Annotated in this window: 60 protein-coding genes (2 of these 60 cut by a window edge); 40 read left to right on the forward strand and 20 right to left on the reverse strand. The window is 63.0% G+C overall.

Annotated features, from left to right (window positions below; translation table 11 throughout):
• From KG722_RS05325 to KG722_RS05355, 7 genes are all read left to right on the forward strand, one after another.
• On the forward strand, window positions 1–1,189 hold the 3' portion of the coding sequence (locus KG722_RS05325) for a peptidoglycan DD-metalloendopeptidase family protein (protein WP_213270440.1). The gene continues 29 nt to the left of window position 1, outside the view; 1,189 of the gene's 1,218 nt are visible here — the last part of the coding sequence; its start codon lies off the left edge, out of view; it ends in the stop codon at window positions 1,187–1,189.
• 32 nt (window positions 1,190–1,221) lie between these two features.
• Entirely contained in the window at window positions 1,222–2,568 is a 1,347-nt protein-coding gene (locus tag KG722_RS05330) for a S41 family peptidase (RefSeq protein WP_213270443.1), read from the forward strand.
• 126 nt (window positions 2,569–2,694) lie between these two features.
• Window positions 2,695–3,993 carry a divergent polysaccharide deacetylase family protein gene (locus KG722_RS05335; protein ID WP_213270446.1) on the forward strand — a complete coding sequence of 433 codons (1,299 nt, stop codon included), beginning with the start codon at window positions 2,695–2,697 and terminating at the stop codon, window positions 3,991–3,993.
• Window positions 3,990–4,505, forward strand: a complete 516-nt coding sequence (locus tag KG722_RS05340) for an RNA pyrophosphohydrolase (RefSeq protein ID WP_213270448.1) — start codon at window positions 3,990–3,992, stop codon at window positions 4,503–4,505. Before KG722_RS05335 ends, KG722_RS05340 begins: the two co-directional genes overlap by 4 nt.
• Window positions 4,506–4,525: 20 nt before the next feature.
• Window positions 4,526–5,287 carry an alpha/beta fold hydrolase gene (locus tag KG722_RS05345; RefSeq protein ID WP_213270451.1) on the forward strand — a complete coding sequence of 254 codons (762 nt, stop codon included), beginning with the start codon at window positions 4,526–4,528 and terminating at the stop codon, window positions 5,285–5,287.
• On the forward strand, window positions 5,284–6,216 hold the full coding sequence (locus KG722_RS05350; protein ID WP_213270454.1) for an aminotransferase class IV: 933 nt from the start codon (window positions 5,284–5,286) through the stop codon (window positions 6,214–6,216). Before KG722_RS05345 ends, KG722_RS05350 begins: the two co-directional genes overlap by 4 nt.
• Window positions 6,217–6,239: 23 nt before the next feature.
• Window positions 6,240–6,947, forward strand: a complete 708-nt coding sequence (locus KG722_RS05355) for an HAD family hydrolase (RefSeq protein ID WP_300998246.1) — start codon at window positions 6,240–6,242, stop codon at window positions 6,945–6,947.
• Window positions 6,948–7,010: 63 nt separating this feature from the next.
• Here the strand turns inward: KG722_RS05355 and folE are convergent, their stop codons facing one another.
• Window positions 7,011–7,631, reverse strand: coding sequence for a GTP cyclohydrolase I FolE (folE, locus tag KG722_RS05360; protein WP_213270460.1), 621 nt, complete (start codon window positions 7,629–7,631; stop codon window positions 7,011–7,013).
• Window positions 7,632–7,989: 358 nt separating this feature from the next.
• Between folE and cysS the strand changes: the two genes are divergently transcribed.
• The 8 genes from cysS to KG722_RS05400 all read left to right on the forward strand — a co-directional run bounded on the left by cysS (window position 7,990) and on the right by KG722_RS05400 (window position 15,858).
• On the forward strand, window positions 7,990–9,375 hold the full coding sequence (gene cysS / locus KG722_RS05365) for a cysteine--tRNA ligase (RefSeq protein ID WP_213270463.1): 1,386 nt from the start codon (window positions 7,990–7,992) through the stop codon (window positions 9,373–9,375).
• Window positions 9,360–9,938, forward strand: coding sequence for a histidine phosphatase family protein (locus tag KG722_RS05370; protein ID WP_213270465.1), 579 nt, complete (start codon window positions 9,360–9,362; stop codon window positions 9,936–9,938). Before cysS ends, KG722_RS05370 begins: the two co-directional genes overlap by 16 nt.
• The gene (locus KG722_RS05375) at window positions 9,935–10,555 is read left to right on the forward strand and encodes an exopolysaccharide biosynthesis protein (protein WP_213270467.1); all 621 of its coding nucleotides are present in this window, start codon (window positions 9,935–9,937) and stop codon (window positions 10,553–10,555) included. The genes KG722_RS05370 and KG722_RS05375 overlap by 4 nt, the downstream gene beginning before the upstream one ends.
• Before the next feature lie 195 nt (window positions 10,556–10,750).
• A complete protein-coding gene (locus tag KG722_RS05380) occupies window positions 10,751–11,194 on the forward strand; it encodes an iron-sulfur cluster assembly scaffold protein (RefSeq protein ID WP_213270469.1) in 444 nt (147 codons plus the stop codon).
• Window positions 11,194–11,520 (forward strand): membrane protein insertion efficiency factor YidD, encoded by a 327-nt coding sequence (yidD, locus tag KG722_RS05385; RefSeq protein ID WP_213270472.1) that lies wholly within the window; start codon window positions 11,194–11,196, stop codon window positions 11,518–11,520. The genes KG722_RS05380 and yidD overlap by 1 nt, the downstream gene beginning before the upstream one ends.
• 262 nt (window positions 11,521–11,782) lie before the next feature.
• A complete protein-coding gene (gene thrS, locus KG722_RS05390; protein WP_213270475.1) occupies window positions 11,783–13,768 on the forward strand; it encodes a threonine--tRNA ligase in 1,986 nt (661 codons plus the stop codon).
• A gap of 42 nt (window positions 13,769–13,810) precedes the next feature.
• Entirely contained in the window at window positions 13,811–15,055 is a 1,245-nt protein-coding gene (locus KG722_RS05395; protein WP_213270478.1) for an O-antigen ligase family protein, read from the forward strand.
• Entirely contained in the window at window positions 15,052–15,858 is an 807-nt protein-coding gene (locus KG722_RS05400) for a glycosyltransferase family 2 protein (RefSeq protein ID WP_213270480.1), read from the forward strand. The genes KG722_RS05395 and KG722_RS05400 overlap by 4 nt, the downstream gene beginning before the upstream one ends.
• Window positions 15,859–15,929: 71 nt before the next feature.
• Here KG722_RS05400 and rpmE read toward each other — a convergent pair whose 3' ends face one another.
• Window positions 15,930–16,148: a 50S ribosomal protein L31 gene (rpmE, locus tag KG722_RS05405; RefSeq protein ID WP_011648164.1), complete on the reverse strand. Its 219-nt coding sequence runs from the start codon at window positions 16,146–16,148 to the stop codon at window positions 15,930–15,932.
• 172 nt (window positions 16,149–16,320) lie between these two features.
• Here rpmE and KG722_RS05410 point away from each other — a divergent pair, with 172 nt between their 5' ends.
• Window positions 16,321–18,153 carry an ABC transporter transmembrane domain-containing protein gene (locus KG722_RS05410; protein ID WP_213270482.1) on the forward strand — a complete coding sequence of 611 codons (1,833 nt, stop codon included), beginning with the start codon at window positions 16,321–16,323 and terminating at the stop codon, window positions 18,151–18,153.
• Here KG722_RS05410 and KG722_RS05415 read toward each other — a convergent pair.
• A complete protein-coding gene (locus KG722_RS05415; protein WP_213270484.1) occupies window positions 18,150–18,326 on the reverse strand; it encodes a hypothetical protein in 177 nt (58 codons plus the stop codon). The two genes, KG722_RS05410 and KG722_RS05415, sit on opposite strands and share 4 nt — an antisense overlap.
• Before the next feature lie 889 nt (window positions 18,327–19,215).
• Window positions 19,216–20,715, reverse strand: coding sequence for an NAD(P)/FAD-dependent oxidoreductase (locus KG722_RS05420; RefSeq protein WP_213270486.1), 1,500 nt, complete (start codon window positions 20,713–20,715; stop codon window positions 19,216–19,218).
• Window positions 20,716–20,875: 160 nt separating this feature from the next.
• Here KG722_RS05420 and KG722_RS05425 point away from each other — a divergent pair, with 160 nt between their 5' ends.
• Both KG722_RS05425 and KG722_RS05430 read left to right on the forward strand, forming a co-directional pair.
• A complete protein-coding gene (locus KG722_RS05425) occupies window positions 20,876–21,358 on the forward strand; it encodes a hypothetical protein (RefSeq protein ID WP_213270488.1) in 483 nt (160 codons plus the stop codon).
• On the forward strand, window positions 21,358–21,600 hold the full coding sequence (locus KG722_RS05430) for a helix-turn-helix transcriptional regulator (RefSeq protein ID WP_213270490.1): 243 nt from the start codon (window positions 21,358–21,360) through the stop codon (window positions 21,598–21,600). Before KG722_RS05425 ends, KG722_RS05430 begins: the two co-directional genes overlap by 1 nt.
• Here KG722_RS05430 and KG722_RS05435 read toward each other — a convergent pair.
• The gene (locus KG722_RS05435) at window positions 21,597–22,418 is read right to left on the reverse strand and encodes an inositol monophosphatase family protein (RefSeq protein WP_213270492.1); all 822 of its coding nucleotides are present in this window, start codon (window positions 22,416–22,418) and stop codon (window positions 21,597–21,599) included. The genes KG722_RS05430 and KG722_RS05435 overlap by 4 nt on opposite strands.
• A 170-nt stretch (window positions 22,419–22,588) precedes the next feature.
• Between KG722_RS05435 and KG722_RS05440 the strand changes: the two genes are divergently transcribed.
• Window positions 22,589–22,756 carry a DUF4282 domain-containing protein gene (locus KG722_RS05440; RefSeq protein WP_213270494.1) on the forward strand — a complete coding sequence of 56 codons (168 nt, stop codon included), beginning with the start codon at window positions 22,589–22,591 and terminating at the stop codon, window positions 22,754–22,756.
• Window positions 22,757–22,767: 11 nt separating this feature from the next.
• Window positions 22,768–22,899, forward strand: coding sequence for a DUF4282 domain-containing protein (locus KG722_RS05445; protein ID WP_213270497.1), 132 nt, complete (start codon window positions 22,768–22,770; stop codon window positions 22,897–22,899).
• Between the two features lie 10 nt (window positions 22,900–22,909).
• Here the strand turns inward: KG722_RS05445 and KG722_RS05450 are convergent, their stop codons facing one another.
• Complete coding sequence (locus KG722_RS05450) at window positions 22,910–23,509, reverse strand: thiamine phosphate synthase (RefSeq protein ID WP_366910093.1); 600 nt, start codon at window positions 23,507–23,509, stop codon at window positions 22,910–22,912.
• On the opposite strand from KG722_RS05450, the gene KG722_RS15010 reads away from it, so the two are divergent.
• Window positions 23,418–23,618: a hypothetical protein gene (locus KG722_RS15010; RefSeq protein WP_300998248.1), complete on the forward strand. Its 201-nt coding sequence runs from the start codon at window positions 23,418–23,420 to the stop codon at window positions 23,616–23,618. The genes KG722_RS05450 and KG722_RS15010 overlap by 92 nt on opposite strands.
• Before the next feature lie 199 nt (window positions 23,619–23,817).
• On the forward strand, window positions 23,818–23,955 hold the full coding sequence (locus tag KG722_RS05455; RefSeq protein ID WP_366910095.1) for a DUF2798 domain-containing protein: 138 nt from the start codon (window positions 23,818–23,820) through the stop codon (window positions 23,953–23,955).
• Here KG722_RS05455 and KG722_RS05460 read toward each other — a convergent pair.
• The 5 genes from KG722_RS05460 to gap all read right to left on the reverse strand — a co-directional run bounded on the left by KG722_RS05460 (window position 23,952) and on the right by gap (window position 28,150).
• Window positions 23,952–24,185 (reverse strand): DUF1272 domain-containing protein, encoded by a 234-nt coding sequence (locus KG722_RS05460; RefSeq protein WP_213270502.1) that lies wholly within the window; start codon window positions 24,183–24,185, stop codon window positions 23,952–23,954. The two genes, KG722_RS05455 and KG722_RS05460, sit on opposite strands and share 4 nt — an antisense overlap.
• An 11-nt stretch (window positions 24,186–24,196) precedes the next feature.
• On the reverse strand, window positions 24,197–24,499 hold the full coding sequence (locus KG722_RS05465) for a zf-TFIIB domain-containing protein (protein WP_213270504.1): 303 nt from the start codon (window positions 24,497–24,499) through the stop codon (window positions 24,197–24,199).
• A gap of 104 nt (window positions 24,500–24,603) precedes the next feature.
• Window positions 24,604–25,524, reverse strand: a complete 921-nt coding sequence (locus KG722_RS05470; protein WP_300998251.1) for a fructose bisphosphate aldolase — start codon at window positions 25,522–25,524, stop codon at window positions 24,604–24,606.
• A 318-nt stretch (window positions 25,525–25,842) separates the two neighbouring features.
• Window positions 25,843–27,039 (reverse strand): phosphoglycerate kinase, encoded by a 1,197-nt coding sequence (locus KG722_RS05475; RefSeq protein WP_213270506.1) that lies wholly within the window; start codon window positions 27,037–27,039, stop codon window positions 25,843–25,845.
• A 100-nt stretch (window positions 27,040–27,139) separates the two neighbouring features.
• Window positions 27,140–28,150 carry a type I glyceraldehyde-3-phosphate dehydrogenase gene (gene gap / locus KG722_RS05480; RefSeq protein WP_213270508.1) on the reverse strand — a complete coding sequence of 337 codons (1,011 nt, stop codon included), beginning with the start codon at window positions 28,148–28,150 and terminating at the stop codon, window positions 27,140–27,142.
• A 197-nt stretch (window positions 28,151–28,347) separates the two neighbouring features.
• Between gap and KG722_RS05485 the strand changes: the two genes are divergently transcribed.
• On the forward strand, window positions 28,348–29,286 hold the full coding sequence (locus KG722_RS05485; protein ID WP_213270510.1) for a DMT family transporter: 939 nt from the start codon (window positions 28,348–28,350) through the stop codon (window positions 29,284–29,286).
• A 215-nt stretch (window positions 29,287–29,501) separates the two neighbouring features.
• Here the strand turns inward: KG722_RS05485 and secA are convergent, their stop codons facing one another.
• Window positions 29,502–32,246, reverse strand: coding sequence for a preprotein translocase subunit SecA (secA, locus tag KG722_RS05490; protein ID WP_213270512.1), 2,745 nt, complete (start codon window positions 32,244–32,246; stop codon window positions 29,502–29,504).
• 180 nt (window positions 32,247–32,426) lie between these two features.
• On the opposite strand from secA, the gene KG722_RS05495 reads away from it, so the two are divergent.
• Genes KG722_RS05495 through KG722_RS05510 form a run of 4 tightly spaced genes read left to right on the forward strand, consistent with a single transcriptional unit; the run spans window position 32,427 to window position 35,177 of the window.
• Window positions 32,427–33,338 (forward strand): peptidylprolyl isomerase, encoded by a 912-nt coding sequence (locus tag KG722_RS05495; RefSeq protein ID WP_213270513.1) that lies wholly within the window; start codon window positions 32,427–32,429, stop codon window positions 33,336–33,338.
• Window positions 33,335–34,585 (forward strand): bifunctional glutamate N-acetyltransferase/amino-acid acetyltransferase ArgJ, encoded by a 1,251-nt coding sequence (gene argJ, locus KG722_RS05500; protein WP_213270514.1) that lies wholly within the window; start codon window positions 33,335–33,337, stop codon window positions 34,583–34,585. Before KG722_RS05495 ends, argJ begins: the two co-directional genes overlap by 4 nt.
• Window positions 34,582–34,998: a (deoxy)nucleoside triphosphate pyrophosphohydrolase gene (locus KG722_RS05505; protein WP_213270515.1), complete on the forward strand. Its 417-nt coding sequence runs from the start codon at window positions 34,582–34,584 to the stop codon at window positions 34,996–34,998. The genes argJ and KG722_RS05505 overlap by 4 nt, the downstream gene beginning before the upstream one ends.
• On the forward strand, window positions 34,995–35,177 hold the full coding sequence (locus KG722_RS05510) for a Flp family type IVb pilin (protein WP_300998252.1): 183 nt from the start codon (window positions 34,995–34,997) through the stop codon (window positions 35,175–35,177). The genes KG722_RS05505 and KG722_RS05510 overlap by 4 nt, the downstream gene beginning before the upstream one ends.
• Before the next feature lie 20 nt (window positions 35,178–35,197).
• On the opposite strand, the gene KG722_RS05515 is transcribed toward KG722_RS05510, so the two are convergent.
• On the reverse strand, window positions 35,198–36,109 hold the full coding sequence (locus KG722_RS05515; RefSeq protein ID WP_213270516.1) for a methyltransferase domain-containing protein: 912 nt from the start codon (window positions 36,107–36,109) through the stop codon (window positions 35,198–35,200).
• Window positions 36,110–36,420: 311 nt separating this feature from the next.
• On the opposite strand from KG722_RS05515, the gene grxC reads away from it, so the two are divergent.
• The 5 genes from grxC to KG722_RS05540 all read left to right on the forward strand — a co-directional run bounded on the left by grxC (window position 36,421) and on the right by KG722_RS05540 (window position 40,041).
• Entirely contained in the window at window positions 36,421–36,681 is a 261-nt protein-coding gene (gene grxC / locus KG722_RS05520; RefSeq protein WP_213270518.1) for a glutaredoxin 3, read from the forward strand.
• Window positions 36,682–36,691: 10 nt separating this feature from the next.
• Window positions 36,692–37,144 (forward strand): DUF1178 family protein, encoded by a 453-nt coding sequence (locus KG722_RS05525; RefSeq protein WP_213270520.1) that lies wholly within the window; start codon window positions 36,692–36,694, stop codon window positions 37,142–37,144.
• Between the two features lie 120 nt (window positions 37,145–37,264).
• Window positions 37,265–37,567: an aa3-type cytochrome c oxidase subunit IV gene (locus tag KG722_RS05530; RefSeq protein ID WP_213270522.1), complete on the forward strand. Its 303-nt coding sequence runs from the start codon at window positions 37,265–37,267 to the stop codon at window positions 37,565–37,567.
• A gap of 111 nt (window positions 37,568–37,678) precedes the next feature.
• On the forward strand, window positions 37,679–38,650 hold the full coding sequence (locus tag KG722_RS05535; RefSeq protein WP_213270524.1) for an ATP-binding cassette domain-containing protein: 972 nt from the start codon (window positions 37,679–37,681) through the stop codon (window positions 38,648–38,650).
• On the forward strand, window positions 38,650–40,041 hold the full coding sequence (locus KG722_RS05540) for an ABC transporter permease (RefSeq protein ID WP_213270525.1): 1,392 nt from the start codon (window positions 38,650–38,652) through the stop codon (window positions 40,039–40,041). Before KG722_RS05535 ends, KG722_RS05540 begins: the two co-directional genes overlap by 1 nt.
• A 29-nt stretch (window positions 40,042–40,070) precedes the next feature.
• Here KG722_RS05540 and KG722_RS05545 read toward each other — a convergent pair whose 3' ends face one another.
• Window positions 40,071–40,709 carry a hypothetical protein gene (locus tag KG722_RS05545; RefSeq protein WP_213270527.1) on the reverse strand — a complete coding sequence of 213 codons (639 nt, stop codon included), beginning with the start codon at window positions 40,707–40,709 and terminating at the stop codon, window positions 40,071–40,073.
• 268 nt (window positions 40,710–40,977) lie between these two features.
• Window positions 40,978–41,232, reverse strand: a complete 255-nt coding sequence (gene rpsU / locus KG722_RS05550; RefSeq protein ID WP_366910220.1) for a 30S ribosomal protein S21 — start codon at window positions 41,230–41,232, stop codon at window positions 40,978–40,980.
• Between the two features lie 90 nt (window positions 41,233–41,322).
• Here rpsU and KG722_RS05555 point away from each other — a divergent pair, with 90 nt between their 5' ends.
• The 3 genes from KG722_RS05555 (at window position 41,323) to KG722_RS05565 (ending at window position 43,029) form a co-directional block, all read left to right on the forward strand.
• Window positions 41,323–41,940 carry a COQ9 family protein gene (locus KG722_RS05555; RefSeq protein WP_213270529.1) on the forward strand — a complete coding sequence of 206 codons (618 nt, stop codon included), beginning with the start codon at window positions 41,323–41,325 and terminating at the stop codon, window positions 41,938–41,940.
• A 260-nt stretch (window positions 41,941–42,200) separates the two neighbouring features.
• Complete coding sequence (locus KG722_RS05560) at window positions 42,201–42,536, forward strand: DUF2794 domain-containing protein (RefSeq protein WP_213270531.1); 336 nt, start codon at window positions 42,201–42,203, stop codon at window positions 42,534–42,536.
• A 154-nt stretch (window positions 42,537–42,690) separates the two neighbouring features.
• Window positions 42,691–43,029: a hypothetical protein gene (locus KG722_RS05565; protein WP_213270533.1), complete on the forward strand. Its 339-nt coding sequence runs from the start codon at window positions 42,691–42,693 to the stop codon at window positions 43,027–43,029.
• 36 nt (window positions 43,030–43,065) lie between these two features.
• Here KG722_RS05565 and KG722_RS05570 read toward each other — a convergent pair whose 3' ends face one another.
• The gene (locus tag KG722_RS05570) at window positions 43,066–44,922 is read right to left on the reverse strand and encodes a DUF885 family protein (protein ID WP_213270534.1); all 1,857 of its coding nucleotides are present in this window, start codon (window positions 44,920–44,922) and stop codon (window positions 43,066–43,068) included.
• Between the two features lie 130 nt (window positions 44,923–45,052).
• Here KG722_RS05570 and KG722_RS05575 point away from each other — a divergent pair, with 130 nt between their 5' ends.
• From KG722_RS05575 to KG722_RS05595, 5 genes are all read left to right on the forward strand, one after another.
• Entirely contained in the window at window positions 45,053–45,847 is a 795-nt protein-coding gene (locus KG722_RS05575; protein WP_213270535.1) for a SapC family protein, read from the forward strand.
• A gap of 157 nt (window positions 45,848–46,004) precedes the next feature.
• Window positions 46,005–48,140, forward strand: coding sequence for a thioredoxin family protein (locus KG722_RS05580; RefSeq protein ID WP_213270536.1), 2,136 nt, complete (start codon window positions 46,005–46,007; stop codon window positions 48,138–48,140).
• A gap of 53 nt (window positions 48,141–48,193) precedes the next feature.
• Entirely contained in the window at window positions 48,194–48,844 is a 651-nt protein-coding gene (locus tag KG722_RS05585) for a redoxin domain-containing protein (RefSeq protein ID WP_213270537.1), read from the forward strand.
• Between the two features lie 134 nt (window positions 48,845–48,978).
• Window positions 48,979–49,980 (forward strand): alpha/beta hydrolase, encoded by a 1,002-nt coding sequence (locus KG722_RS05590; protein WP_213270538.1) that lies wholly within the window; start codon window positions 48,979–48,981, stop codon window positions 49,978–49,980.
• An 87-nt stretch (window positions 49,981–50,067) separates the two neighbouring features.
• Window positions 50,068–50,931: an ion transporter gene (locus tag KG722_RS05595; protein WP_213270539.1), complete on the forward strand. Its 864-nt coding sequence runs from the start codon at window positions 50,068–50,070 to the stop codon at window positions 50,929–50,931.
• Here KG722_RS05595 and KG722_RS05600 read toward each other — a convergent pair whose 3' ends face one another.
• The 4 genes from KG722_RS05600 to ggt all read right to left on the reverse strand — a co-directional run.
• The gene (locus tag KG722_RS05600) at window positions 50,932–51,753 is read right to left on the reverse strand and encodes a ferredoxin--NADP reductase (protein ID WP_213270541.1); all 822 of its coding nucleotides are present in this window, start codon (window positions 51,751–51,753) and stop codon (window positions 50,932–50,934) included.
• Between the two features lie 128 nt (window positions 51,754–51,881).
• The gene (locus KG722_RS05605) at window positions 51,882–52,022 is read right to left on the reverse strand and encodes a hypothetical protein (RefSeq protein WP_213270543.1); all 141 of its coding nucleotides are present in this window, start codon (window positions 52,020–52,022) and stop codon (window positions 51,882–51,884) included.
• Between the two features lie 117 nt (window positions 52,023–52,139).
• Complete coding sequence (locus KG722_RS05610) at window positions 52,140–52,727, reverse strand: thymidine kinase (RefSeq protein WP_213270545.1); 588 nt, start codon at window positions 52,725–52,727, stop codon at window positions 52,140–52,142.
• A 24-nt stretch (window positions 52,728–52,751) separates the two neighbouring features.
• On the reverse strand, window positions 52,752–54,431 hold the 3' portion of the coding sequence (gene ggt / locus KG722_RS05615) for a gamma-glutamyltransferase (RefSeq protein ID WP_213270547.1). It continues 102 nt past the right edge of the window; only the last 1,680 of its 1,782 coding nucleotides appear in the window; its start codon lies beyond the right edge, outside the window; the stop codon is at window positions 52,752–52,754.

Genomic DNA, 54,431 nt, shown 5'->3' on the forward strand with positions numbered 1-54,431 from the left:
CTGCCTTGCGCTCGCCCTGACGGCAGCCGGGCCGGATACATTTACCAGGCAGGACCTTGAGGCGCTGGAAACAGAAAAACGCGCCGCCGAGCAGAAACTTGAACAACTTCAGGCTACTGGCGAGACAGCCGCCCGCGACCTCCAGTCGCTTGACCAGGATCTCCTCGCCGCCGCCGCCGAAGCTCTGCGCCGCGAAGAGCAAGCCGTCTCTGCCGAAAAGGCGCTCATCGACCTGTCGGTCGAGCGGGAGCGCGCCGCCGCTCAACTCCTTGAAAACGAAGAAACTTATGAAGACCTGATCGCCGCGCTTGTCGCGGCCAACCGTCGGCGCCCACCGGCGCTGGTGGTCTCGCCCGGCCAGTCCGGCACCGCCATCCGCCGCGCGATCCTGATGCAGGCGACCTTGCCAGAGCTCAATGCCCGCGCCGATCGGATATCCGGGGAGATCGCCGCGCTCAACCGGCTGGAAGACCAGATCCTCACAGAGCAGGCTCGCCTTGAAGCCGCAGAGGCGACCATCGCCTTGAAAAAAGCAGAAATTGAGCAGCTCGCCGCAGCCAAGCGCAACCAGTATGAGGGCCTTTCCGGGGATGTGGCGGCTCTCAAAAGCCGGGCTGAAAAGCTTGGCCGGGAAGCTGATACCCTGAGGGATCTGCTGGCGGCGCTGGAGACCAACGCGCCTTCCGCCCCGGGCGTCAAACCCAGCCAGCGCCCGCAACTGGCTGCGCTCAAGCCTGCCCCGAAAGGCACGCCAGCGGTCAAAGCCGCCACTGTGAAGACGTCCTTCAAGCCGCTCGGAAGATCGGCCCTCGGCGGCCTCCTCCAGCCGGTTGCAGGGGTTGTCCTCCATCGCTTTGGAGACAAGCTTTCTGGTGGCAGCACAGCAGAATGGATCAGTTTCGAAACCCGCTCGGAAGCCCAGGTCATCGCTCCCGCCGGGGGGACAGTCGAATACGCACGGCCCTTTCGCAGCTATGGCTCGATGCTGATTTTGCGCACAAGCGACGGCTACAATGTTATACTTACCGGCATGAGCCGGATTTATGTATCCGAAGGCCAGTCCGTAACTGCCGGAGAGCCGGTAGGTTTGATGCCTGACCGCACAGACCCTCCCCCTGAACTGACGCTGGAATTAAGGCTTGGCGACAGGGTGCTTAATCCTGCAGAGTGGATGGCGCGTGGCGGCTGATCCGCCGTGTGAGGATGAAGATGGAGTGGAATATGCGATCATTGCTGACCGGAACGGCCCTGGGCGGAGTTCTGGGGGCGTTGGCGGTGGGCTTCGCAGCGATGGCCTGGCCTCAGGGACAGGACCAGGCGGCGCCGGCAGACCCCCGTGTTGCTACCTATCAGCAAATCGAACTGTTCGCGGAAATCTTCGCGCGCGCGCAGCGTGACTACGTTGTCCCGATTGATGAGCGCGAAGCAATGGAGTCGGCCATCAATGGTATGCTCACCTCGCTCGACCCTCATTCCAGCTACATGGACCCGGAAGATTTCCGCTCCCTTCAGGTACAGACCTCCGGCGAGTATGGTGGTCTCGGCATCGAAGTAACGATGGAAGACGGCTTCGTGAAGGTCATCTCGCCAATCGACGATACGCCTGCCGCCCGCGCGGGCATCCAGCCGGGAGACTACATCACCGAGATCAACGGCAAGCCGATCATCGGTCAGACCCTGAACGAAGCCGTCAGGGAAATGCGCGGCGAGAAGGGTACTGAGATCGAGATCACCATCCTGCGCGAAGGTGTTGATCCTTTCCAGGTGAAGCTGGTGCGCGACGTGGTGCAGCAGAAATCCGTGACCTGGAAGGAAGAGGCAAACAACATCGCCTATATCAGGGTCTCAACCTTCAATGAGCGCACAGGCGCCCTGCTTGAAGAAGCGGTCGAAGGGATCAACCGTGACATCGGGCCGAAACCGGCCGGTATCGTGCTGGACCTGCGCAACAATGGCGGCGGACTGCTCGATGAAGCCGTAAAAGTGTCCGACTTCTTTCTCTCCGGCGGCGAGGTCGTCTCGACTCAGGGCCGGCGCCCGATTGATGTCGAGCGCCGCAACGCAACTAAGGCTGAAGTCTTCAAGGGCGTTCCGGTGGTCGTGCTTATCAATGGCGGGTCGGCGTCCGCGTCAGAAATCGTTGCCGGCGCGCTGCAGGATCGCGGCCGCGCGCTCGTCGTTGGCACCACAAGCTTCGGCAAGGGGTCGGTTCAGTCGGTCATCCCGCTGGGCGCCGATCGCGGCGCCATCCGCCTTACGACCGCCCGCTACTACACCCCGTCGGGCCGCTCCATCCAGGCGCTCGGCATCGAACCGGACATCATGGTCACCCCGGTGCGCCTCACCGAAGAGGAACTCGCCCGGATCCAGCGTTTCTCCGAGGCAGACCTGCCCCACGCACTTACCAACGAGTCCGGCATTGAGCGGGAGAAGCTGCGCATGCCGGACGAGCAACCACCCGAAGGCTATGAAGGCGAAGACTTCCAGCTTGAGCGCGCCATGCAGCTCCTGGGAGAAGGGCGGGCGTCTGCTTCACAGCTCGCTATGCAGGCTGACAAGGCCGGTTAACGAATTCCACTGCATAAAGGCGCAATTCCTTGCCAGAGGGTAAGCATCTGTTTGCCTCCTGTTAACCCTGCCCGGCCATCCTGAGCGTTGCTTTCCCGCAGCCACCGGATGATGTGAGGTCGATACATGGGTTACCGGCAGTCAGAGCCGTCGCCGCTCAAATCCGGCCTTGTTCATGCTGGCATGAGCCTCAGCGTATTCGGCGGCCTGGCCCTCGCCCTTGGCGCAGGCGTTCATGTCGTTGCAGATCCCGCAGCCGCCGGCCCGCGTCAAACCATTGCCCTTTTCGGCGCAGCGGCCGGCGATGCCGACGATCGCGGTGGCCAATTCGCGAGCCTTGAGGCCGCTGACTATGCGGAAGATTATGCGCCCACAGGCTATTCGGCATCCACCGGGACCGATCTTACCTACACCGAACTCGACGGCGACGGGATGCGTATTGACATCACCGGCGGCCAGGGTGGCCCAGCACTTGCGCCTGCTGCCGGCGTCCGGATCAACGGCCGCTTGGTGCAGCCAGGACAGTCTTTTGGTGAAGTGCGCTCCGGGGCCCCGGCCGGTGCGGCCGAAGCGGCTGCCCCGGTCAAGCTGAACGCGGCAGGCGCGGCTCCCAAGGCAGCCAGCAAGGCACCGGCCGACACTTACGCCCGTCCCTTTTCCAATCCGGAAGGCCACCCCATTGTCTCGCTGGTCATCGGCGGCCTTGGGATCAACTCGACCCAGACCAAGCTCGCCATCGATACGCTTCCCGCCGACGTGACGCTGTCTTTTGCGCCCGACGCCAAGCGTCTGGACTACTGGATCAAGACCGCGCGGGAAGATGGCCATGAAGTGCTGATCGAAGTGCCGATGGAAGCCTATGAGTATGGCCGGATGCGCATGCATTCCGACACGCTCATCGCAGGCGCCGACAGCAAGGCCAACCTCGCCCGGCTCGATCAGGTTCTTGGCCGTGCAATTGGCTATTTCGGTGTCATCAACTATCAGGGCGCCAAGTTTGGCGCCGATGCAGACTCAGTTGACCCGGTTTTCGACGTGCTGGCAGAGCGCGGTCTCGCCTTCATTGACGATGGCAGCGTCCACAAGGCCACCTTCGGCCAGGTCGCAGACACCAAGGGCCTGCGCTTTGCCCGCGCCGCCGGCCCGGTCGATACGCGCCAGTCGCCCCAGGACATCGCCGCAGAGCTTATGGAGCTTGAGACGATCGCCCGGGAACATGGCGGCGCCATCGGGGCAGGCTTTGCTTTTCCAGTGACCATAGAAGCGGCCTCCCTCTGGATCGACACGCTTGAAGAAAAGGGGCTGGTGCTTGCGCCGGTCTCGGCTCTTGTGCCAGCTTCTGCGCCGGTCGCCCTGCCTATGGCGGAACGTCGCGAGCTTCGCACTGGAAGCGTAGCCAAGGCTGGTCTAAAAACCGGCGGGTGACCCAGCCAAAACTCGACCCTCAACTTTATCGCGCCAATGTCGGCCTCGCGATGTTCTCCAAGGCCGGGCACGTCTTCATTGGTCGCCGCATCAATGGGCGCGGCCCATTCCAGTGGCAGATGCCCCAGGGCGGCGTTGATCCGGGCGAAGACCCGCTGACTGGTGCGCTGCGGGAGCTGGAAGAGGAAATCGGTGTCCCGGCCAAGCTCGTGGATGTCCTCGAAGAGACCAGCGACTGGCTCTATTATGATTTTCCGCCCGACCTGAAAAAGCGCATGCCCGGGCCCTATCTTGGCCAGCGGCAGAAATGGTTCGCCTTCCGGTTCAAGGGGTCTGACAGCGATGTGCGCCTTGATCGCCACACGCCCGAGTTTGACGCCTGGCGCTGGGCGCCGCTCGACGAGACGCCGGATCTGATCGTGCCGTTCAAGCGGCCCGTCTATCTTGAAGTGGCAACCCGTTTCCGGACATGGACAGACCCCGTGCTGCCGGGCAGGGTGCCGCAGGGCTGAGCCACAAAAGGGTAGGGGACATGCGCCAACTTCTGATGATCCACGGCATCGGCTGTGATGGCTCGGCCTGGGGCACGATGCGGCCGCTATTTGAGGCAGCTGGCTGGACCTGCCATGCGCCGACCCTCTTTCCGGACCAGCGGCTTCCGGAAAATCCACCGTCCAGTCTCTCTGATCTTGGGCTTCAGGATTATATCGCCGCCATGCAGACCGAGGTCCAGCGCATCGCCCGGGAAACCGGCGCGAAGCCCGCCGTGATCGGACATTCCATGGGCGGGCTGATTGCGCAGGCGCTGGCCGAAAGCGGCGACGTCGCAAGGGCTGTTTTCCTGACCCCCGCGCAGACCAAGGACTGCGCGGTGATCGGCCCATCGGTCGCCTGGACCTTCTTCAACGTCATCGTCTCGCAGGACCGAAAGAAAGCGCACAAGGTCTGGAAGACCGGCTTCCGCTACGGCGTCCTCAACTGTGTGCCCAAGGGGCGGCATGAGGAAATCTATGCCGGGGCCCTCTACGATTCCGGAAAGGTGTACGGCGACATCAGCGATGGCATCGAGATTGACGCCGCGAAGATCACCGTCCCCACCCTGACGATCGCAGCTACGAAGGACCGTGCCACACTGGCGAAGGCCGTGCGCAAGGTCGCTGCAAAATATGCCGCGAGCCCGGTCCCGGGAGACTTCCTCGAATACAAGCAGCACGCCCACTGGATCATCGACGAGCCGGGAACGGACAAGGTCGTGGCGGATATTTCCGCCTGGCTGGAGAAAGCCGGGACATGATTGAGCAGGAAGAGGGCCACGGCGTCCATGACTATCTTACCGATCCGCGCAACGCCGGTGTTCTGATATCCGTAAACGGAGCGCTGAAGAAGCGGAACGAGGCGGTCGTGTCGGTGTTTGATTCCGGCTACCTGCTGGGGGACGGCGTTTGGGAAGGGCTGCGCGTGATGAATGGCGGCGTTGCGTTCCTCCCAGAGCATCTCAAGCGGCTCTATGCCGGGGCCAAGACCATCGACATGGACATCGGCCTGACGCGCGAGGAGCTCACCGCGCGCCTGATGGACTGCCTTAAGGCCAACGGCATGACAGACGGGGTGCACATCCGCCTCATGGTCACCCGCGGCATCAAGAAGACGCCCTATCAGGGTCCGCGCTTCACCATCGGCTCGGCCACAATCGTTATCATCCCGGAATACAAGGCCCCGGTTCCTGCCGTGATCGAGAAGGGCGTCTCCCTGTTCACGGTACATGTCCGCCGCACTGGCCCGGCCGAGCAGGACCAGAAGCTCAACTCCCATTCCAAGCTCAACTGCATCATGGCCTGCATCCAGGCCGACAAGGCGGGCGCCGACGAAGCCCTGATGCTGGATCCGGCCGGCTTTGTCGCCACCTGCAACTCGACGCATTTCTTCATCGTCCGGGACGGCGAAGTCTGGACCAGCCTGCCTGAATACTGCCTTGGCGGCATCACACGCGGCAACATCATCCGGGTTTGCCGTGAAGCCGGCATCCCGGTCTTTGAAAAGCGCTTCTCCCTGTTTGACGTCTATTCGGCAGACGAAGCCTTCATCACCGGAACTTTTGCCGGCGTCACCCCCGTGCGCGAGGTGGACGGGCGCGTCATCGAGCAGAAGGACGGACCTGTCTCCCGACGCATTCGGGAACTTTACAAGATGCTACAGGCAAACAGCCTGACGCCGGTATCCTGAGGGCCTGCCGCATGCGGATTGCCATGTGGTCGGGGCCCCGGAACCTGTCGACAACGATGATGCGCGCCTTCGGTGCCCGGGCGGATGTCACGGCCATCGACGAGCCCTTCTATGCGGCCTATTTGGACCTGACGGGTCTTGGCCATCCGATGGTGGATGAAATCCTGGCGCGGCACGAGGCAGACCCCCAGAAAGTCATCGCGCATCTGACCGGGCCAGTGCCGGATGGAAAGGCCGTCTTCTACCAGAAGCACATGACCCACCATATGCTGGAGGCCATCCCGATGGACTGGCTCGGCCGGATAGAGCAGCATGTCGTCCTCATTCGCCATCCCGCGCGCGTTGTCGCCTCCTATTCGCGGAAGATGGAGCTGCTCAGCGCAGAGGTGATGGGGTTTCCCCAGCAGGAACGCCTTTGGGGACAGCTGACCGCAGCCAAAGGCGCCGCCCCGGCCGTGGTCGATGCTGACAATATACTGGCTGACCCCGAGGGGGTTCTCCGGCGCCTCTGCGCCGTCATCGGTCTGGACTGGGACAGCGCCATGCTCTCCTGGCCGTCCGGGCCGCGGCCGGAAGACGGCGCCTGGGCGCCGCATTGGTATGACGCCGTCTGGCGCTCGACCGGGTTTGGCGCGCCGCCTGGTCCGTTGCCGGAGCTTTCCGGAGAGGCGGCCCAAATCGCACAAGGCGCCCTGCCGGGATATGAGCGCCTGCTCGCCGCCCATGTCTGAGCCCAAAAGAAAACGCCCCACCGCGAGGCAGGGCGTTTCCGGAAATCTTTAGAGCGATTGAAATCAACCGGTCTGGTTGCACATGCTCAGGAAACGGTTGCGCAGGTCAGGATCGGATTTGAACACACCGGTAAACTGCGTCGTGATCGTAGTGACATGCTTGTGGTGAACGCCGCGCGTCGACATGCACTGATGCTCGGCTTCGATGAACACGGCGGTGCCCATCGGCGCGAGGCTCTCGGTGATGGCGTCGCAGATCTGCGCGGTCATCGTTTCCTGAGTCTGCAGGCGCTTTGCGAAAATCTCGACCACTCGGGCCAGCTTGGAAATGCCCACCACCGCATTCTGCGGCTTGTAGGCGACAAATGCTTTGCCGATAAAGGGGGCGATATGGTGCTCGCAATGGCTCTCGACCTCAATGTTGCGGAGCATGACGATGTCGTCATAGCCCTGCACATCCTCGAAGGTCCGGCTGAGGTATTTCACCGGGTCTTCGCCATAGCCTTCAAACCATTCCTTGTAGGCGTTGACGACGCGCTTGGGCGTGTCGAGCAGGCCTTCGCGGGCCGGATCGTCCCCGGCCCAGGCGATAAGCGTGCGGACTGCTTCTTCAGCTTCCTGCTGGCTGGGCCGGCGCACGGAATCCGGGCGCGCAATGTCATTCTTCGGAGTCAGGGCGTCCATAGCCAATGTGAAGTCCTTCACTGAGGGACGGGGGTCGAGCCGGGGCATCCCTTGAGGGTCGTTGACGCCCTCTTGCCCGGACTTAACGCCCGCCCGGAGTTGATACCCTCAGGGCGATACGAGGATACATAGGCCCGGCGGGGCTTTGTTTCCAGCGCTTTCTACGGGGAAACCCGACGGCCGGATGACGGATTTCTTGGCTTTCCCAACGGAAAGTGGTAAGTCAGGCGCTATGTCGGGAAACAGGCCTTTAAATTCTTCGCGCTGTCGCTGTTGCTGCTGAAGCCGGGGCAGGCCATAGGGCTGCCCACAACCGGCCTGCGCGCTGATTTCACGACATTCCCATCCAAGAGAACCGATGACCCTCCGCATTTACGACACTGCCGCGCGCAAGAAGCGCGTCTTCGAGCCCCAGGACCCGAAGCGGATCACGATGTATGTCTGCGGCCCGACCGTCTACAACTACGCCCATATCGGCAATGCCCGCCCGCCGGTGGTGTTTGATGTCCTGCGCCGCGTGCTGGTTGCCCGCTACGGCGAGGACGCCGTCGTGTACGCCCGCAATATCACCGACATCGAGGACAAGATCATCGCTGCCAGCCTCGCTTCAGGAGAGCCAATTGCGGCGATCACGAAGAAATATGCCGATATCTACAATGCAGACATCAAGGCGCTGAACGTCACACCGCCCAGCATCGAGCCCTGGGCGACCGCCCATGTGCCCGAAATGATCGAGATCATCGAAAAGCTGGTGCGCAAGAAATACGCCTATGTGGGCGAAACCGGCGTCTGGTTTTCAGTGCCCTCGATGCCCGATTATGGCCGCCTGTCGGGCCGCAAACCGGAAGACAATGAAGCGGGCGCCCGCGTGGCCGTGGACGAAGACAAGCGCGATCCGGCAGACTTTGCGCTCTGGAAATTCGCCAAGCCCGGTGAGCCCGAAGATGCGATCTGGGAGAGCCCCTGGGGCCGGGGCCGGCCGGGCTGGCATATCGAATGCTCGGCCATGGCGGCAAAACATCTCGGCCGTACGATCGACATTCATGGCGGCGGCGTGGACCTGACCTTCCCTCATCATGAAAACGAGATCGCCCAGTCCGAATGCGCCCATGGCGCAGAGCTTGCCCGCTACTGGATGCATAACGGCTTCCTCGACATGGCCGGGGAGAAGATGTCGAAATCGCTCGGCAACATCGTCACCGTGCATGACCTCCTGAAGGCATGGCCGGGCGAAGTGTTGCGCTTTGCATTGCTGACCGCCCATTACCGCGCCCAGCTCGACTGGACCGAAGACCTCTTGAAACAGGCCAAGACGACGCTCGACCGGATCTATGGCGCCCTTCGCCGCGTCTGGGCGGCTGAGGGCGGCGAGGCCCGCGACACCGGTGTCCTGCGCGCGCTCGAAGATGATCTGGGTACGCCAGACGCCCTGGCAGAGCTCTCCCGTCTCGCCAGCGAAGCCAATACCGCCGCCGACCTCAAGGATGCCGCAAGTATGGCCAACGCACGAGCTAACCTGCTGGCGGCCGGAAAACTGCTTGGCCTGCTGACCAAAACACCCAAGGAATGGGAGCAGGGCGGTGACACGGATGAAAACACCCGGATCGATGCTCTTGTGCAGGCACGCGTCGATGCGCGCGCTGCCAGGGACTGGGCCGAAGCGGACCGTATCCGCAAGGCGCTGGCAGACGAGGGGGTCGAGATCATGGACGGTCCGGCGGGGAGTACATGGCGGCGCATCTGATCCGGCGGGGTTTTCTCGCGTCTGTCTCCGCAATCCTCCTGTCGGCCTGCCTGACACCGGCCAGACCTGTTGCCGAAGAGCCGGCGCCGGATGCCGGGCCAGCGCCGCTGACGCGCCTCTTCCTCGTGCGCCATGCCGAGAAGGAGACAGGGCCCGACCCTGTCCTGACGTCAGCCGGTGAAGCCCGCGCGGCAGCGCTGGCGGAACGACTGGCTGCAGAAGGCGTTACGGAAATATGGTCCACGCAAACCCGCCGCACGTTAAGCACTGCGCATCCGCTGGCGACCGAGCTGGGGCTATCTGTGCAGAGCTATGATCCCGCCGCTCTTCCGGCCTTTGCCGACCAGCTCGCTGACACGCCCGGCGTGAAGCTCGTCATTGGACATTCGAACACGACGGACGCCCTGGTCGCGCTGATCGGGGCAGACCCCGGCCCGCCGATTGACGACGCCGCTGAGTTTGACCGTCTCTATGTCATCAAGATCACCGAAGGTTTGCAGATCAGCTCGACCATCGAGCGCTATGGCTCCTCATCTGCTGACGGGTTACAGCCGCGCCCATGAACCGCAACGGCACGAATGTCCCGGTCACCAACCTGCGCACTATGATGCGCTCGCTCGTCCTCAACACTGAAGGGGAAGACGTGACAGTGGCCGAGCTGCTTCAGGCCATCGGGCGGCGGGCACATGGTCCGGTCTTTCTGCTGCTGGGCTTCATTGCAGTCAGCCCGCTGACAATCATCCCGGGCGCCAACTGGTTTGTTGCCACTGTGATCCTCGTCTTTGCCCTGCAGGTTGTCTTCGGGTTCCGCCATCCGTGGCTTCCCAAGGGCGTGACCAAATTCAAGTTCAAGCGGGACCACCTCGTACAAGGCGTGGCGGCCGGCGAACGCTACGCCCACATGATCGACGCCCTGGTCAAGCCGCGCCTGACTTTCCTGACCGAGCCGCCTTTCATACAGATTGTTGCCCTGATCTGCGTTCTGGCCGCCCTGATTACCTATCCGCTGGGTCTTGTGCCGCTCGGGCCGCTGCTGCCGAGTCTTACCGTATTGCTCTTCGGGCTGGCGCTGACGGCGCGCGATGGCTTCGTCCTGCTTCTGGCAGGCTGCGCCTTTGGCGGCGCTATCCTGCTGATGATGAGCCTTGCCCCTCGGCTCGTGGCGCTCTGGCCATTCTGAGACGGGCTTGACCGGCCTCTCCAATCGTTAAGTTGACCTAGCGTTAGTTGACCGGCATCGACCGCGCATGGGCCGTTCGGCCTCATTTCTCCACCTCTCGCTTTTGGCCTGTCCGGGGTCTGTCCTTCAGAAGTCCGGGCAGGCCATTTTTTGGGGCCCTTGCCGCGCTGTGCCTGCCGGGCCATCTAGGCAGCCATGAGCGAGCTCTATCACAATCGGATTCTGGAACTGGCGGCCGAAATCCCGCACCTCGGCCTGCTGGCGGACGCCGAAGGCTCGGCCCTCAAGGTTTCCCGTGTTTGCGGCTCCACCGTTGGAGTTTCCGTCATCCTCGATGAAACCGGCGAGCGTATCAGGGAAATCTCCGTAGATCCAAAGGCTTGCGCCCTCGGGCAGGCGGCAACGTCCATCCTTTCCTCCAACGCCTTAGGCGCAACCGTTGGAGAAATCCGCGCTGCGCTGACAGCCCTGCGCGCGATGCTCAAAGAAGGCGGGGCCCCGCCCGAGGGCCGCTTCTGGGAGTTGCGCCATCTCGAGCCTGTCGCCGATTATCCGCCCCGCCATGCTTCCACGCTGCTCGCCTTTGAAGCTGCTGCTGCCGCTATCGACGAAGCGCTGGCAGCGCGGGCAGCTGTGTAATGCGCCGGCGCGTCGCCTATGCGCTGCTGGCCATCTACAAGCATGGCCCAAGCCAGGCGCTGCAGCTGTTTGGCGCCCGCTGCCAGCACCATCCGACCTGCAGTGAATACGGCGCCGAATGCGTTGCCCGGCATGGTTGGTGGGCAGGGGGCTGGATGGCGCTCGCCCGCTTCATCCGCTGCCGTCCCGGTGGCAGCCATGGTATCGACCCACCCCCGGAATCAAAACCCGCCATTCCGTTCTGGCAGCCCTGGCACTATGGCGACTGGAAATCCGGCCCCAGGAAGGGTTCAGCCGGCCTGGTTGAAACCCCGCCCGAGGCGTGACATATGAGCCCCATGATCGAAGGTTTCTGTCTCACCGGGTTCACCCCGCGAACTCGCCAGGGTGCATGACGCACTCCTGAAGGCGCGCTCGCGTGCCCGTTCATGCACCCGCATAAAATCAACCGTCCCGGCTGCCCTGAAAACGGGGTAGGCATCCCGGCAAAGCCGAGTTAATCACGGCGCGCCAGAAGCCTTAACCGGATTCCCAGATTTTCCTGCGGGAACATGACGTTCCGCAGCCCGCCAAAGAAACCAAAGACCCATGATCCAAGTCACGCTGCCTGATGGCTCGAAACGCGAATACCAGGACGGCGCCTCGCCGCTGGACGTTGCCGAGTCGATCTCCAAATCCCTCGCCAAGAAGGCGCTCGCCGCCAAGGTCGACGGCCAGATGTGGGACCTCGTCCGCCCGCTTGAAGGTGACGCCAGTGTCGCCATCATCACGGAGCGCGATGCAGAAGGCCTCGAATTAATCCGCCACGATGCGGCCCACGTTCTCGCCCAGGCCGTCCAGGAACTTTACCCCGACGCCCAGGTCACTATCGGGCCGGTCATCGATGACGGTTTCTACTATGACTTTGCCCGTAAGGAGCCGTTCTCAACGGATGATTTCGACCGGATCGAAGCGAAGATGCGCGAGATCGTCGACGCCGATTATCCGATCCAGCGCGAAGTCTGGGACAAGGACGCCGCAATCGCCGAGTTCAAGCGCATCGGCGAGGACTACAAGGCCCAGATCATCGATGACATCATTCCGCCCGGCGAAGCCATCACGGTCTACAAGCAGGGCAACTGGTTTGACCTCTGCCGCGGCCCCCACCTTCCGTCCACGGGCAAACTGCCCAAGGCGTTCAAGCTGATGAAGCTCGCCGGTGCCTACTGGCGCGGCGACCACCGCAATGAAATGCTCCAGCGGATGTACGGCACGGCCTGGGCGAGCGAGAAAGACCTCAAGGAACATCTCACGCGCCTGGAAGAGGCCGAAAAACGCGACCACCGGAAACTCGGTGCCCAGCTTGATCTGTTCCACCTCGATGGCATGGCAGCGGCGGGCTCGGTCTTCTGGCACCCGAATGGCTTTCAGGTCTGGCGCCAGATCGAAGCTTACATGCGCCGGCGCCTGGATACGTCGGGCTATGAGGAAATCAAGACGCCGCAGCTAATGGACTCCGTGCAGTGGGAGAAGTCCGGCCACTGGGGCAAGTATCGCGAGAACATGTTCATTGTGCCGGATTTTATTCCGGAGGGAGACGAAGGTGTAGAGATCTCCGTGCCCGAAAATGCAAAGCTCATGGCGCTGAAACCGATGAACTGCCCGGCGCATGTCGAGGTGTTCAAGTCCGGCCAGAAATCCTATCGCGACCTGCCGCTCCGCCTTGCCGAGTTCGGATGCTGTCACCGCAACGAACCGCACGGCGCCATCCACGGCATCATGCGGGTGCGCCAGTTCACGCAGGACGACGCGCACATCTTCTGCCGCGAAGACCAGATCGTTGAGGAATCGATCCAGTTCTGCCGTCTGCTGGAAAGCGTCTACCGCGATTTCGGCTTCGAGAAGATTGCGGTCAAACTCTCCACGCGTCCCGATGTGCGCGCTGGCGATGATGCGACATGGGACCGGGCCGAGAACGGCCTCAAGGCGGCGGTTGATGCCGCTGGCCTGCCTTGCGAATTGTTGCCGGGCGAGGGCGCGTTCTATGGCCCCAAGCTCGAATTCCAGCTGACGGATGCCATTGGCCGGGTCTGGCAGTGCGGCACGCTCCAGCTCGACTATGTGCTGCCCGAACGTCTGGGGGCTGAGTATATTGCCTCCGATGGGTCGAAACAGCGTCCCGTGATGCTTCACCGCGCGATCCTTGGCTCCATGGAACGGTTCATCGGTATCCTGATCGAGGAGTTTGCCGGGGCCTTCCCGATCTGGCTGGCGCCGGTTCAGGTTGTGGTCGCTGCGATTTCGGATGATGCGGCCGGCGCATATGCCGAAGAGGTCGCTGCAGAGCTACGCAGGACGGGCCTCAGGGTGGAGGTCGACCGGCGCAACGAGACGATCAACTACAAGGTTCGTGAGCATTCCCTGCAGAAGGTCCCGGTCATTGCGGTGGTTGGCGCGCGGGAGGCCGAAGAACGCAAACTCGCCCTTCGCCGCCTTGGCTCGAACGGCCAGCAGGTCATCACGCTGGACGAAGCGCTTGTCTCGCTTACCGTTGAGGCGCTGCCGCCGGACCTCAAGCGCGCGCGCGGCAGCTAAGGGCCGATGACAACCCCGCGATCAGCGGTCAGAGTGGACAGAATGGCTTACGGACCTGTCTTTGCCGGACTGCTGCTGCTCTGGCCGCTGCTCGCCGTACTCGGCACGCTCGGCTTTGCCCCGTTGCTCGGGCTGACCGGCATTGCCGCGCTGCTCCTGGCGCGGCCGAAGATGCCGCCGCCGGTCTATGCACTCTTTGCGATCGCCTTTATCGGCTGGGCCGCGATCAGCGAAATCTGGTCGCCGGCCACCACCCAGCTTGTCAGCGGCAGTCTCATTGAGGGCAACTTTGCTATCGGCGCGCGCAGCATCGTGGTGGTCCTGACGGCCACCTTCGCCATGCTGACGATTGCTGGCGCGATGCGGTCCCAGCTTGGCCCACAGACCCGGAAGTGGGTTTATGGCGTCCTCATCCTGCAGGGTGGGCTCGTCTTCATTTCGGCCCTCGTGGCCCGGCCCGCGCTTGCCCTGATCTATGGGGATGATCCCAATCACGCAGTCAACGGCGTGCAGAATATCGGCCGGAACATGAACACCTTTGCGGTGGTCCTGCCGATCCTTGCAGCCGCCTCCGGCGCCCGGCGTGACCGGCTCGGTCTGCTGGCGGCTTCCGGTCTTGTCCTGATGACGCTGTTTGCTGCGCTGATGATGGACAATCACTCCGCCGTCTTTGCAGTATGCGGCATGCTGGGCGCGTTCCTGTTGATACGTGTCCTGCCCAAAACCGGCTTTCGATGGCTGTTCGGCCTGATCGCGGGTCATATTGCGGCGGCCCCGTTTATGGTCAGCCTTTTCATCCGCCTGATGGCCGGACTTGATGGCGTTCTGCCGCCTTCCTTCAGATCACGCTTCTGGTCATGGGAAGTCGTGATGAGCCGCATCGGTGAAACGCCGTATACCGGGCACGGCCTGATGGCGACGCGCACCTGGCGCGACACCTATGCAGACTATCCTGCCTGGGCCGCGCAGCTTCCGGAGTTCTGGAAACAATACCCTGTGGTGCCCGGCCACCCGCATAACATGCCTCTGCAGATATGGGCTGAAACCGGCTTCATCGGCGCCATGCTTGCAGCGTTCGCAATCACGGTGATCGGTTTCCGGCTCCCGCGACCGGCTGAGCTGCGCCCGGAAATCCGGTTCGCCATCGCTGGGATGGCAGGCGCTGTCTTCAGTATCTTCAACTTTTCCTACAGCGTCTGGAACGAGGCATTCTGGTCCGGGCTAGCCTTGGCTGTCGCGATGCTGATCCTCCTGCACCGCAGTGGAAAGGCGGGCGGGCCGGCATGACCGAGCAGGTCGCCGCGCTGGTCGTGACGTATCACACCGGTCCGCGGCTCAGTGAATGCCTGTATGCCCTCAAGGCCGATCCGGCGATCTCGGAGATCGTGATCGTGGACAACGGCAATCCGGCGGGAGTCAGGGATTGGCTCAAGGGTTTTGTGGCCGCTTGCGCCGGACGGGCAAAGCTGATCGCGCTGGACAATCCCGGCTTTGGCGCAGCGGTCAATCGTGCGTCCAGGGAAACGGCGGCCGGGATGCTGCTGGTGATCAATCCGGACTGTGTGATCCGCCGCAGATCGGTTGAGCAGTTGGCCGCCGCCCTTGACGGGGCTCCGGTGCCAGCGATTGCTGGCGGACGTATCTTCGGCATCGATGGCCGGGAGCAGCGGGGTGCCCGCCGCAATACGCTTACTCTGGCGGTGGCCCTGGGCGTTTCGCGCTGGGTGCTCGATAGTGAACCTGCACCTTCTGCACCGGTCCGCGTGGGCGCGATTTCCGGCGCGTTCTTCATGATCCGGCGCGCCGATTTCGTTCAGCTGGGCGGATTTGATGAGGGGTATTTCCTGCATGTGGAAGATGTGGACCTTTGCCGCCGTGCCATTGAAGCGGGCGGCGCGGTCATCTACCAGCCATGTGCGGGCGCGCTGCACTACACGTCCACTTCAGACGTGCCCTCGGCGAGGGTTCAGTCGCATAAGGCAAGAAGCCTGGCGCGATACTTCCGGAAGTTTGCGCGAGGGCCGTTCGAGCGCTTGCTTGTGGAACTGGCAGTTCCGTTCATCCGGCTGGCCCTTTGGCTGCGGCGCTGACCCGCCGGCCAAGAAAAAACCCCGGCCTGAGCCGGGGTTTCTCACGCAACACATCGCGCAGGCAGATTGCCTTACACGAAGCCTTTGAACTTGTCCTTGAAGCGCGAAACGCGGCCGCCGCGGTCCAGGGACTTGCCCTCGCCGCCGGTCCAGGCCGGGTGCACTTTGGGGTCGATGTCGAGGACCATGCGGTCACCCTCTTTGCCCCAGGTGGAGCGGGTCTGGTACTCGGTGCCATCTGTCATCACCACGGTGATGAAGTGATAGTCGGGATGCCCTTCTTTTTTCATGGCCTGGGCCTCTCTCTCATAAACGGTTCGCAACGGGTTGACGCAGCTGGGTGCGCTGGCATGTCTCAGCCGGAATTAGAAGTGGGCCGTATAAGGGAAAGGTTTGGCGCCCGCAAGAGGTGCTGACAGGGATTCGGCGCCCGCCGGTCCAAAAGGGAGAAACGACAGGCCAATGGCCGATTCCAGCCCAACCATCGTGGACGATCGGCGCACAGCCCTGCCCGAAGGCGGGGAAGCAATCGGCCGTCCACGGGGGCGCAGCCTGAAGCCGCTGGCCCTGCTCTGGCCCTATGCACGCCGCCACTGGATCACGGTGACAGTTGCGCTGGTCTTCCTGCTGGCTGCAGCGGCCCTGAGCCTTGCCATCCCGATGCTGCTTGGTCGGGCGGCCGATGCCGGCCAGCGGGCAGGGGCTGATCCGGCGCTGCTCAAGGCGTTGATCGACCAGGCCTTCCTCTGGGTCTTTGCGGCCGCGGTGGGTTCGGGCGTTCTGGGCGCCATCCGCTTCTATTTCGTTTCGCGCTTTGGCGAGCGGATTGCCGCGGACCTTCGCCGTGATCTTTATGCTCATCTGCTGCGCCTTTCCCCAGCCTATCACGCCAAGATGCGGTCGGGCGAAGCGGTTTCGCGGCTGACGGCGGACATTACGCTGCTGGAGACGTTCCTTGGCTCGTCGGCCTCGCTGGCGGCGCGCACCTTGATGACGACGACCGGGGCGCTGGCCTTGATGCTGGCGGTCAACTGGCAGCTGGGGCTGACACTGCTCGCGATGCTGCCGGTGGCGATCCTGCCGATCATGATCATCGGGCGGACAATCCGGAAGATGTCTAACGAGGCCCAGTCACGCCTGGCGGACGCGGGCGCAGAAGCGGCCGAGACGCTCGACTCGATCGAACTCGTACAGGCCTATGGCCGCGAAGGCGGCCAGCTCTCAACCTTCCAGCGGGCGATCGAGGCGACCTTTGCCGCCGCCATGCGTCGCACGGGTGCGCGCGCGATCATGATCGTGCTGGTGTCGGTACTCCTTTTCGGCGGCTTTACCGGGGTGCTCTGGATGGGCGCGCGGGCCGTGGCGAGCGGGGAGATGAGTTTTGGCGACCTGGCGACGATGGTGATGTATGCCGCTTTTGCAGGCTCGGGCCTTGGCATGCTGGCGGAAGTCTATGGCGAAGTGATGCGGGCGGCCGGCGCGGCGGACCGGGCGGCGGAAGTCCTCCGCGCGGTGCCGGAAATTTCGGCGCCTTCCAGCCCAAAGGCGATGCCTGAAAAAGGGCAGGGCGCGCTCAGCTTTGACAAGGTCACGTTCCGGTATGGTGAAGGCTCTGCGTCTGCGCTGGAGGAGTTCTCCCTCACTGTGAAGCCTGGAGAATTCGTGGCGCTCGTTGGCCCAAGCGGTGCGGGAAAAACGACGGTTTTCCGGCTGGCGCTTCGCCTGTTTGATCCGCAAACGGGTGAAATAAAGCTCGACGGGGTCTCTTCGACCGAGGCCGATCCGCGCGACTGGCGGCGCTGCTTTGCCTACGCGCCACAGGAGTCGGCGTTGTTTACAGGCACGGCGGCCGACAACATCCGGTTTGGCGACGAAGGGGCGGATAATGCTCTGCTGGAGCAGGCGGCCCGGATGGCTGAGGCGATGGGCTTTCTGGACGAGAAGGAAGGCCTTGCGACCGAGCTTGGCCAGAAGGGGCGCAGCCTTTCAGGCGGCCAGCGCCAGCGGATTGCGCTGGCCCGCGCGCTGGTGCGCAATGCGCCGGTGCTGCTGCTGGACGAGGCGACCTCGGCGCTCGATTCCGAAAGTGAAGCGGCTGTGCGCCGGGCGATCGAAAATGCGGCCACCGGCCGCACGACGCTGGTGATTGCCCACCGCCTCTCCACCGTGCGCCGGGCCGACCGCATCCTCGTGATGGACCATGGCCGCATCGTCGAAGAAGGCACGCATGACAGCCTGGTGACCAAAGGCGGGCTTTATGCGCGCCTGGCAGAACTTCAGTTCACGGAGCGCTAAGGCGTCAGGCCTTCAGACTTTTTCCGGTCCCGCTTGATGGCGCCATCAAGCGAGAAGGAGAAAGCCAGCGACAAGATCAGCGGCACCCAGATCGGGAGGGTTCCAAGGCCGGGCGCCTCCAGCGCCGCAGCCAGATGATCATCCACGCACCACCATAAAAGCCAGAGCCACATATGAGCCTCCTTTGAGTTTGAGGGAGTGAGTTTAATCTGCGGGGGAGCGGAGGGATATGGGGGTGATTGCGATGGTTTGCCCTTAAGCAGCACCCCTTTCCTCCCCTGCGAAACGGGGGAGGTGGCAGACGGCGTCAACCAGCTGACGGAGGGGGGGCTTGGGCGTTGATTCCTGCTCAGGCCTGCGGCCTTGCTTTTTCGTCGAGCCGGCAGAGGAGCGCGTCGGTCCACGGCGCGAGACGTTTCAGGATGCTGGCGGGAACGGGGAAGTCCTTCAGCTTAGAGCGGGCATGACGGCGCAGGAGGCGCGCGAGGCGCGGAGCGTGTTTTTTCCTGATGGTTGAGGACGAGGGCGAGACGCCGGGCGGCTTCCATCATCAGGGCCCATTGGACGAAGGGGGTATCCAAGCCGTTGCTGTTTGAGGCGCGCTTGAGGGTGTCCATGAGTTCGGTGAGGCGGAAGAGCGTGTCGCGGCGACCCTGTCGAACTTGTGGGGGACCACGCCGCGCAGGAAGACGCGCAGCGCACCGAGGAAGGCGGCGATGCGGGTCCAGAGTTCCGGGCGGGGCGCGGTGATGTCCATGCGCTGAAGATGGGGCGTGGTTGAGTGGGGAGGATAAGGTGCCTTAAGAATTTTCGTCCGCCTTCCCGGTTTTGCCGCAGGCGAAGACCGGGAGCCAGGGAGGGCTTAGTACTGCTTGGCTTTCTGGGTCCCGGATATTTGCTCTCGCAAATTCCGGGATGACACGTTTAGGGGGTGTGCAGAGGTAGGATAGGGGCGCGGTTGTCCACGCTGTAGCCGCCCTCACTTCCCATCTCTGCGCGATGGGCTCCTCCTCTCCCAGAGGGAGAGGGGTTCAGCGTTGCGTTTGGATGAAGCGCAGCGGATTACTCGGCGGCTTGCAGGGCAGGTTTTGCGGCGGCCTTCGTGGATGGGATGTGGAACTGCATGACGCCGTCTTCGATGGGCAGCTCGCGCAGGTTTTTCCGGTCGGTGAAATAGCTCTGGTGGAGCTTCCAGGGGGGCTCTGTATGCTGGCGGGGGAACTGGTCCATCACGCGCTGGAAATAGCCCGAGGAGAAATCGACGAAGGGTTCGGTCTCGTTCGGGAAGGCGGCGAGATAGGGCATGGCAGAGGTTGCGCCTTTCTCGTCCATCAGGTTGATCAGACGGCTGACATATTCGCTCGTAAGGTCGGCTTTCAGCGTCCAGGAGGCGTTGGTGTAGCCGAAGGTGACCGCGAGGTTTGGCACGTTCGAGAGCATCACGCCTTTATAGTTCAGCAGGTGGCCCGGATCGACCTTCGCCCCGTCGAGCGAGACGGAGACACCGTTCATGAATACGAGGTTAAGGCCGGTGGCGGTGACGATGATGTCGGCTTCCAGTTCCTTGCCGGATTTCAGCAGGATGCCTTTTTCGGTGAATCGGTCGATATGGTCGGTCTCGACGCTGGCCTTGCCTGACTTCAGGGAGTTGAACAGATCAGAGTCCGGCACAAGGCAGAGGCGCTGTTCCCACGGATTGTAGGAGGGGGTGAAGTGTTTCTCCACGTCATAATCCGGGCCGAGCTGCTCGCGCACCATGCCGAGCAGGCGCTCGCGCGCCTTGGCTGGGTTCTTGCGTGTCTGGCGGAAGAAGAACTGCTGGAAGGCAACGTTCCGCCAGCGGATGAGGTTATAGGCCCACTGATCGGGCAGAACCTTACGCAGGAAATTGGCAAAGCCGTCCACCGACGGGCGCGAGACCACATAGGTGGGCGAGCGTTGCAGCATGGTGACATGGCCGGCCTTGTCCGCCATCGAGGGTACCAGCGTCATGGCGGTGGCGCCAGAGCCGATTACAACGACCTTCTTGCCGGCATAATCGAGATCTTCCGGCCATTTCTGGGGATGAAGGATCTGTCCACGGAAGGAATCCTCACCCGGAAAGTCCGGACGGTAGCCTTTGTCATAGCTGTAATAGCCCCCGCACATGAAGAGGAAGCGGCAGGTGGTTTTCTCCTGCGCGCCGGTGACCGTGTTCTCGCTCGTGACGGTCCAGGCCTGGTCGGCGCCCGACCAGTTGGCGGCGACGATCTTTGTGTCGAAGGAGATGTGCTTGCGGACGCCGTATTCGTTGGCGGTGTCGTTGACATATTTACGGATGGAGGGGCCGTCGGCGATGGCCTTGGCGTCCGTCCAGGGTTTGAAATTGTAGCCCAGCGTGTGCATGTCCGAATCCGAGCGGATGCCGGGATAGCGGAAGAGATCCCATGTGCCGCCGATGGCGCTGCGCGCTTCATAGATGCGGTAGCGTTTGGACGGGCAATGCTTGCCGAGATGGACGGCGGCGCCAATGCCCGAAAGGCCGGCGCCGATGATGAGGATGTCTGTGTCGAGCTGGGTCATGTCCCCAGATTACGCGATTTTGCCGGGAAAGAAATACGTGACGCGAGCGTCACGTAAATTTAATTGGCAGAAGGCATGTCAATAACGGGTCGAAAATTCCAATTGATTTAAGTTAGACTTAAAACTATTTAGGTTTTAATTTGAACAGTTGGAGGTGCTCATGCGCTTGTCTCCGGAATTGCGTGGCCATATCGGTCTTGGAATCAAGATTCTTGTCGGTGTGCTGGCGCTGGCATTGATCGGGGAGAAGTCCGGCCAGCTTGAGCATCTGGATTTCACCGTTGGGGATGCCTGGGCCAACGTCCGGGTGATTTTTGCCTTCTGGCTCACGATCCTGGCGCCGGGCTTTTATCTGTGTGCGCTCTGGGCGCTGGGGGCGTTCTTCACAAAGTCCAGGTCGGATCATGAGTTCGGCCCGGCAATGGTGAAAAGCCTCCGCGAGACCGGCCAGGACCTGCTGATCGGCGCGGCGGCGGCCATCCTAGTCGAACCGGTTTTCTCGGTCTGGCTGATCGAGGGTTTTCGCGGGGTGCGGGTGTCGCTTGAAATCGAGGATGTCACCATTGCCTTCATCGGGGCTGCGATCTTCCTGCTCGCGGAGACGGGCAAGCGCCTGCGGGTCGAGCTGGAGCAGTTCGTCTGATGCCGGTGAAGGTCACCATTGATGTCATGCTGACGCGCAAGAAGCTGACGGCGCGGGATGTTGCCGCCCGCATCGGCCTGAGCGAAACCCAGATGTCGCTCTTGCGGACGGGCAAGATAAAGGGGATGCGCTTCGATACGCTGGCGCGGCTCTGCTATGTGCTCGACTGCAAGCCGGGTGAGCTGATCGATTATGACCGCGACGCAGCAGACCTCACCGCGCCGGGCGAAGCGGACGTCTAGACTTTCGCAGCCCGGCCGAAGGAAGCGGCGTGGCGCAGCTGTTCCATCACGCCCGGGACGATGTCTTCATTGCCGGCGAGGATGTTGCCGGTTTTCATGACGTCGCCGCCCTCGATTTCCTCGATGATGCCGCCTGCTTCGCGCACCAGGACCATGCCGGCCGCAATGTCCCAGGGCTTGAGGCCGCGTTCCCAGAAGGCGTCAAACCGGCCGGCGGCGACCCAGGCGAGGTCGAGCGCGGCCGAGCCATAGCGGCGGATGCCGGCAGTGGCAGGCGTCATTGCGGCCATCTCGCGGGCGAAGGTGATGTGGCTTTCCTCGCTCTTGCCCATCCAGGGCGTGCCGGTGGCGACAACGGCTTCGCCGAGCTTCTTGCGGACGGCGACACGCAGCTTGCGCTGGTCGAGCCATGCGCCGCGGCCGACCTCGGCCCAGAAGAGCTCGTTCTTGGCAACATCGAACACGACGCCGGCGAAGGGTTTGCCATCGCGCTCGAGGCCGATGGAGACGGCGTAATGGGGCTGGCCGTGCATGAAGTTCAGCGTGCCGTCGAGCGGATCGACGACGAAGCGGTTGGATTTGTCGGTGCCTTCGACGATGCCGCGCTCTTCCATCAGGAAGCCATAGCCGGGGCGGGCCTTGGTGAGGCTGGCATGGATGATCTCTTCGGCGCGCATGTCGGCGCTGGTCACGAAGTCTGCCGGGCCTTTGCGGGAGACCTGGAGGTTTTCAACCTCGCCGAAATCACGCGCGAGGCTGCGGCCTGCGGCGAGGGCGGCGGCGATCATCACGGCACCAACAGGGGAAGGTTTCGACATGGGAACGTCTCGTTTGGGCGCATTTATGGCGGGACCCGGCGGCGTAAGCCTTTGACTGCGCACGGTCAAGGCGCCGAAGTGTTAATGGCGCTTTTGGTTGTCGAGGAGGTTGCCGCGAGCGTCAACTGCCGCCAAACTCGCCCCACACGAGCAATGGACGGCTGAAGATCGTGCTGAACCAACTAGTCTCCTTCGATAAGCTGATCGGGACCAAGCTGATCACGATCCTTTACTATTTCGGGCTGATCGGCATCGCGCTGGGCCTGATTGCAGGCGTTCTGTCTGGCGTCGGCACGATGGTGAGCTTCGGGTTTTTTTCCGGGCTATCGGGCTGGTGATAGCCTCGGCCATGGGGGCCGCGATCGGCCTCTTGGTCTGGAGGTTCATCTGCGAGTTCTATCTGCTGTTCTTCCGTACGGCGGATGACCTGCGGGAGATCAAGCTCAACAAGTTGGGCCAGCCGCCCGCTTCGGAGTTCTGATTGCGCGCCTTCAGGAGAGGTCATCGAAGAGAGCGTTGAAGGCCCTGACCGCTGCGGCAGGGCCTTCTTCATATGCCCAGACGCCGCTGGAAACAGCGAGGAAATCGGCCCCGGCGGTGACCAGCGGGGCGGCGTTGGAGACGGTGATGCCGCCGATGGCGAGGCAGGGGACCAGCATGGCCGCCTGCCAGACTTCCAGGAGTTCGAACTCGGCCGGAACCGTGCCTTCCTTTGTGGTTGTCGGATAGAAAGCGCCGAAGGCGACATAGTCGGCCCCGTCTTCGCCTGCCTGCATGGCGCGGTGGTAGGAGTTCTTGGCGGTGGCGCCGATGATCGCGTCAGGCCCCAGAAGGGCGCGGGCAGTCTTCACCGGCATGTCGGACCAGCCCAAATGGACACCGTCTGCGGCAAGCTCCCGGGCCAGTTCGGCAGAATCGTTGATCAGCACGGCGACGCCAGCTTCCTGGGCCATGGCGGTCACGGCGGCGCTGAGCTCCTGCGTTGCCTGCATATCTATCATGCCGTCTGCGCCCTTCGAGGCGCAGCTGCAGGGATGCGACATCGCCCGCGTGGAGGACGTTTTCCAGCGATTTCCGGAAGGCCTGCACATCGGCGATCTGCGGCGGGGTGATGAGGTAAAGGCGGGTGCGCGGGCGCGGCGGGGCTTTGTCAGTCATGTCTGCAGCCTCTGCGGCGCCCGGCGCAGGAAGTCAACGTAAGGCGTGTCTCTGGTCAAATGGAAGCAAAGTTCTGTATTGGAACTTTAATTGAGAGACCCGATCGTCATGTCCAGGAAACTGGCCGTCCGCCTGTTCCAGCCCCTCTTCGGGCTGTTCATGGCGTCTTTCATGAGTTTCCTGATGTGGGGGGATCACGGCGATCAATGTCGGCATGCCGCCGGATTTCGTCAGCCGGTGGATGCATTCCTGGGAGCTCGCCTTCCTGCTGGCCTATCCGGCGATCCTGGTCGTGGCGCCGCTGGCGCGGCGGCTGGCGCTGAAGTTCGTCGAGTCGCCCTTTGCGCCTTCCGCGCCCGTGGCCGGGACGAAGGGCTAGTCCTTCTTTTTCAGGATGCGTTTCGTGCTGGCGGGGTTTTTAGCGAGCGCCGCGCCCCTGCGCATGGGGCGGGGCTCCAGCTCGCCCCGGCAGTTGGGGCAGGCCCCGTCGAGGTCACCATCTGCGCAGTCATCGCAGAAGGTGCACTCGAAAGAGCAGATGAATGCGCCCGGCTGGTCCGGCGGAAGGTCCCGGTCGCAGCATTCGCAGTTGGGGCGCATTTCCAGCATGGGCAGGGCCTTCAGAAATCGAACAGATCGCTCAGGAAGCTCTCGCGCTTGTAGCGTTTTCCCCGGCGGTGTTTCCAGTCGTCATCGTCATCATCGTCGCGGCCCCGGAAGCGGTCTTCATCGCGGAAGTGTTCCGGGCGGTGGGCTTCAGGCTGGGGCGCTGCCGGGGCAGGGATGACGGTAGCGGCCCGGTCAATAATCTTGTCGAGTTCGCCCCGGTCGAGCCAGACACCCCGGCATTTGGGGCAATAGTCGATTTCGACGCCGGAGCGCTCCGCAATCACAAGGGTTTCGTTGTCGACGGGGCATTTCACGGCGTTAGTCCTCCAAAACAAAGAAGCGCAGCAGAGGCCTGCTGCGCTTCCTGAAATGGGGGCTGTTGCGCCAGCCTCAATAGGCGGGCCCTGCGGCAAACGGATCAGCCCGCTTTGGAGGCTTCGCAGATGCAGTCGATTGTTTCGCCGAGGACGGCGTCAAAATCAGCGTCTGCCTGCTTGGCCGACAGGCCCTCTGTCAGCGCGCGCGAGAAGGAGGCGATGATGCCGGTATTCTCCGAAAGCCGGCGGTTGGCTTCCTCGCGGCGGTAGCCGCCCGAAAGGGCAACGACGCGCATGACGCGCGGATGGTCGACCAGCGGCTTGTAATGGTTGGCCTTCTCCGGCAGCGACAGTTTCAGCATCACCTGCTTGTCGGCGCCGAGGGCGTTCAGTTGTTTCAGAATCTCGGCGAGGAGGATTTCTTCAGCCTCTGCCTTGTCGGCAATGGTGATCGTCACTTCCGGCTCGATGATCGGCATCAGGCCATGGCCGAGGATCTGGCGGCCGACATCAAACTGCTGGGCGACGACGGCGGCGATGCCTTCGCGGTTTGCCGCATTGATGACCGAGCGCATCTTGGTGCCGAAGATGCCCTTCGCGACAGCGCGTTCCAGCAGCGCGTCCAGCTCAGGCATCGGCTTCATCATCTGAACGCCGTTGGCTTCATCGGCGAGGCCCTTGTCGACCTTCAGGAAAGGAACGACCTGACGCTTCGTCCAGAGATATTCTGCGGTCGGAATGCCGTCAATGTCGGCTTCCATGGTGCGCTCGAAGAGGATGGCCCCGACAACCTTCTCGCCGGTGAAGGAAGAAGATTTGATGATCCGGGCACGCATCTCGTGGATGAGGGCGTACATTTCCTCATCATTGCTGTAGGCGCTTTCCTCGATGCCATAGAGGCGCAGGGCCTTGGGGGTCGAGCCGCCGGACTGGTCGAGGGCGGCGATGAAGCCAGCCTTTTCCGCCACCTGCCTGGCCATCTCGAGATTAACCGCATTCTTCACTGCCGAATCCACACTCATTAACTCACCTCTCCATTGGCCTGTCCCGGGCCTTACGCCTCTGCCCTGCGCGCCGGTTGAAAGGGCCAGAGGCTGGTTCTGCCGCGCTTTGAAACACTCAAGCGGGCGGAATTATGACTCTGTCCCAAAACCGGCAGCTGCCCCGCAGCCAGCCTTCATACCTGCCGTATATTCAAGCGGCGTGCCGGAAAAGCCTGACAACGCTGCCATAGCCGACATGGATGACAGTACGCCTGGAATAGGCGCGCAGAAGCGCGCCTGTCCACCAGCGGAAGACTTTATCGGGCTTGAAATCGTCCTGCCGCCGGGCAGGGGGCTTTACTGCAGCAGCGCCTGAACGCCGGGCAGGTCCTTGCCTTCCATCCATTCAAGGAAAGCGCCGCCTGCCGTGGAGATGAAGGTGAAATCGCCTGCGACGCCCGCATGGTTGAGCGCGGCCACTGTGTCGCCGCCGCCGGCGACAGCCACCAGCGTGCCGGATTTGGCAAGCTTTGCGGCCGCCTCGGCCACTTTCATTGTGGCGGTATCGAAGGGCGTCATCTCGAACGCGCCCAGCGGGCCGTTCCAGATCACGGTCTTTGCGCGGCCGAGCGCGCCCGCCAGATGCACGATTGTCATCATTCCGGCGTCCAGCACCATTTCGTCGGCGCCAATTTCATTGAGGCCGCAGGTGCGGTTTTCGGCGTTCGCCTTGAACTCCTTTGCTACGACCACGTCCTTGGGCAGGAGGATCTCGCAGCCAGCTTCCTTGGCCGCGGTCTGGATCTCGCGGACAGTCGGGGCAAGATCATGCTCGCAGAGCGACTTGCCGACATTGACCCCGTCTGCAGCGAGGAAGGTGTTGGCCATGCCCCCGCCGATGGCGAGCATGTCGACCTTGGAAACAAGGTTCTTCAGGAGGTCGATCTTGGAAGAGACCTTTGCCCCGCCGACAATCGCCATCACAGGACGCTCGGGCGCGCCGAGGGCTTTGTCGAGCGCGTCGAGTTCAGCTTCCATAGTCACGCCGGCATAGGCAGGCAGCAGCTCTGCAAGCACGGCGGTCGATACATGCCGGCGATGGGCGGCGGAGAACGCGTCGTTGACATAGAGATCGCCGAGGGCGGCGATTTCCTTTGCCAGTTCCATGTCGCCCTTTTCCTCGCCCTTGCAGAAGCGGGTGTTCTCCAGGAGGATCACGCCTGCGGGCGGAAGCTCGGCAATGGCCTGCTTTACGTGATCGCCCTTGCAGTCAGCGATGAAGCTGACCGTGCCGCCGAGCACCCTGGCGAAAGCGCTCGCGATCGGGGCAAGGCTCATCTCGGCGACGCGCTCGCCGTTCGGGCGGCCAAAGTGAGCGAGGAGGGCAACCTTGGCACCGGCGGTGCGCAGGGACTGGACCGTATCGACTGCGGCGCGCAGGCGCGTATCATCCGTGACCAGACCATTTTCCATTGGTACGTTGAAGTCGACGCGGACGAGCGCGACCTTGCCGGCAAGGTTGCCTGCATCGGGGATGCGTTTGAAGGAAGGCATGGCGTGTCTCCGATCACCCCCGCCAGGGCGGTGGGCTCGTGAAGGGTTGCATGCCGCCCTGGGTCTCCGCCTTCGCAGGAGCGAGCGGCGCGGAAAGGGCTTAGATCAGCTTGGCCATCGCGATGGCGGTGTCAGCCATGCGGGTGGAGAAGCCCCACTCATTGTCATACCAGGTCATGATCGAGACAAAGGTGCCGTCCATTACTTTGGTCTGGTCAAGGTGGAAGATCGAGGAACGGTCGTCATGGATGAAGTCCGACGAGACGTTCGGAACGTCCGTATAGCCAAGGATGCCCTTGAGAGGGCCGGCATCAGCGGCGGCCTTGATGGCGGCGTTGATCTCTTCCGGAGTCGTGGCTTTCCTGGCGACGAATTTCAGGTCGACGACCGAGACGTTGGGCGTCGGCACGCGCACCGAGATACCGTCGAGCTTGCCTTTCAGTTCCGGCAGCACGAGGCCGACGGCCTTGGCGGCGCCGGTCGAGGTCGGGATCATCGAGAGGGACGCGGCGCGGGCGCGGTACAGGTCCTTGTGCATCTGGTCGAGCGAGGGCTGGTCGTTCGTGTACGAATGGATCGTCGTCATCATGCCTTTTTCGATGCCGACGGCCTTGTTCAGAACCTGGGCGACCGGGGCGAGGCAGTTGGTGGTGCAAGAGGCGTTGGAGACGACCATGTGCTCTTTCTTGAGCTTGTCGTGGTTGACGCCGTAGACGACGGTGAGGTCCGCGCCGTCTGCCGGGGCGGAGACGAGCACGCGCTTGGCGCCGGCCGCGAGGTGGGCCTCGGCCTTTTCCTTCGAAGTGAAGATGCCGGTGCATTCCATCGCGATGTCAACGTCGAGCTCGCGGTGGGGCAGGTCCTTGGGGTCGCGGATCGCAGTCACCAGGATCGGCTTGCCGTTGATGACGATCTTGTCACCGTCGACCTTCACATCCGCCGGGAAGCGGCCGTGAACGGAGTCGAAACGCAGGAGGTGGGCGTTGGTCTCAACCGGTCCCAGATCGTTGATGGCAACCACCTCGATGTCGGTGCGGCCATGCTCGATGATCGACCGCAGAACCAGGCGGCCGATGCGGCCGAATCCGTTGATGGCAACACGAACGGTCATCTTTATTTCTCCTCATGGGCGTACGAATTCACAGGGTTGCGCCCCTTTAAATGGGTGTGCTTGCCCCGTCCACCCCACACTTTGTAGCGCTGCGCTGCGAAAAGGGACAAACGGGAATTGCCGCCTTGCCGCTTGCAAGCTGCGTGCTAGTCCGGAGGGGAGACAAGACGGCGCCTGACGCTGCGCGGAGGACAACGATGACAGAGGCATCCCTGCCGGGTGCGAAAACCACCCGGCCAGCCATCGTCTGGATTCTGTTCACGGTGCTGACGGTGATCTGGGCGGGCGCCTATGGCCTCACCCGGGTGGCCGTGGGCAAGGACACCGCCGACGGCCTGCCGCCCGAATGGGTGCTGCCCGCGCGCCTGACCGGCGGGGCCATAGTGCTGCTGACGCTGATGCTGGCGATGGGCAAGCGCCTGCCGCCTTTCTCCGACCGGCGGCGCTGGGGCGTGCTGTCGGCTATGGGGGTGGTTGGCTCGCTGATCCCGTTCTTCCTAATCACGGTGGCCCAGCAGACGGTCAATTCGAGCCTGGCGGCGCTGTATACGGCGGCCGCGCCGGTGTTTGTGGTGCTGGGGGCCACGTTGCTGTTTGCCGATGAGCGCATGACCCGCAATACCGGCTTTGGCATCCTGCTCGGCTTTGCGGGCGTGGTGGCGCTCTTCGGGCCCGACGCGATTGCCCATTTCGGCTCGGCCAGCGTAACGGCGCAGATGCTGCTCCTCCTGGCGACCCTCGCCTTTTCGGCCAGCACGTTGATCGCCCGGGCGGCCCCGCCGATGGAGGCGATCCCAATGGCTGCTGGCTTCATCTCGATCTCGGCGGTGCTCTCCTGGCCGCTGGCGTTGACGGTGACGCCGTCAGAGGTCCGCGCAGACTGGTATCACTGGGCGGCTGTGGCCGCGCTCGGCCTTGGCCCCTCGGGCATCGCGCAGGCCATCTATATGGCGCTGATCGCGCGGGCCGGGGCGACCTTCCAGTCGCTGACGGGCTATTCGGTGCCGGTGGCAGGCGCGGTGTTCGGCTGGGTGTTCTTCCGGGAGACCCAAAGCTGGAACGCGGCGCTGGCCTTTACGCTGATCCTTGGCGGGGTCTGGCTCGCCAAACAAGGGGGAAAAGGCCGGTCTGGATAGGGGACTTATCCACGGGATATTAGATCAACCCTGAGGGGAATTTTCCGGCGGCAAAACGCGCTGAAGAACTCCAAGAAATTCCAACGGCGGCCCGGAAAACTCCAACGGGAAGGGCAAAAACTCCAACGACGGGTACGGCAAAACGCCGAACACGACGCCCAAATGAAAAGCGCCCCGCCTTGGGAGCGGGGCGCTTGAGAGCTGTTGAGGGCCGATCAGGCTTTCTGGGTTTCGATGGCTCCGTGGCAGTGTTTGTATTTCTTGCCCGACCCGCAGGGGCAGGCGGAGTTGCGCGGGGTGTTGGACCAGTCGTCCTCGGCCTGATGCAGGGCCGGGCCGGGCGGGGCTGCGGTATCGTCCGGGTTCATCTCGTTGACGCCGGTATCGGGATCGAGCTTGGTTTCGCGGACCTGTTCAGGCGGCTGGGGCCGCGGGGGCGGGGCCACCGGCTGGGGCTGCTGCGCCGGGGCCTGCTGCACGCGGATGTGCATCAGCGAGCGGGTGACGGTGGCGCGCAGCTCTCCGAGGAGGCTGTCGAACAGGTTGAAGGCTTCGCGCTTGAACTCGTTGAGCGGATCACGCTGGCCATAAGAGCGCAGGTGGATGACCGAGCGCAGCTGGTCGATCTGCTGAAGGTGTTCGCGCCAGCGCAGGTCGAGCACCTGAAGCAGGAACTGCTTCTCGATGCGGCGCATCTGCTGGTCGCCGACAAGACGGGTAAGTTCCGCATAATGGGCTTCGACAGCCTGACGCACGCGCCCGGCGATCTCTTCGTTCGCCACGCCCTCTTCGGCTGCCCAGTCGCGGACAGGAAGATCAAGGGCAAGGTCGGTCTTCAAGCTGTCCTCAAGCCCGGCGATGTCCCACTGTTCCGCATACGCCTTTTCCGGCATTGTGCGGGCAACGAGCGCATCGATCACGTTTTCGCGCATGTCTTGGATCACGTCGGAGACATCATCAGAGCGCAGGAATTCCATGCGCTGCTCGAAGATGGCCTTGCGCTGGTCGTTGATGACGTCGTCATATTTGAGGACGTTCTTGCGGATCTCGAAGTTGCGTTCCTCGATCTTCTTCTGCGAGGTTTCCATCGCCTTGTTCATCCAGGGATGGGTGATGCCCTCATCTTCCTTGATGCCGAGGCGGCGCATGACGGCGTCCATGCGGTCGGCCGCAAAGATGCGCATCAGGTCGTCTTCGATCGAGATGTAGAATTTCGACTTGCCGGGGTCGCCCTGACGGCCCGTACGGCCGCGCAGCTGGTTGTCGATGCGGCGGCTTTCGTGGCGCTCGGTACCCAGAACATAGAGGCCGCCAGCGTCGAGCGCCTGCTTCTTCTTGACCTCGATATCGGCGCGGATCTGCGCGCCAAGCAGAGAGATTTCGCCTTCAGACAGGACGCGGCCGAGGGCCTTTTCCTTGGCGGTGCGCTCATTCTCGAGGCGCATGTCATAATTGCCGCCAAGCTGGATGTCAGTGCCGCGGCCGGCCATGTTGGTGGCGACGGTGACAGCGCCGGGCACGCCGGCCTCAGCCACGATGAAGGCTTCCTGCTCGTGATGGCGGGCGTTGAGGACCTTGTGCGGAATGCGCTGGGCGGTGAGCAGGTGGGAGAGAAGTTCGGACTTCTCAATGGAGGCGGTGCCGAGCAGGATCGGCTGGGCCTTGGCATTTGCCGCGCGCACTTCCTTGATGATCTCGTTATACTTGGCCTTGGCGGTACGGTAGACGACATCGTCCTCGTCAAGCCGGCGGACAGGTCTGTTCGTGGGCAGATCAATCACCTCCAGCTTGTAGATGTCGCCAAACTCGGACGCCTCGGTGAGCGCGGTACCGGTCATGCCGGCGAGCTTTTTGTACAGGCGGAAATAATTCTGGAAGGTGATCGAGGCGAGGGTCTGGTTCTCGGGCTTGATGTCGACGCGTTCCTTGGCCTCGATGGCCTGGTGGAGGCCTTCGGATAGGCGGCGGCCTTCCATCATCCGCCCACTGAACTCGTCGATCAGCATGACTTGATCGTCTTTGACGATATAGTCCTTGTCGCGGGCATAGAGCTTGTGGGCGCGCAGGGCCTGGTTCGAGTGGTGGACGAGGGAGATGTTGGATGGCTCCCAGAGCGAGCCTTCCAGCACGCCGGCCTCAATCAGCCATTCTTCCATCTTCTCGCTGCCGGTCTCGGAGAAAACGACCGAGCGCTGTTTCTCGTCGAGCTCGAAGTCGCCTTCTTCAAGGCGCGGGATCAGCGCGTCGACGGCCATGTAAAGCTCGGAGCGGTCGTCCGTCGGGCCGGAGATGATCAGCGGGGTGCGCGCTTCGTCGATCAGGATGGAGTCCACCTCGTCGACGATAGCGTAATGGTGTCCGCGCTGGGCCATTTGGTCGAGCGCGTATTTCATGTTGTCGCGCAGATAGTCGAAGCCGAACTCGTTGTTCGTTCCGTAGGTGATGTCGGCGGCGTAGCCGGCCTTGCGCTGGTCGTCGGAGATGCCGTGGACGATCACGCCGGTGGACATGCCTAGGGCGCCATAGATGCGGCCCATCCATTCGGCGTCGCGGCGCGCGAGATAGTCGTTCACCGTGATGACGTGGACGCCCTTGCCCTCCAAGGCATTGAGATAGGCGGCGAGGGTGGCGACAAGTGTCTTGCCTTCACCGGTGCGCATTTCTGCGATGGCACCGGAATGGAGGATCATGCCGCCCATCAGCTGCACATCGAAATGGCGCATGTTGTTGACGCGCTTGGCGGCTTCCCGGACGACCGCGAAGGCTTCTTCCAGCAGGCTGTCCAGGGTTGCGCCATCAGCGAGGCGTTTGCGGAATTCGGCCGTCTTGCCCTTGAGGGACTGATCGGACAGCGCCTCCATGATCGGCTCAAGCGCGTTGATCCGGTTTACCCGGGCCTGCATCGGCTTGAGTTTGCGATCGTTGACGGTTCCGAAGATCTTGCGGGCTATAGAAAGCATGTAAGCAGCACCAACCAGTTCGGGTAAAAATTTCTAATCCTGCCAGACACCTTACAGGACTTTTCCGGCTTCTCCCACCGCGCCTTTGCCGGACGAAACCACTCGACCAGCGCGCGGGGCAGACTTAAGAACGCCGCCAAGGGGTGTCAATGAGGCGCCTTCAGCCCGGGAGGGAAGCCGATGATCCGCAGGTCTGCTGGTTTTACAGCCTTTTGCGCCGTTGGCGCGCTGCTTCTGCTGGGCGCCTGCTCGAAGGACGGGTTTGAGGTGGACGCGCCCCGGGAGGTCAGCCGCGAAGTGGCCGCAATGGTGAACGGGGAGGCGGTCTATACCGCCGATGTCGAGCTCGAATCGGTGGCGCGCGGGCTGGTGGTCTCCGGCGCCGCGCTGCAGCCGGATGACGAGGCCTACCGGCAGGTACTCGACCAGCTTATCGACCAGAAGCTGATGGCGCAGGAGGCCAAACGCCTTGGCCTGGAGAAGGACCCGGCCGCGATGCGCCGCCTCGAGATGGCGCAGGAGCGCATCATGGGCAATCTGCTGGTGGAGAGTGTCGTTGCCAAGCAGGTGACCGACGAGATGATCGACAAGATGTATGCCGAGCAGGTGCGCCTGCAGCAGGTCAACGACCAGGTGTCGGTGGCCCATATCGTGACAGATACCGAGGAAGAAGCCGAGACGGTGTGGCTGCGCGTGCAAGCGGGCGAGCCGTTCGAGAGCCTTGTGTTCAACCATTCCCAGGACAGCGCCACGCGGATGGAGAACGGGGACCTTGGATATGTGTCGCCCAATGATTTGCCCGACCCCTATCCGGTAGTGATTGCTAACACGGCGGTGGGCGATGTGTCGCCGCCGTTTGAGGCAGAGGGGGGCTGGCGCCTCCTGAAGGTCAAGGACCGGCGCACCGAGCCGCCCAAGACACGCGAAGAGATGCGGCCGGAGATCGCCACCTTCCTGACGCTGAGCGAGGTCAGCCGCATCCTGCGCCGCCTGCGGACCGAGGCGCGCATCGAGGAAGGCGGCGGCCAGTCATTCACCCCGGAAACCCCGACTGAGGGCCCGGCAACACCCCTTACCGGAGACGAATTGTGAATCTAACTCCCTCGCCCTTTACGCCGGCCAGCTTTCCGGTGCTCCCTGACGTGCGCGGCCTGCGGGCGGCTGCCGGCAGTCTTGGTTTCTATGCGCGCCGGGGCATTACGCGGGACGATGTGTTTCTGGCGGTGTTTGATCCGGGCACGACCTGCGCGGGAGTGTACACGCGCTCGCTGACGGCGTCAGCGGATGTGCGCTGGTGCCGGCAGGCGCTGGAGACGGGCGGCGGGAAGGCGGCGGCGCTGGTGGTCAATTCGGGCAACTCCAATGCGTTCACCGGACCGAAGGGCGTGCTCAAGAATGAGGAGACCTTGAAGGCGCTAGTGGAGACGCTGGGGGCAAAGAAGGAGCAGTGCTTCCTCGCGGCGACGGGCGTGATCGGGGAGCCGCTCAGCGATCCGAACTATGTGGGCGCGCTCGTGCCGGAGCTGGCGGGCAGGCTTGGTGCGCCGGACTGGGAGAAGATGGCCAGGGCGTTCATGACGACGGATACCTATCCCAAGGGGGCCGGAACTGTTGCCAGCATTGAGGGCACCGAGGTCCGCTTTGCCGGGATCGCAAAGGGCTCGGGCATGATCGCGCCGAACATGGCGACGATGCTGTCCTACGTGTTCACCGATGCGGCGATTACGCCGGAGCTTTTGCAGGCGGCGCTGAAGCAGGTGGCCGACGAGACATTCAATGCGATCACGGTCGATGGGGATACGTCTACCTCCGACACGCTGATGGTGTTTGCGACCGGGGCGAGTGGCATGGCGCCGGTGACCTCCGAGGAAGACCTTCGGTTCCGGGCATTCACCGCGGCGCTGAAGACAGTCTGCCTCGACCTCGCCATGCAGGTGGTCAAGGACGGGGAGGGGGCGAGCAAGGTCGCGGCGATCACCGTTGAGGATGCGGCGTCGCCCGCCTCCGCGAAGAAGATTGCCTGCGAGATTGCCAATTCGCCGCTGATCAAGACGGCGATGGCGGCGGGCGATGCTAATTGGGGCCGGATCGTCATGGCGGTCGGCAAGGCGTATGAGCCGATAGAGGCCGACCGGCTGGCGATCTGGTTTGATGACGTGCAGGTGGCAAAGGATGGCGCGCGGGCGCCCGACTATGACGAGGCGGCGGCCAGCGCAGTGTTTGCAAAGCCTGAATTTGCGATCCGGGTTTCTGTGGGTTCAGGCAGCGGCCGGGCGACGGTCTGGACCTGCGATCTCACCCACGGATATGTCGATATCAACGGCGCCTACCGGACATGAGCCGCAGGCTGTTGCTGGTCGTGGCGGCGGCGCTGAGGGACGGGCAGGACCGCATCCTCCTGGCCAAGCGCCCGGAAGGCAAACAGCTGGCGGGCCTCTGGGAGTTTCCGGGCGGCAAGGTCGATCCGGGCGAAACACCCGAAGCGGCGCTGGCGCGGGAGCTGCACGAAGAGCTTTCAATCGTGGTTAAGGAAGAGGAACTGAAGCCGCTGACATTTGCGAGCTTCACTTACCCCGACTTTCACCTGTTGATGCCATTATATGGCTGTGAAAGCTGGACCGGGACCATCCATCCGCGCGAGGGGCAAGCCATCGCCTGGGTAGAGCCTGCAAGGCTGCGAGACTATCCTGCGCCACCGGCAGACCTTCCTCTGTTCGACTGGTTGCTGGAGCAAACCCTGGCGGAGCAATGATGGGCCTGTTCAGAAAACGGATGAAGCGTCTGGCGCGCGACGAACGCGGCGCAACCGCGATCGAATACGGCCTGATTGCCGCCCTCATGGTTGTCGGCATCCTCGGCAGTCTCTCTGCGTTTGCGAGCGCCAATGACGACATGTACCAGTATGTCGAGGACAATCTCGTTCAGGTCTGAGCCGGTCTTTTCGGCGCTTCTCAGCTCTTTCCGCCCGTCTCTCCGGCGCGCTTTACCGCGTCCGCCATGCTGGCTTTTGCGCTGCCCGGTTTCAGGGGCTGGGGCTGACCCGGCGCGGGGGCCCAGCCTGACAGATGCAAGATCTCAAACGTTGCCCGCACGCGGCCGTCGGGATCGGAAAACCTCTCCTTGTAGAGCTCTATCGCCCGCGCAAGCACGCCGCGCGGCAGTGGCCGGGCGATACCGCGCGCGAAGGCGGCGCGCTCGCCCATGCCTTTCAGGTCTGCAATCAGGGCTCCGGGCTGGCGGTAGCGCACGGTGACGGTGTCCCGGTCAGCGACAGGCAGGGCAAAGCCTGCCCGCTGAAGCAGCCCCGCCATGTCCCGCAGACCGGGAAGCGGCGAGACGCGGGGGCTGAGGCCGCCGGAGAGCTCGGTTTCAGCTTCGCCCAGAACCTCGCGCAGTTCGGCCAGCGTGCCTGCGCCAAAGAGGGCTCCGAGGAAAAGCCCATCGGGCCTGAGCGCCCGGCGGATCTGGACGAGTGCGCCGGGAAGGTCGTTCACCCAGTGAAGAACGAGCGGCGAGACAATCAGGTCGAACCGTTCCGTTTCAAAGGGCAGGGCCTCGGGATCGGCGAAGACCGCCTCCAGCCCGCGCGCGCGGGCAGCCTCCAGAAAAGCAATCGACGTATCGGCGACGATGGCTGATTTTGCCCGGTTTTGGGTGATAAGGGCCTGCGACAGTCCCCCGCCAGCCCCGCCGAGCTCCAGCATGGCCTCGAAAATGCGGGGGGTATCCGCCACGCGCGTTTCAAGATCGCTCGACACCCGGGCCCGCAGGAAGTCATACTCGTCAAAGCGCCGGGCGAAGGCCTGCCGGCGGGCGATCAGCTTGTCGCGGTCGAATATCTGCGGAGGAGGGGCAGGGGGCATAGACGCTGATATGAAGGCTGGCAGGCGCCGGGCCAAGAGCCTATTCCGCGAGACACGGGATTTCCTGGGGCCGCCGCGCCCGCCGCCAGCTGGTGGAAGCGCGCTATGTTCTGCTGGTCGATCACGTACTGAGACCGGGGCGACGCTGAACGCATACGTGCGCGCCCTGAAACGGGCAGGCGCGCGGCAGATCGACGTGCTGGTGCTGGCGCGCGTTGTCCGCGCTATGGATGTCACCATATAACGCGTTGATGACACTTCGGACCCAGACCGACCGGAAATGTTCAGGTTTTGACGAAAGGATTCCCTCCATGGCGAAGGTTACCATCTATACCCGCCAGTTCTGCCCGTACTGCACCCGCGCTGTGGCGCTGCTCAAGCAAAAGAGCGCCGACTTCAAGGAAATCGACGCTGGCATGGACCCCAAGCTGCGCGAGGAAATGATCCAGCGTTCGAATGGCGGGCGGACGTTCCCGCAGATCTTCGTGGGCGAGAAACACATTGGCGGCTGTGACGACATGGTGGCGCTCGACCGGGCGGGCATGCTCGACCCGATGCTTGCAGGGGCCTGAGGAGGCGTCCGTGATTCTCTACGCGCTCGTCTGCCAGGAGTGTGACCATTCCTTCGAAGGCTGGTTTGCCAGCTCTGAGGCGTTTGATCGGCTGGCCAGGCGAAAGCAGATCGATTGCCCGGAATGCGCGGGGCACAAGGTGTCCAAGCAGATCATGGCGCCGGCCGTGCGCCCGTCTGACAAGGCCCTACCGGGCAAGATGGATGAAGCGGCGGTGATGAAGGAATTCATCCGCCGCGCCCGTGAACATGTGTCCCAGAATTTCGACTATGTCGGCGACGGGTTCGCCGAAGAGGCCCGCGCCATCTATTATGGCGAGCAGGAAGACCGCCCGATCTGGGGCGAGACGACGGCGGAGGAGCGCGAAGCCCTCGCCGAGGAAGGGATTGCGGCCGTGCCACTGCCGGCGCCCTTTGCGCCCAAGCCGCCGAAAACGGCCAAGCGCAAGCCGCCCCTGAACTGAATGCGGGTTGCAATGGCGCCCCCCCCTGCGGCAGTGCGCGCGATTTGACACGCTTGAACGCGGGCGGGGGCTTGGTTAGAACGCGATCCACCAGACTTTCAAAGACGTGGAGAGACCCTCATGGCGAGCCAGGAATATCATCGCGGTGAAATGAACATCCACGACCAGAAATCCACATGGGACGGTTTCATCACCGGCTCCACCTGGGGCTCGTTGATCACCATCATGATCGTTGGCCACGCAACCCTCGCCATCGCCATCGGCCTGCCCTGGGCTGTGTCGCTCGGCCTCATGGCGATCCTCGGCTTTGGCGCCGGCCTGTTCATGAACCTCGGTGGCCGCTGGATGGCGACTGTGGTCGTGATGATCGTGCTCGCCCTGATCGTTCAGGCCTTCATCTGGCTGTTCGGCGTCCTCCTGTAAGGAATTTCGGCGCGCGATTAACGCCGCTGCAAATGCTTCTTGGGCATACCCCTTGAACTTTATCGAAAATCGCTAAAGTTTCTGAGACTGTCCGGTAACAGGAGGCCGCCCTTGCGCGACGCGCCACTTATTCTCACCCATGCCACCAAGCGATTCGGCGGGTTTACAGCTGTCAGTGATCTCTCGTTTGAAGTGCCGGCCGGGCAGATTGTCGGCTTTCTCGGGCCCAACGGGGCGGGCAAGTCGACCAGCCTGCGGATGTCGCTGGGGGTGATGGCACCGGATGAGGGCGAAGTGCGCCTTTTCGGATCGCGGCCGGACCTCAAGAACCTTAAGCGCGTCGGCTTCCTTCCCGAGGAGCGCGGCCTCTACAAGAAGATGACCGCGCGTGACACGATCACCTATTTTGCGCGTCTCAAAGGCATGAGCGCGAGCGATGCACGGGCACGGGCTGACGAGTTACTCGAGACAACGGGCCTCGGCGCGTTCCGCACGACACGGATTTCCAAACTCTCCAAGGGCATGGCGCAGAAGGTGCAGATCCTCTCCACGCTGGCCCATCGCCCGGATTTTCTGATTCTGGATGAGCCGTTCTCTGGGCTTGATCCGATGAACCAGCAGACGTTGGAAGACCTGATCAAGGCCGAGCATGCGCGCGGGGCGACAATCCTCTTCTCCACCCATGTGATGGAACATGCCGAGCGCCTGTGCGACCGGATAGTGATGCTGGCGCGGGGGCGCAAGGTGCTCGATGGCACGCTCGACCAGGCTTATGCCACGTTGGGGCAGGGTGCTCGGATCACGCTGGAGGCGGGGTTTGACCTCGCCGCGGCGCTGGGGCCGAAGGGATTTTCCGTGCACCGCGCCGCCGACAAGGGGCCGGGCGAGGCATGGCGGGTGGATCTTGCGCCCGGGCAGGGACCGCAGGACGCGCTGCGGGCCGTGCTGGAGACCGGCGCGCCGATCATCGGCTTCCAGCCGGAAGAAGCAAGGTTGCGCGATGTGTTCGTGTCGCTGGTGGGGGAGGCAGAAGCGGCCGCGCTTGATGCGCCCGCCGGTGCCGTGGCTAGGGAGACAGTGTGATGCGCAATATCTACCTGATCTTCCGGCGCGACTATCTGGGCTATGTCAAAGCCTGGGGCTTCTGGCTGAGCCTCGCGGCTGTGCCGATCTTCCTGATCATCGGCGCGAGCTTTGGATACTTTGCGGCGACGGCTTCGCCGGTGCGGTATTTTGCGGTGGTGGAGCCTACGCGCGTCTATGCCGAGGCGATCGAGGGCGAGTTCCAGCGGCGCAGTAGCGAGGCGGCCGAAGAGGCGCGCGCACTGGCCGAGCAGATGAACATTCCGCTGGCGCAGGCCGAGGACCAGCTCGGCGAAGCGGCCAGCGGACGGAAGTTCTATGAAGTGCCTGCGCCGGCGCAGACGCTTGAAGAGCTGCGGCCCTGGCTGACGGGGGAGCGTCTGGTAGAGGGCCCTGAGGGGGCAAAGCCGCTGTTTGCAGTGTTCATCCTGTCCGGGGACGGATCACAACTGGAATACTGGAGCGGCGACGTGAATGTCGACACGCTGCGGCGGACGGCGGAAATCGCGATGCGCGATCTCAGCCGGACCGAAGCGCTGGCAGCTTCAGGCCTCGGCGCGGATTTCCTCAAAATGGCCGATGACGCAGCGGTGAAGGTGTCGGCCTTCCGCCTGACGGCGACACAGGCGGGCGAAAGCGGCGCGGAAGTGACGATGGCAGACCGCGCCCCGGCGCTGGTCTCGGCAGCGCTTGCCTATTTCCTTTGGCTGATGATTTTCTCGATCATTCAATACCTGCTGATGGGCACCATCGAGGAGCGGTCCAACAAGATCTTCGATACGCTGCTGACGTCCGTGCAGCTGCCCCAGCTGCTGGCGGGGAAAATGCTGGCTGTGTTTGCCGTGACCTCGACGATGATGCTCTCCTGGTCGCTGTTCGGGATCATCGGTTCGGCGGTTTCAGCCAGCCAGGTGCCGGGAATGGGCGACATGATCGCGCCCTTCATTACCGCCGCGACCGATCCGATGCTGATTGTGCCGGGGCTCGTCAGCTTTGTGCTGGGCTATATTCTCTATGGCGCGCTATTCATGGCGCTGGGCTCGCTCTGCGACACGATCCAGGAAGCACAGACGCTGCTAAGCCCGATGATGATCCTGCTGATGCTGCCGATGTTTGCGATCTTCGTGGCGTTCCAGGATCCCGGCTCGCCCATTGTGGACATTGCCTCCTGGTTCCCGCTGTTCACGCCCTTCCTCCTTATCCTCAGGATGCCGCATGATCCGCCGATGTGGGAAGTTCTGGCGCAGATGGCGATGATGTTGGTCGTCACTTTCCTCGTTGTCTGGGGCGCCACGAAGGTCTACCGCGCAGGCGCAGTGCATGGCGCCGGAATCGGCGAGCTCGGCGGCATGCTGAAGCGCGCCGTAGGGATCAAGGCTAAGGCGGGGTAGGCTAGGGGTTACGCGGCAGGCGGACGGTCTCAAGCCACTTTTTCTGCGCCCAGAATGGGCATAGGGCCATTCGCCTTACGAGCGGGTTCAAGGGCTTGCGCATTCCAGGAACAGTCCAGGAGCCAGGAGCCGAAGTCGACATTCGGCAGCCGCGGGGACGGCAGGAGGTCGAGGGCCTCGCTCACGATCTCTTGCCGCTTTGAAGTAAGGCAAAAGGTTTCTGCGCGGCGCCCATTGGCATCGATCTGCGAGAACTCCGCCACGCAGCCTTCCCGGTTGAACTGCACGGCTCGCTTGCTGACCGTGAAAGTCCTTACGTCACGATCGAGCCAGGAGATGATGTCGGCCGGCACCATGATACGGTGGGACAGATGGGCACCGGGAAGGGCATCCTGCAGTGTACGTACGAAACTGCGCCGCACCGGGAATTCGGACCGAGCCACAAGTTTCCAGACCGAGAGGCTTCCCTCTTCGCCGGTTTTCTCGTGGATCTCCAGCTCCTCTGCCCCGTGCATCATAATCAGCCAGTCCGGCCGGGCAGGCGAGAAGATGTAGGTGTCAGTCCGGATCTCGGCGATGCCGAGGCCAAATATGTGATGAAGCGCCTCGATATGGGGCATACCCTCCGAGGGCCAGGCGCGGTATTCGAACAGGGTAGTGCGCGACATGGCGAAACCTGACTTTTTGGTAACAAGGTCTGGATTGGGAACGACTGAAGGCGGGTTCGGTTCCACCGGCTGCGAAAATCGAAGTTGAAACAGGTCCAAAAAGTTTTTTCAGGGAAAATCTGGTCCGAAATGGCACGAAAGGGCCGGTGGCGCAGGGGTGGCCGGCCTTGCGGGTTTCCCGCGCGCCGACGACGTGCACGAAACAGAAAGCCCCGCCAGATCGCTCTGGCGGGGCTTTTTCGGTCTCGTCCGGAAGGCCGGGAAGGGCCTACACGATGCCTTCGCGCTGGGCCCGCTTGCGAGCGAGCTTGCGGGCACGGCGTACGGCTTCGGCGCGCTGGCGGGCTTTCTTCTCGGAGGGCTTCTCGAAATGCTGACGGGCTTTCATTTCCCGGAACAGGCCTTCACGCTGCATCTTCTTCTTCAGCGCGCGCAGAGCCTGCTCGACATTGTTATCGCGGACGACGATCTGTACTATGGGACTTCTCCATCGGGTTCTTACGGGCGCCAGGCACCCTGGAATTCGTTGATTTCGGGCCTGACAGCCTAAGAAGCGCGGCCTATATCACGGAGAAACGTCTTTCGCCAAGCCCCATGCGCCGGGATTCGACACATGACCACGCCGCCCTCTGTCCTGCTCCGCCGCCGCTGGCTGGACGCATTGCTGCCCGAAGTAGTTTTTGACGGCTGGAGCGAGGCGGCCGCGGACGCTGCTGCCGCAAAAGCCGGGCTGACCGGCGGGGAGCAGGCGCTGGCTGCCCCGCGCGGGGTAATCGACCTGCTGGAAGGGTTTTTCGACGAGGCCGGGGAGCGCGCGAAGGCGGCGCTGGGCGCGCAAGACATGACCGGCCTGCGGGTGCCGGAAAAGGTGAAGCGGGGCGTTCTGGCCTGGCTGGCTGAGCTGGAGCCCCACCGCGAGGCGGTACGCCGCGCAGCAAGCCGGGGTTTCCTGCCATGGGGCGCGGGCCCGGCGCTGCAGCGCAGCTGGAAGGTGGCCGACATGGTGTGGACCGCAGCGGGCGATACGTCGGAAGATTATAACCGCTATTCCAAGCGCGGGCTGCTCGCGAGCGTGCTGCCTGGAATCGTGCTGCACTGGGCGGATAATCCGTCTCCGGAGGATCTGGACGCCTTCATCAATCGGCGGCTGGCGCATGCGTCCGGCGCCGGACGGATGGCGGGGCGATTCGTAAAGCCGTTCCTCGACCGGATGCCGCCAAAACACAGCTGACAGCATTAGCGCAAAAAAATTGCTGATTTTGAGGGGGTTGGGTTGTCGGACGGTGGCGCTACAAACACCCCAGGGGGCTGGGGGGGCTGATGGGTCCGGGGCGCTTGCGTAAGTCCTCCGTCCGACAAGGTTAAGATGGCTGCCGGATGCGGCGCGCACAAGGCCGAATTGCGGTCAAAACGAGTCTGCGGGATTAATTCTGCGTTAGCTCCACAAGGGGCTGGACGCGGACGAAAAGCTGTGACGAAACTGTAGCGGACATGACGGATTCTTTCCACAGGAAACCTGCGCCGGACCAGGTCGTTGCCTTTCAGAGGGCAGAGATGCAGCCTATCCTTGATGTCTATGGCCGTCTCGTGATCGCCGGAGAAGCGCGCGACTATGCCATCGGCATGGAACGGGACCTGGCGACCTTCGCGATATTCCGCCGGCATGCCGAAAGCCCGACCTGGCGAATCGAAAAAGAACCAGCTCTTGCCAACCGCCAAGGCCAGTATGCCGTGTACGGTTCGGCCGGGCAGGTGCTGCGGCGTGGGCGCGAGCTGAAGCAGGTGTTGCGGGTGTTTGAGACGCGCAAGTTCTCCATCGTGCGCTGAAGCGGTGACGCGTCGGGCCGCCCGTTTTTCCACAAGCTCATCCACAGTAGAACGTTAACGGCCCATTTGCCGTTTAACCCTTTGTTTACCAAAAACTTCTTGCGAACCAAACTGGAACATCATAAGAACACCCCATAAGGAACGGAGCAGGAACATGTTTGGTCAAGTCAGCTTTCGCGGCAAGTCAGGCAAGGCTTGGAAATTCCAGCGCACGGCGGCAGATGCCCCGTGGGCGCGCAGTGCGGGTGTTGCCATTTTCGCAGCCCAGGATGCCTGTGGCTGGCGGGTTTACAGGGTCATGGAACTGACCGGCCGCCCGCACGACATTCAGCCCATCTGGGCGCTGGCAGAGGCGGAACGCTACGGCGCCAACGCCGTGTTCCTGGCGCTCGAATTTGACGGCGCCCTGCGTAAGGCGATGGTGGCTGATCTGGAGGCGGGTTTCATGCCCGTTTGCCGCGGGGCGCAAGAGCCTGCCAGGCTGGCAGCCTGATACTCTCGTATTGTGGCACGCGGCGCGGGGAAGGGCTCAGTCCTCGACCTGCGCCGTGTACCAGCGCGTTACGTCTTCCTCGACCATGCTGAGCGGGCGCGGGCCGCCTGCCAGGATTACTCGGTGAAACGCCTTGGGGTCGTATTTCGGGCCGAGCACGCGGATGGCGCGCTCCCGCAGGTCGAGGATCCGCTCCCGGCCGAGCCAGTAGGCCGCTGCGCGGCCGGGCCGAACTGTGTAGCGGTCCACCTCGTTGGCGCTTTTCTCAAGACTGAGGCCCACCGTCTCTGTGAGATAGGCAGTCGCCTGATCGCGAGACCAGCGTTCATTGTGGATGCCGGTATCGGCCACCAGCCCTGCGGCCCGCAGCAGCATGGATTGCAGGTAGCCGATGCGGCTCAGCGGATCGTCCGAATAGAGGCCGAGTTCATCGGCAAGGGTTTCGGCATAGGACGCCCATCCTTCGCCATAGGCGACATTCCAGATGAGCTGGCGCGCGAGCGGCAGGCCCGCCTCACTGCGGGCTGCGGTGCTTTCAAGATGATGGCCAGGAACCAGCTCATGGAAGGCAATGGCGGCGAGGGTGAAGTCCGGCCAGTCGGCAAGGCGGGCGAGGTTGATCTCGACGCGGGCAGGCGCCGTGCCGCTCAGAGCGCGGGGCAGGTAGGCAGCGGGCGGGAGGAAGCCTGCAAATTCCGGCGGCACGGCGCGCAGACCCGCTTTTTCCGGCATCGCGAAGTCGAACTGGGTGGAAAGCGCCGCTTCGGCCCGGTCGGCATGGGCGAGGATGCGCCCGATCAGCGCCGCGCGGGATTCCTCGGTGTCGGCATAGACTTGTTCGGGCTGGGCTGACAGGATCGCTAGGCGTGCGCCTACTGTGCCTTCAGCAAGGCCCAGGGCGGCTAGCGCGCGGTCTGTCTCGCCCAGCAGCGCAGCCACTTCCAGCTTGCCGCGCTCGTGCAGGCCGGCCGGCGAGGCCTCGTCGCCGGTATAGGCTTTCAGCGCGGCGGCGTAATAGGCAGTGCCCTCGGGCAGCTGCCAGACGCCGGGCAGCTCCGGCGCTGTGTTGGCGAGCGTGTTCACGCTGGCGGCAAAGGCAGCATAGGCAGGCTGCACCTCTTCAGCGGCGAGGCGGCGGATTTCTGTCAAAAGGCGGCTGCGCTCGGCCGATTCGAGGCCTTCTATCCCGGGCACGAGGTTTTCAAAGGTAATGACCGGCGGGGTCAGCTCCGGCGGCGTGGCAGCTGCGGCAGCCGCAAGGCCCTGCATGCGGCGCAGGATGGGCGCGGGCGGCACAACGCCGGAGCGGGCATCGGCTTCCAGGCGCCTGCGGTCGTCTTCGATGGCGTCGGCAAACTGGGCCATCCGGTCCACGAAGGCGCGAGCATCGCCCGGCGTGCGCAGGGGCTGATGCCGCGCAAGCAGGTCGGCCACATCAAGAAAGGCCCCGCGCGTATGGTCGGCGATGTAGGGATGGGACGCGCCAAGGCCTGAGGTGCCGTGGCCAGCCATGAACAGGGTCTCGGCCGTCTCATGCGCAGCGATCACAGTGTCGAGATGGCGCGCCAGGGCGCTGCCCCGGGCGGGCCGTGTGATGCGCACCAGGAGGTCACGGGTCTCAAGGCGGGCGAGGCGGGCGCGCTCATAGGCGGCCTGCGAGCGGTCGGTCAGGTAGCGATTGTAGCTATATCCGGCCTCGGCTTCGGGAAGCCCCAGCCGGGTGGCGAGCTCGGGGTCGCGGGTCACTTCGTTCTGGGCAATGGTCGTCAGCGTGCTCTCGATCTCGCGGGCAACGCGCAGTGGCGTGCCTTCGGGGTCAGCCCGGGGGCTGCAGGCAACAAGCAGCACGGAAAAAAGAGCTGCGCAAAGCCCAGCTGGCAGGAGGCTTGCCATTCTGCGTCCGGATTGGGCTTGCATGACAGGTATATTACTCGACTTTCACTGTAATTGAGCCTGTTTCGGGAGTTGTGGCCATAGTTTATTTCCGTTACTCCTCCGCCAAATTTTCCAGGAGCCACGCAACGTGACAACGCCTATTTCCAATGCCGGCCCGGCCGCGCTCTCCGGACAAGTCCTGTTCTACAAAAACCCGCAGCCGCTCTCCGCCGAAGAACATGGCGGCCTTGGCGTGAAGCAGATCCCTCAGCCGTTCAGCTTCCTGCGCGAAGCGCATGCGGTTCCGGTGACCGTTACCGAGTTCGGCATTGCCGGCGCCTCCTACCCTGTGATCTTTGTTGGTGAAGATCGCACCCCGGTCGCTGTCATGGGCGTGCGCCAGGGCCAGAACCTTTACGTCAATGCCGACGGCATGGTGATGGATGACTATTACATCCCGGCCTTCGTGCGCCGTTATCCATTCGTGTTTGCGGCCGATGAAGGCTCTGACCGGTTGCTCCTCTGCGTCGACCGTTCGGCGCCGATGGTGTCCAACCAGCCGGAAGTGCCCTTCTTCCAAAATGGCCAGCCGACCCAGTTCACCAATGATGCCATCGAGTTCTGTAAGGAATTCGAGCGCCAGCGCCGCGCCACGGTCGATTTCGTCAAGCTGATCCGGGACATGGACCTCTTCGAGCAGAAGACCGTGACCTTCCAGCCGCGCGACCCGCAGGGCAATCCGACCGGCCCGGCCCAGAAGATTGCCGACTATTGGGCGATCTCCGAAGAGCGCCTCAGCGCCCTGTCGCCCGAGAAGTTCATGGAACTGCGCAATAATGGTGCCCTTGGCGCCTGCTACGCGCACCTCGTGTCGTTGCTCAACTGGACGAAAGTCGTCAACCGCGCCGTGCGCACGCCGCCTCCGGGTGAAGCGGCTGCCTGATCGGCCATGCAGTATTGATCTGCCTGAACGGCCTTCCCTGCGGAGGGCCGTTTTCCGTTGGGGGCGCGGCATCACGAACCGGCGAGGAGGGGTTTCCCCTGACGCCAGCACAGCGCATATCAGCGGCGAAACGGGTTTTCTGACGGAGCGGCTGCGAATGACAGGATTTTACCGGCTATTTATCGCGGCCGCGCTGAGCCTGCTGGCCGTTGCCGGTCTGGCGGCTGCGCAGTCTGATGAGCGCCGGGCCGAGGCGGAGCTGATCGCAGACCGCGCCAGTGTTGCGCCCGGCGATACGTTTTACGGCGCGCTTAAGATGACGATGGATGACGGCTGGCACATCTACTGGCGTAATGCCGGGGATGCGGGCCTGCCGCCGCAGCTGATCTTGGAGGAAGGAACGACCCTTCCCGAGACCGCGATCGGAGACTTCTTCTGGCCCTTGCCCCACCTCATTCCTGTCGTGGAAGGCGAGATCATGGATTATGGCTATGATGACGTGGTCATCTTCGCCTTTCCCGTGACGGTTCCGGAGGATGCGAGCGGAGAGCTGCGCATCGTTGCTGAAGCTGACTATCTGATCTGCGAGTCGATTTGCATTCCGGAAACGGCGGACGTCTCGCTGACGCTGCCCGTGGGTGCGCCCCTCGAGAATGCCGTGGCCGGCGCAGAGATCGGGGAGTGGATAGCCCGGGTTCCTACCGCCTTTGCGGGCGAGGCCCGCATTGAGGACGCTGCCGAGCTGTGGTCGCTTTCCCTTCGATTGGACGGCGGGTTTCCCGAAGGCGCACAGATCCGCTTCTTTCCATTCCAGCATGAAATCAGCCATCCCGCCGCCCAGCCCCAGAAGGCAGGCCCGGACGGCGCCAGCCTGATCCTGACGCCGGACCGCGCCGGCAAGATCACTGAGACACTGGACGGCGTCATCCGGATTGACGCGCCAGGCGCAGACCCTATCGGTTATGAAATCTCGGCAGTTCGCGGCGAAGCATTTGCTGGTACAGCGGACTGGGATGTCGCGCCAGCTCCTGAAGGAACCGGCGCGATTGGCAGCGGCGGCGAAGACGCCCCGATCAGCCTCCAGCGCATTGCAATGCTGGCCTTCTTTGCCCTCATCGGCGGTATCATTCTCAATCTCATGCCTTGTGTTCTTCCGGTACTCTCGATGAAGGCCATCGGCATGGTGCAGGCAGCCGCATCAGGGCATGCGGGCGAGCTGAAATCCCATGGTCTCTGGTATACAGGAGGCGTGCTCGTCTCATTCTTTGTTCTTGCCGGGGCGCTGCTTGCCGTGCGGCAGGCGACAGGCTCGGCAACGCTCGGCTTCCAGCTTCAGCATGCCCCGACCGTGGCGGTGCTGACGCTGGTGATGTTTGCCGTTGGCCTCTGGCTGATGGGCTTTTTCGAACTCGGCAGCTCAGTGCAGAACCTTGGCGGCACTCTTGCCAATCGGGGCGGGGCGGCGGGCGCCTTCTTTACCGGCATTCTGGCGGCTGTGGTCGGCGCGCCGTGCGTTGGGCCGTTTCTGGGCGCCGCGCTTGGCGCAGTCATCAGCCAGCCGGCTCCGTCGGTGATCGCCGTGTTTTTGGCTATGGGCTTTGGCATGGCGCTGCCCTTCCTGATCCTCAGCTTTGTGCCGGGCCTGCACCGCCTGTTGCCGAAGCCGGGCAAATGGATGGACACGCTGAAACAGGCCTTTGCCTTCCCGATGTTCCTGACGGCTGCCTGGCTGTTGTCTGTCGTTGCGGGCCTTGCAGGGGCAGGGGCAGCGGGCTGGACGCTTGCCGGGGCGACCGCGCTCGTCTTCGCGATCTGGATTGGCCGGCAGGGCGGGCGGGTGCGCAAGGCGGTTGCCGTTGCGGCCCTTGGCGTGGCCTTTATCTATCCGGCCGTTCAGGCGAATGTTCCGGGGGCGGCAGTTTCCGGCAGCAACGCGGCCGCGTTCACCGGCACTTATGGAGAAGCGGCTTGGAGCCCTGAAACGGTTGAAGCGATGCTGGCTGAGGGTCGCCCGGTGTTCGTGGACTTTACCGCGAGCTGGTGCGCCAGCTGCCAGGTCAACAAGCTGACGACGCTCAAGACCCGCAAGGTCCAGGACGCTTTTGCTGAGGCGAATGTTGCCTTCCTCGTTGCGGATTTCACGCAGAAAGACCCGATGATTGCGCAGGAGCTGAAGCTGCGCGAGCGGGCAGGCGTGCCGATGTATCTTTGGTATCCGGCCGGCGCGAGCGAACCGCAGATCTTGCCCGAACTGCTCACTCAAGAACTTGTCATTGGACTTGTGGAAGGCTGAGCGGCTTTTGTGTCCTGCAATAGCATCACGTTTTGAAAAGACTGGAGACGCCCATGTTGTTTTCCCGCCGTAATCTCAGCCTCGCTGCTGGCATGGCCGCCGCCGTCGCTCTCACGGCCGGCGCGCTCATCGCCTCCACAGCGGAAGCTGCGCCCGCTCCGGCAGCGATTGGCGCAAACGCCCCGGCCTTCACTGGCACCACGTCAAATGGGGAGACGGTTTCCCTGGCAGACTTTGCAGGCAAGACGGTCATCCTGGAATGGACCAATGATGGCTGTCCTTTCGTGAAGAAGCATTACGCCGACCCGCCGTCGAACATGCAGTCCCTGCAGAAATCAGCGACTTCGGACGATATCGTCTGGCTGTCGGTGATTTCGTCCCGTCCGGGTTCGCAGGGTCACGTCACCCCGGCGAAGGCTAATGAGCTGACGACGACGCGCGGCGCGGCGCCTTCGCACGTGATCCTGGACGAAAGCGGCGACATCGGCCGCCTCTTCGGCGCCAAGACCACGCCTCACATGTACATCGTCACGCCGGAAGGAAAGCTCGTCTATGACGGCGCAATTGACTCCATCTCGTCGGCTCGGGTCGATGACATCGCCAAGGCCGATAACTATGTGACGGCCGCGCTGGCCGATCTCGATGCGGGCAAGCCAGTGGCGACCGCCACGTCCAAACCCTATGGCTGCGCCGTCAAATACTGACGCTCAAGCCTCGCTAGGAGTGACAGAGGCCGGCGGGGCAACCTGCTGGCCTATCTGCTTTTGCTCTCTGACGCGGCGAAAGGCTTGCCCGCTGCCGGATATGCCTCCAAACCTGCAACGAGGAGGAGGCGCCGATGAGCAGAGACAAGAACCCGATCGTCAAGGACCAGCCCGCCGAGATGCCGTCGGAAGGGGGCCCGCTCGCCGAGTATGGAGGCGGCCTACCGCCCTCGCCGGTCTGGTTCAAGGAAGCGGTTGCGGTACCCTATGAAATGGGCAAGGTGACGGTCAAAGGCGCCGAGGTGACATTCCAGCGCTGGGGCAAGCGCGGCGCACCGGGATTATTATTCGTGCACGGAAATGGCGCCCATGCGCACTGGTGGGATTTCATCGCACCTTATTTTGCCGAGCATTACAATGTGGCCGCGCTGACCTTCTCCGGGATGGGCGACAGCGAATGGCGCGAAACCTATGACATGGATACTTTCTCGCTGGAGGAAGTCGCCGTGGCCGAAGCGGCCGGTCTCTTCGAGGGGCCGCGCAAGCCTGTCATCGTTGCTCATTCTTTTGGCGGTTTCGTGACGCTCGTCACCGGCGCCAAGCATGGCAGCCGGTTTGAGGGCATGGTGATTGTCGACAGCCCGGTAAACCCGCCCGAACGGCCGCGCGGCGGACCCTCGCGCGCCAGCCGTCCGCACAAGGTCTATCCCGACCTTGCCGCCGCGCTCGCCCGGTTCCGACTTGCCCCACCGCAACTCTGCGAGAACCATTACGCGATGGACTACATCGCCCGCTGGAGCCTCAAGCGGGCCGATGGCGGGTGGAGCTGGAAATTCGACCCGATGATCTGGACACGGTTCGAGCCGGGGCTGGACCCGGCCGAGATGCTGAAGGCCGCCCAGTGCCGCATCGCTATCATCCGGGGCGAGGAAAGTGCGCTGATGCCCGATGATGTGGGCGACTACATGCGCAGCCTGCTGGGCCATCAGGTACCATTCGTGTCGGTGCCCCATGCCCGCCACCATGTGATGCTCGACCAGCCCATTGCCTTTATCTCCACGCTCCGTATGCTTTTGGCCGAATGGGACCATTCTGATCCCCATCGGAGCGTCGAAACCGGGCAGGTTTCGATCTGACCGGCAGAATTTCTGCCACGATCCTTTTGCTTGATTGCCCGGGCCTTCAGGGTAAATCTGCGCGCGAACGGACTGAACGGGGGCACGATGACCAAGGCAACACTCGACGAGAGAACCCACTACTCTTCGGTCGAGCGCTTCATCGAGCGCCCGGTCGTGCGCGATACGATCATGACGCTGATCGTGATCAACGCGATCGTTCTGGGCGTGCTGACCTATTCCGAGGCGCTGCCGCGCTGGCTCGTTACAATCCTTAACGTCATTGACATGTCGGTGACCTTCATCTTCGTCGCCGAGATTCTGCTCAAGCTCTATGTCTATCGCCTGAAATTCTTCAAGCTCGGCTGGAACTGGTTTGACTTCATTGTGGTCGGTGTCTCGATGATACCTGGCGGCTCGGCCTTCGATGTGCTGCGGGCTCTGCGAGTGCTGCGCCTGCTGCGCCTCCTGCATTTCATCCCGACCATGAAACGCATCACCGAAGCGCTGCTCACGGCGCTGCCCGGCATGGGTGCGATTCTCGCGATCCTCGGGCTCGTATTCTACGTCTCGGTCGTGATGGCGACCTACCTTTTCAGCGGATCGCAGAACACGGAGAATTTCAGCTCCCTGGGCGCCTCGGCCCTGACGATGTTCGAAGTCCTCACCATGGAGGGCTGGAATGGCCACATGCGCGACCTGTTGGATGAGTATCCCTGGGCGTGGATGTTCTTCATCCCGTTCATTCTCTTCACGGTCTGGGCGATCCTGAACCTCTTCACCGCCGTCATCGTCGACTCGCTGCAGGACAGCGCGCTCGAGAAGATGCTCGATGCTGAAGAGAAGATCAGCGATGAGCTCGAAGTGCAGGAGTCCCATGACGTGATCCGCCACAGGGAACTGATGGCGCTCATCGGGGAGCTGCGCGCCGAAGTGCAAGAATTGAAGGCTACGCGCCGCAGCGAGGGCTGATCAGCCGGCGAAGGCTTTCTCGATCACGAACTCTGCCGGGGCTGCGTTGGAGCCTTCGGTGAGGCCGGCCTTGAGCATCAGGGCTTTGACGTCCTGGATCATTTCCATCGAACCACAGATCATCGCCCGGTCGGTTGCCGGGTCTAGCGGAGGCACGCCGAGATCCTCAAACAGCTTGCCGTTCTCGATCAGTGTGGTGATGCGGCCCATGCGCCCGTAGTGTTCGCGGGTTGTCGTCGTGTAGAGCTTCAGCTTGTCACCGACCATTTCGCCGACGAGCGGATCATCCTTGAGGCTGTCGATCAGGGTGCGAGAATAGATCAGCTCGTTCACGTCCCGGCAGGTATGGGTGACGATCACTTCCTCATAGCGCTCATAAGTATCGGGATCGCGCACGAGGCTAGCAAAGGGGGCAAAGCCTGTGCCGGTAGAGAACATGTAGAGGCGCTTGCCCGGGGTCAGCGCATCGAGCACCAGCGTGCCCGTCGGCTTGCGGCCGAGCAGCACCTTGTCGCCCGGCTGGATTTTCTGTAGCCGCGAGGTCAGCGGGCCGTCCGGCACCTTGATCGAATAAAATTCCAGTTCCTCGTCCCAGGCGGGGGAGGCGATGGAATAGGCGCGCAGCAGGGGTTTGCCGTCTTCCTTGTGCAGGCCGATCATCACGAATTCGCCTGTGCGGAAGCGGAAGCTTTGCGGGCGCGTCAGACGGAAACGGAACAACCGGTCGGTATAATGCTCCACGGAGAGGACAGTTTCCTCGGTGGGCCCGTTCGGACTGGCTTTGGCAGGCGCTGCCTGGCCTGCGGATGCGTCGGCGCTCATGCCCCAAGATCTCCACTGTCTCTTGCTCCGACGTCAGTTGACGTGGGCGGCGGGCAAAAGCAATGCGTCAGATGATCGGTTTAGATTTGCTCAACGCTCGGCCTGGATGGATGCTGCGCGCTCAACGCTCAGAACAGGCGGACAGGGCTTGTCTCTGACTGGGCGCTCGCCTGAGGCGCTGCCGTTAAGCCGATGAGGATGAAGCCCACGCTTAGAAGCAGCACGGCCGCAAGCGTCGGCAGATGGGTCTTGGCCGGTTTGGTCCGCATGATGCACCCTCCGTTCTTCAGGCGCGCAGCAAAGGCTAAAGGCTGCCTGCGGCTGAAATGCGCGCATGATGAGGCAGACAGTGCGATTTTTGTGCCAGTTTGCGGGCGGGCGGGAGGTCAGCTCTCCGGAAGGCGGCCCATGCGCTCTTCCCAGTGGCGGCGGCAGACGGAGAGATATGTCGCCTTTGCAATGGAAATCTGCTCGCCTTCGGTAAGGGCTTTTCCGTCCTGCCCCAGACGCACGACCATGGTGGCCTTGCGGCCGCACTCGCAGATTGTACGCACTTCGCGCAACTCGTCGGCAATCGCCAGCAGGGCAGCCGAGCCTTCAAATAGCTCACCGCGGAAATCCGTGCGCAGCCCGTAAGCCAGCACTGGCACGCCAAAATGATCGGCCACCCGGGCTAGCTGCCAGACCTGGTCCTTGGTCAGGAACTGGGCTTCGTCCACGAAGATCGCGTCAATGGGGTGAACGGCCTTCTGCGTCTGGATCAGGCTGAAAAGGTCTGTGTTCGACGTATAGAGCACGGCCTCGGCCGAGATACCGATCCGTGAGCTGATATGCCCGTCACCGGCATCCCGGTAGAGGGCAGAGGTCAACAGAAGAACCTCCATCCCCCGCTCGCGGTAGTTGTACGCCGCTTGCAGGAGGATGGTGGATTTGCCCGCGTTCATGGCGGCGTAGGAGAAGTAGAGCTTTGCCATGTCGGGACTGCTGGAAGTGTGGGGTCAGCGAAGCGAGAGGGCAACGCCTTCGCGGCGCGGATCGGCGCCGCCTTCAAGGCCCCGGTCGCGAACAACGATGACGTGAAGGCCGGAGTTCTCGCCCGTGCGCTCTTCCACCGTGTACCCCATTTCCCTCAGGGCTTCGGCCGCCTCCGGGCCGCCCTCGATGTCAACCTCGACACCGACCGTATTCCCGCGCGCGATGATGTTGGGCAGGGTGGCGGCTTCCTGGGCGGTCTTGCCCCATTCCAGAACGCCCACCAGTGTCTTGGCGACATAGGCGACAATCGAATTACCGCCCGGCGATCCGGTCACCATGAAGAGGTCGCCGCCTTCATCGAAGACGAGGGTCGGGGACATGGACGAGCGCGGACGTTTTCCGGCGGCAACGGCATTGGCGACAGGCTTGCCGTCTTTCTCCGGAATGAGGGAGAAATCTGTCAGCTCGTTGTTGAGCAGGAAACCGCCCGCCATGCGGGAGGAGCCGAACGCGGCCTCCACGGTTGCCGTCATCGACACGGCATTACCGTCAAGATCAATGATCGAGATATGGGTGGTGCCGGCGCCGGGCGTGGTGGGGTCTTCGCCCCACATCGGGCGCATCGGCGCGCCGCCGAGCACAACGCCGGGATCGCCCGGGAAGGACTTCTCGGCAGGCTCGAAGGCTTCCTTCGCGCGGGCCTTTATATAGTCCGGATTAATCAGTTCTTGCGTCGGGACCACCACATGATCGGCGTCGGCAACATAATGATCGCGGTCTGCATAGCCGAGGCGCTGGGCATCGACGAAGGCCTTGAGGAACAGGCTCTCATCGGCATTGACGGTCGCGGCCGGCTTGAGGTGTTCGTAAAGGCCCATGATCAGGTTCTGCGCGATCCCGCCCGAGCTTGGCGGCGGCGCCGAGCAGATCTTGTAGCCAGACTGGAGCGTGCCGCAGACCGCTTCGCGAACTTTTACTTCATATCCGGCGAGGTCTTCCAGCGTCATGTTGCCCCCGTCAGGGCCTTCATTGACGGCGGTGATGATCTCGGAGGCGAGCGCGCCGCGATAGAAGGCATCCGGGCCTTCATTGGCGACGGCTGCAAGGGTTGCAGCGTAGGCCGCGTTGGTGCGGCGATAGCCTGCCGCCAGCGGCTCGCCGTCGGGGTAGAAATACGCGGCGGTCACCGGATTGTCATCGAGACGGATGACGGCGCGCAGACGCTCCGAGGCCAGCACTTCCGCAAGGCGCGGGGAAACTTCAAAGCCTTCTTCGGCAAGCTCGATGGCGGGCTGGAAAAGGCTTCCCCAATCCCCCTGTCCGGCGGCTTCATGGGCGGTCTTATAGAGCGCGATCTGTCCCGGCACGCCGACCGAGCGGCCCGACTGCCAGGCGGTTAGGAAGTCCATTGTCTGGCCGTCCTTCTCGAACCAGTTGGGGCCAGCCGCCGCCGGGGCCGTCTCGCGGCCGTCAAACACTGTGATCTCGTCGCGGGCGCGGTCGTAATAGACCATGAAGGCGCCCCCGCCGATGCCCGAGCTTTGGGGCTCGACAAGGCCGAGGACGGCATGGACGGCAATGGCCGCGTCCACAGCGTTGCCGCCCTCGCTCAGAATCCGCAGGCCCGCTTCCACGGCACGCGGATCAGCTGCGGCCACCATAGCGCCCTTGGTCCAGGAAAGGTCGCCGAGCGCCTCGGGCGC

Source organism: Hyphomonas sp. (assembly GCF_018402285.1).
Taxonomy (GTDB): Bacteria; Pseudomonadota; Alphaproteobacteria; order Caulobacterales; family Hyphomonadaceae; genus Hyphomonas.

Bases quoted from the DNA above. Each gene is read 5' to 3' on its own strand.
- KG722_RS05420 (WP_213270486.1), bottom strand. From the start codon at position 20,715: ATGACCCAGCTCGACACAGACATCCTCATCATCGGCGCCGGCCTTTCG.
- KG722_RS05445 (WP_213270497.1), top strand. From the start codon at position 22,768: ATGGGGGCCGCGATCGGCCTCTTGGTCTGGAGGTTCATCTGCGAGTTC.
- KG722_RS05585 (WP_213270537.1), top strand. From the start codon at position 48,194: ATGTTGTTTTCCCGCCGTAATCTCAGCCTCGCTGCTGGCATGGCCGCC.
- KG722_RS05565 (WP_213270533.1), top strand. From the start codon at position 42,691: ATGTTTGGTCAAGTCAGCTTTCGCGGCAAGTCAGGCAAGGCTTGGAAA.
- KG722_RS05515 (WP_213270516.1), bottom strand. From the start codon at position 36,109: ATGCCCCCTGCCCCTCCTCCGCAGATATTCGACCGCGACAAGCTGATC.
- KG722_RS05505 (WP_213270515.1), top strand. From the start codon at position 34,582: ATGAGCCGCAGGCTGTTGCTGGTCGTGGCGGCGGCGCTGAGGGACGGG.
- grxC (WP_213270518.1), top strand. From the start codon at position 36,421: ATGGCGAAGGTTACCATCTATACCCGCCAGTTCTGCCCGTACTGCACC.
- gap (WP_213270508.1), bottom strand. From the start codon at position 28,150: ATGACCGTTCGTGTTGCCATCAACGGATTCGGCCGCATCGGCCGCCTG.
- KG722_RS05330 (WP_213270443.1), top strand. From the start codon at position 1,222: ATGCGATCATTGCTGACCGGAACGGCCCTGGGCGGAGTTCTGGGGGCG.
- KG722_RS05545 (WP_213270527.1), bottom strand. From the start codon at position 40,709: ATGTCGCGCACTACCCTGTTCGAATACCGCGCCTGGCCCTCGGAGGGT.
- KG722_RS05415 (WP_213270484.1), bottom strand. From the start codon at position 18,326: ATGTGGCTCTGGCTTTTATGGTGGTGCGTGGATGATCATCTGGCTGCG.
- KG722_RS05345 (WP_213270451.1), top strand. From the start codon at position 4,526: ATGCGCCAACTTCTGATGATCCACGGCATCGGCTGTGATGGCTCGGCC.
- KG722_RS05510 (WP_300998252.1), top strand. From the start codon at position 34,995: ATGATGGGCCTGTTCAGAAAACGGATGAAGCGTCTGGCGCGCGACGAA.
- KG722_RS05580 (WP_213270536.1), top strand. From the start codon at position 46,005: ATGACAGGATTTTACCGGCTATTTATCGCGGCCGCGCTGAGCCTGCTG.
- KG722_RS05455 (WP_366910095.1), top strand. From the start codon at position 23,818: ATGCATTCCTGGGAGCTCGCCTTCCTGCTGGCCTATCCGGCGATCCTG.
- folE (WP_213270460.1), bottom strand. From the start codon at position 7,631: ATGGACGCCCTGACTCCGAAGAATGACATTGCGCGCCCGGATTCCGTG.
- yidD (WP_213270472.1), top strand. From the start codon at position 11,194: ATGCGCCGGCGCGTCGCCTATGCGCTGCTGGCCATCTACAAGCATGGC.
- rpmE (WP_011648164.1), bottom strand. From the start codon at position 16,148: ATGAAAAAAGAAGGGCATCCCGACTATCACTTCATCACCGTGGTGATG.
- KG722_RS05530 (WP_213270522.1), top strand. From the start codon at position 37,265: ATGGCGAGCCAGGAATATCATCGCGGTGAAATGAACATCCACGACCAG.
- KG722_RS05370 (WP_213270465.1), top strand. From the start codon at position 9,360: ATGGCGGCGCATCTGATCCGGCGGGGTTTTCTCGCGTCTGTCTCCGCA.
- secA (WP_213270512.1), bottom strand. From the start codon at position 32,246: ATGCTTTCTATAGCCCGCAAGATCTTCGGAACCGTCAACGATCGCAAA.
- KG722_RS05400 (WP_213270480.1), top strand. From the start codon at position 15,052: ATGACCGAGCAGGTCGCCGCGCTGGTCGTGACGTATCACACCGGTCCG.
- KG722_RS15010 (WP_300998248.1), top strand. From the start codon at position 23,418: ATGCCGTCTGCGCCCTTCGAGGCGCAGCTGCAGGGATGCGACATCGCC.
- KG722_RS05485 (WP_213270510.1), top strand. From the start codon at position 28,348: ATGACAGAGGCATCCCTGCCGGGTGCGAAAACCACCCGGCCAGCCATC.
- KG722_RS05590 (WP_213270538.1), top strand. From the start codon at position 48,979: ATGAGCAGAGACAAGAACCCGATCGTCAAGGACCAGCCCGCCGAGATG.
- KG722_RS05555 (WP_213270529.1), top strand. From the start codon at position 41,323: ATGACCACGCCGCCCTCTGTCCTGCTCCGCCGCCGCTGGCTGGACGCA.
- KG722_RS05430 (WP_213270490.1), top strand. From the start codon at position 21,358: ATGCCGGTGAAGGTCACCATTGATGTCATGCTGACGCGCAAGAAGCTG.
- KG722_RS05395 (WP_213270478.1), top strand. From the start codon at position 13,811: ATGGCTTACGGACCTGTCTTTGCCGGACTGCTGCTGCTCTGGCCGCTG.
- KG722_RS05425 (WP_213270488.1), top strand. From the start codon at position 20,876: ATGCGCTTGTCTCCGGAATTGCGTGGCCATATCGGTCTTGGAATCAAG.
- KG722_RS05570 (WP_213270534.1), bottom strand. From the start codon at position 44,922: ATGGCAAGCCTCCTGCCAGCTGGGCTTTGCGCAGCTCTTTTTTCCGTG.
- KG722_RS05435 (WP_213270492.1), bottom strand. From the start codon at position 22,418: ATGTCGAAACCTTCCCCTGTTGGTGCCGTGATGATCGCCGCCGCCCTC.
- KG722_RS05600 (WP_213270541.1), bottom strand. From the start codon at position 51,753: ATGAGCGCCGACGCATCCGCAGGCCAGGCAGCGCCTGCCAAAGCCAGT.
- KG722_RS05350 (WP_213270454.1), top strand. From the start codon at position 5,284: ATGATTGAGCAGGAAGAGGGCCACGGCGTCCATGACTATCTTACCGAT.
- thrS (WP_213270475.1), top strand. From the start codon at position 11,783: ATGATCCAAGTCACGCTGCCTGATGGCTCGAAACGCGAATACCAGGAC.
- KG722_RS05375 (WP_213270467.1), top strand. From the start codon at position 9,935: ATGAACCGCAACGGCACGAATGTCCCGGTCACCAACCTGCGCACTATG.
- KG722_RS05605 (WP_213270543.1), bottom strand. From the start codon at position 52,022: ATGCGGACCAAACCGGCCAAGACCCATCTGCCGACGCTTGCGGCCGTG.
- KG722_RS05460 (WP_213270502.1), bottom strand. From the start codon at position 24,185: ATGCTGGAAATGCGCCCCAACTGCGAATGCTGCGACCGGGACCTTCCG.
- KG722_RS05470 (WP_300998251.1), bottom strand. From the start codon at position 25,524: ATGAGTGTGGATTCGGCAGTGAAGAATGCGGTTAATCTCGAGATGGCC.
- KG722_RS05450 (WP_366910093.1), bottom strand. From the start codon at position 23,509: ATGTGCAGGCCTTCCGGAAATCGCTGGAAAACGTCCTCCACGCGGGCG.
- KG722_RS05410 (WP_213270482.1), top strand. From the start codon at position 16,321: ATGGCCGATTCCAGCCCAACCATCGTGGACGATCGGCGCACAGCCCTG.
- KG722_RS05380 (WP_213270469.1), top strand. From the start codon at position 10,751: ATGAGCGAGCTCTATCACAATCGGATTCTGGAACTGGCGGCCGAAATC.
- KG722_RS05610 (WP_213270545.1), bottom strand. From the start codon at position 52,727: ATGGCAAAGCTCTACTTCTCCTACGCCGCCATGAACGCGGGCAAATCC.
- cysS (WP_213270463.1), top strand. From the start codon at position 7,990: ATGACCCTCCGCATTTACGACACTGCCGCGCGCAAGAAGCGCGTCTTC.
- KG722_RS05595 (WP_213270539.1), top strand. From the start codon at position 50,068: ATGACCAAGGCAACACTCGACGAGAGAACCCACTACTCTTCGGTCGAG.
- KG722_RS05540 (WP_213270525.1), top strand. From the start codon at position 38,650: ATGCGCAATATCTACCTGATCTTCCGGCGCGACTATCTGGGCTATGTC.
- KG722_RS05475 (WP_213270506.1), bottom strand. From the start codon at position 27,039: ATGCCTTCCTTCAAACGCATCCCCGATGCAGGCAACCTTGCCGGCAAG.
- KG722_RS05335 (WP_213270446.1), top strand. From the start codon at position 2,695: ATGGGTTACCGGCAGTCAGAGCCGTCGCCGCTCAAATCCGGCCTTGTT.
- KG722_RS05355 (WP_300998246.1), top strand. From the start codon at position 6,240: ATGTGGTCGGGGCCCCGGAACCTGTCGACAACGATGATGCGCGCCTTC.
- KG722_RS05560 (WP_213270531.1), top strand. From the start codon at position 42,201: ATGACGGATTCTTTCCACAGGAAACCTGCGCCGGACCAGGTCGTTGCC.
- KG722_RS05495 (WP_213270513.1), top strand. From the start codon at position 32,427: ATGATCCGCAGGTCTGCTGGTTTTACAGCCTTTTGCGCCGTTGGCGCG.